Source organism: Bacillus sp. COPE52 (assembly GCF_003355115.1).
In the GTDB taxonomy this organism is placed as follows: Bacteria; Bacillota; Bacilli; order Bacillales; family Bacillaceae_G; genus Bacillus_A; species Bacillus_A toyonensis.
This window is the reverse complement of sequence record NZ_CP031292.1, coordinates 124233-164731: the sequence shown is the minus strand read 5'-3', so window position 1 is coordinate 164731 and position 40499 is coordinate 124233. Positions and strand designations below refer to the sequence as shown.

Annotated in this window: 40 protein-coding genes and 12 tRNA genes; 45 read left to right on the top strand and 7 right to left on the bottom strand. The window is 36.1% G+C overall.

The genetic code is table 11. From position 1 onward, the window contains the following. Positions 1-266 precede the first annotated feature (266 nt). From DPQ31_RS00995 to DPQ31_RS00975, 5 genes are all read left to right on the top strand, one after another. The gene (locus DPQ31_RS00995; RefSeq protein WP_001273894.1) at positions 267-1244 is read left to right on the top strand and encodes a LacI family DNA-binding transcriptional regulator; all 978 of its coding nucleotides are present in this window, start codon (positions 267-269) and stop codon (positions 1242-1244) included. A gap of 160 nt (positions 1245-1404) precedes the next feature. Further along, on the top strand, positions 1405-1734 hold the full coding sequence (locus DPQ31_RS00990; protein WP_098711803.1) for a PH domain-containing protein: 330 nt from the start codon (positions 1405-1407) through the stop codon (positions 1732-1734). A gap of 117 nt (positions 1735-1851) precedes the next feature. Further along, the gene (locus DPQ31_RS00985; RefSeq protein ID WP_199632025.1) at positions 1852-2688 is read left to right on the top strand and encodes a YitT family protein; all 837 of its coding nucleotides are present in this window, start codon (positions 1852-1854) and stop codon (positions 2686-2688) included. Positions 2689-2826: 138 nt separating this feature from the next. Further along, on the top strand, positions 2827-3183 hold the full coding sequence (locus DPQ31_RS00980) for a YxeA family protein (protein WP_000728436.1): 357 nt from the start codon (positions 2827-2829) through the stop codon (positions 3181-3183). 743 nt (positions 3184-3926) lie between these two features. Continuing rightward, positions 3927-4697: a TatD family hydrolase gene (locus DPQ31_RS00975; protein ID WP_098711802.1), complete on the top strand. Its 771-nt coding sequence runs from the start codon at positions 3927-3929 to the stop codon at positions 4695-4697. Positions 4698-4729: 32 nt separating this feature from the next. Here the strand turns inward: DPQ31_RS00975 and DPQ31_RS00970 are convergent, their stop codons facing one another. Further along, positions 4730-6379, bottom strand: coding sequence for a DUF2334 domain-containing protein (locus DPQ31_RS00970; protein ID WP_199632026.1), 1650 nt, complete (start codon positions 6377-6379; stop codon positions 4730-4732). Positions 6380-6627: 248 nt separating this feature from the next. Between DPQ31_RS00970 and DPQ31_RS00965 the strand changes: the two genes are divergently transcribed. Then, the gene (locus DPQ31_RS00965; RefSeq protein ID WP_000713241.1) at positions 6628-7161 is read left to right on the top strand and encodes a transglycosylase SLT domain-containing protein; all 534 of its coding nucleotides are present in this window, start codon (positions 6628-6630) and stop codon (positions 7159-7161) included. An 11-nt stretch (positions 7162-7172) separates the two neighbouring features. On the opposite strand, the gene DPQ31_RS00960 is transcribed toward DPQ31_RS00965, so the two are convergent. Further along, on the bottom strand, positions 7173-7967 hold the full coding sequence (locus tag DPQ31_RS00960; protein WP_199632027.1) for a DUF4931 domain-containing protein: 795 nt from the start codon (positions 7965-7967) through the stop codon (positions 7173-7175). Positions 7968-8100: 133 nt separating this feature from the next. After that, positions 8101-8229, bottom strand: coding sequence for a hypothetical protein (locus DPQ31_RS00955; protein ID WP_002037821.1), 129 nt, complete (start codon positions 8227-8229; stop codon positions 8101-8103). Between the two features lie 420 nt (positions 8230-8649). Between DPQ31_RS00955 and DPQ31_RS29160 the strand changes: the two genes are divergently transcribed. Then, positions 8650-8784, top strand: a complete 135-nt coding sequence (locus tag DPQ31_RS29160; protein WP_000830640.1) for an RAxF-45 family protein — start codon at positions 8650-8652, stop codon at positions 8782-8784. 125 nt (positions 8785-8909) lie between these two features. Beyond that, positions 8910-10790 (top strand): ribosomal protection-like ABC-F family protein, encoded by a 1881-nt coding sequence (gene abc-f, locus DPQ31_RS00950; RefSeq protein ID WP_199632028.1) that lies wholly within the window; start codon positions 8910-8912, stop codon positions 10788-10790. A gap of 298 nt (positions 10791-11088) precedes the next feature. On the opposite strand, the gene DPQ31_RS00945 is transcribed toward abc-f, so the two are convergent. Then, positions 11089-11286: a hypothetical protein gene (locus tag DPQ31_RS00945; RefSeq protein ID WP_141555943.1), complete on the bottom strand. Its 198-nt coding sequence runs from the start codon at positions 11284-11286 to the stop codon at positions 11089-11091. Between the two features lie 468 nt (positions 11287-11754). Between DPQ31_RS00945 and DPQ31_RS00940 the strand changes: the two genes are divergently transcribed. The 5 genes from DPQ31_RS00940 (at position 11755) to DPQ31_RS00920 (ending at position 17427) form a co-directional block, all read left to right on the top strand. Next, positions 11755-13482 (top strand): ABC transporter substrate-binding protein, encoded by a 1728-nt coding sequence (locus tag DPQ31_RS00940; RefSeq protein ID WP_000730698.1) that lies wholly within the window; start codon positions 11755-11757, stop codon positions 13480-13482. A gap of 103 nt (positions 13483-13585) precedes the next feature. Next, the gene (locus DPQ31_RS00935; protein ID WP_000860741.1) at positions 13586-14542 is read left to right on the top strand and encodes an ABC transporter permease; all 957 of its coding nucleotides are present in this window, start codon (positions 13586-13588) and stop codon (positions 14540-14542) included. Positions 14543-14553: 11 nt separating this feature from the next. Further along, a complete protein-coding gene (gene opp4C / locus DPQ31_RS00930; RefSeq protein ID WP_087971134.1) occupies positions 14554-15474 on the top strand; it encodes an oligopeptide ABC transporter permease in 921 nt (306 codons plus the stop codon). A 10-nt stretch (positions 15475-15484) separates the two neighbouring features. Beyond that, positions 15485-16465, top strand: coding sequence for an ABC transporter ATP-binding protein (locus DPQ31_RS00925; protein ID WP_000030774.1), 981 nt, complete (start codon positions 15485-15487; stop codon positions 16463-16465). Further along, on the top strand, positions 16462-17427 hold the full coding sequence (locus DPQ31_RS00920) for an ABC transporter ATP-binding protein (RefSeq protein ID WP_001294496.1): 966 nt from the start codon (positions 16462-16464) through the stop codon (positions 17425-17427). Before DPQ31_RS00925 ends, DPQ31_RS00920 begins: the two co-directional genes overlap by 4 nt. 39 nt (positions 17428-17466) lie before the next feature. Here the strand turns inward: DPQ31_RS00920 and DPQ31_RS00915 are convergent, their stop codons facing one another. After that, complete coding sequence (locus DPQ31_RS00915) at positions 17467-18339, bottom strand: Cof-type HAD-IIB family hydrolase (protein WP_000766432.1); 873 nt, start codon at positions 18337-18339, stop codon at positions 17467-17469. Positions 18340-18791: 452 nt separating this feature from the next. Between DPQ31_RS00915 and DPQ31_RS00910 the strand changes: the two genes are divergently transcribed. From DPQ31_RS00910 to uvsE, 13 genes are all read left to right on the top strand, one after another. After that, a complete protein-coding gene (locus DPQ31_RS00910; RefSeq protein WP_000664237.1) occupies positions 18792-18899 on the top strand; it encodes a DUF3948 family protein in 108 nt (35 codons plus the stop codon). 35 nt (positions 18900-18934) lie between these two features. Then, entirely contained in the window at positions 18935-19051 is a 117-nt protein-coding gene (locus DPQ31_RS00905) for a DUF3948 family protein (protein ID WP_000654250.1), read from the top strand. A gap of 35 nt (positions 19052-19086) precedes the next feature. Beyond that, a complete protein-coding gene (locus DPQ31_RS00900) occupies positions 19087-19203 on the top strand; it encodes a DUF3948 family protein (RefSeq protein ID WP_000654250.1) in 117 nt (38 codons plus the stop codon). 42 nt (positions 19204-19245) lie between these two features. Next, entirely contained in the window at positions 19246-19356 is a 111-nt protein-coding gene (locus DPQ31_RS00895; protein ID WP_001083697.1) for a DUF3948 family protein, read from the top strand. A gap of 310 nt (positions 19357-19666) precedes the next feature. Continuing rightward, positions 19667-20785: a 4-hydroxyphenylpyruvate dioxygenase gene (gene hppD, locus DPQ31_RS00890; protein ID WP_000810910.1), complete on the top strand. Its 1119-nt coding sequence runs from the start codon at positions 19667-19669 to the stop codon at positions 20783-20785. Positions 20786-20851: 66 nt separating this feature from the next. Beyond that, on the top strand, positions 20852-21808 hold the full coding sequence (locus DPQ31_RS00885) for a fumarylacetoacetate hydrolase family protein (RefSeq protein WP_097958312.1): 957 nt from the start codon (positions 20852-20854) through the stop codon (positions 21806-21808). Beyond that, positions 21774-22946, top strand: a complete 1173-nt coding sequence (locus DPQ31_RS00880; RefSeq protein WP_097958311.1) for a homogentisate 1,2-dioxygenase — start codon at positions 21774-21776, stop codon at positions 22944-22946. Before DPQ31_RS00885 ends, DPQ31_RS00880 begins: the two co-directional genes overlap by 35 nt. Positions 22947-23169: 223 nt before the next feature. Then, entirely contained in the window at positions 23170-24585 is a 1416-nt protein-coding gene (locus DPQ31_RS00875; RefSeq protein ID WP_000809353.1) for a branched-chain amino acid transporter BcaP, read from the top strand. 107 nt (positions 24586-24692) lie between these two features. Next, complete coding sequence (locus tag DPQ31_RS00870; protein WP_000799751.1) at positions 24693-25967, top strand: MDR family MFS transporter; 1275 nt, start codon at positions 24693-24695, stop codon at positions 25965-25967. Between the two features lie 238 nt (positions 25968-26205). Then, the gene (locus tag DPQ31_RS00865; protein ID WP_000161430.1) at positions 26206-27291 is read left to right on the top strand and encodes a D-alanine--D-alanine ligase; all 1086 of its coding nucleotides are present in this window, start codon (positions 26206-26208) and stop codon (positions 27289-27291) included. A gap of 60 nt (positions 27292-27351) precedes the next feature. Continuing rightward, positions 27352-28728, top strand: coding sequence for a UDP-N-acetylmuramoyl-tripeptide--D-alanyl-D-alanine ligase (gene murF / locus DPQ31_RS00860; protein WP_000610668.1), 1377 nt, complete (start codon positions 27352-27354; stop codon positions 28726-28728). A gap of 305 nt (positions 28729-29033) precedes the next feature. Continuing rightward, a complete protein-coding gene (locus DPQ31_RS00855) occupies positions 29034-30623 on the top strand; it encodes a degradosome RNA helicase CshA (protein WP_000206605.1) in 1590 nt (529 codons plus the stop codon). Between the two features lie 93 nt (positions 30624-30716). Then, complete coding sequence (uvsE, locus tag DPQ31_RS00850; protein ID WP_000961173.1) at positions 30717-31679, top strand: UV DNA damage repair endonuclease UvsE; 963 nt, start codon at positions 30717-30719, stop codon at positions 31677-31679. On the opposite strand, the gene DPQ31_RS00845 is transcribed toward uvsE, so the two are convergent. Further along, positions 31672-32244, bottom strand: coding sequence for a rhomboid family intramembrane serine protease (locus tag DPQ31_RS00845; protein WP_000908504.1), 573 nt, complete (start codon positions 32242-32244; stop codon positions 31672-31674). The two genes, uvsE and DPQ31_RS00845, sit on opposite strands and share 8 nt — an antisense overlap. Before the next feature lie 92 nt (positions 32245-32336). Here DPQ31_RS00845 and acpS point away from each other — a divergent pair, with 92 nt between their 5' ends. From acpS to DPQ31_RS00815, 6 genes are all read left to right on the top strand, one after another. Further along, positions 32337-32696 carry a holo-ACP synthase gene (gene acpS / locus DPQ31_RS00840; protein WP_000583421.1) on the top strand — a complete coding sequence of 120 codons (360 nt, stop codon included), beginning with the start codon at positions 32337-32339 and terminating at the stop codon, positions 32694-32696. 156 nt (positions 32697-32852) lie between these two features. Then, entirely contained in the window at positions 32853-33803 is a 951-nt protein-coding gene (locus DPQ31_RS00835) for a LolA family protein (protein WP_141555945.1), read from the top strand. Between the two features lie 117 nt (positions 33804-33920). Beyond that, entirely contained in the window at positions 33921-35090 is a 1170-nt protein-coding gene (gene alr / locus DPQ31_RS00830) for an alanine racemase (RefSeq protein WP_098227106.1), read from the top strand. A gap of 299 nt (positions 35091-35389) precedes the next feature. Beyond that, positions 35390-35677: an antitoxin EndoAI gene (locus DPQ31_RS00825; protein WP_000004570.1), complete on the top strand. Its 288-nt coding sequence runs from the start codon at positions 35390-35392 to the stop codon at positions 35675-35677. A gap of 4 nt (positions 35678-35681) precedes the next feature. Next, positions 35682-36032, top strand: a complete 351-nt coding sequence (gene ndoA, locus DPQ31_RS00820; protein ID WP_000635963.1) for a type II toxin-antitoxin system endoribonuclease NdoA — start codon at positions 35682-35684, stop codon at positions 36030-36032. Between the two features lie 68 nt (positions 36033-36100). Beyond that, positions 36101-38269, top strand: coding sequence for a Tex family protein (locus DPQ31_RS00815; protein WP_000426215.1), 2169 nt, complete (start codon positions 36101-36103; stop codon positions 38267-38269). Positions 38270-38327: 58 nt separating this feature from the next. On the opposite strand, the gene cmpA is transcribed toward DPQ31_RS00815, so the two are convergent. After that, positions 38328-38444: a cortex morphogenetic protein CmpA gene (cmpA, locus tag DPQ31_RS00810; RefSeq protein ID WP_001143642.1), complete on the bottom strand. Its 117-nt coding sequence runs from the start codon at positions 38442-38444 to the stop codon at positions 38328-38330. A gap of 207 nt (positions 38445-38651) precedes the next feature. Between cmpA and DPQ31_RS00805 the strand changes: the two genes are divergently transcribed. The 13 genes from DPQ31_RS00805 to DPQ31_RS00745 all read left to right on the top strand — a co-directional run bounded on the left by DPQ31_RS00805 (position 38652) and on the right by DPQ31_RS00745 (position 40403). Then, a complete protein-coding gene (locus tag DPQ31_RS00805) occupies positions 38652-39110 on the top strand; it encodes a SprT family protein (RefSeq protein ID WP_000343549.1) in 459 nt (152 codons plus the stop codon). Between the two features lie 114 nt (positions 39111-39224). Next, a tRNA-Asn gene (locus tag DPQ31_RS00800) sits at positions 39225-39299 on the top strand. Positions 39300-39302: 3 nt separating this feature from the next. Next, positions 39303-39393, top strand: a tRNA-Ser gene (locus DPQ31_RS00795). 8 nt (positions 39394-39401) lie between these two features. Then, positions 39402-39476: transfer RNA gene (locus DPQ31_RS00790), tRNA-Glu, on the top strand. A gap of 4 nt (positions 39477-39480) precedes the next feature. Then, positions 39481-39556, top strand: a tRNA-Val gene (locus DPQ31_RS00785). A 25-nt stretch (positions 39557-39581) separates the two neighbouring features. Further along, positions 39582-39658 (top strand) — tRNA-Met (locus tag DPQ31_RS00780). Positions 39659-39661: 3 nt separating this feature from the next. Further along, positions 39662-39737, top strand: a tRNA-Asp gene (locus DPQ31_RS00775). Positions 39738-39824: 87 nt separating this feature from the next. Next, positions 39825-39899 (top strand) — tRNA-Gln (locus DPQ31_RS00770). 5 nt (positions 39900-39904) lie between these two features. Continuing rightward, positions 39905-39977, top strand: a tRNA-Lys gene (locus DPQ31_RS00765). A 16-nt stretch (positions 39978-39993) separates the two neighbouring features. Beyond that, positions 39994-40076, top strand: a tRNA-Leu gene (locus tag DPQ31_RS00760). Positions 40077-40173: 97 nt separating this feature from the next. Further along, a tRNA-Arg gene (locus DPQ31_RS00755) sits at positions 40174-40250 on the top strand. Positions 40251-40254: 4 nt separating this feature from the next. Further along, a tRNA-Pro gene (locus DPQ31_RS00750) sits at positions 40255-40331 on the top strand. Between the two features lies 1 nt (position 40332). After that, positions 40333-40403, top strand: a tRNA-Gly gene (locus tag DPQ31_RS00745). The last annotated feature ends 96 nt before the right edge of the window (positions 40404-40499 follow it).

The following is a 40499-nucleotide window of genomic DNA, read 5'->3' as shown; positions in this document are numbered from 1 at the left end:
TTTTGCATCGATAAGAGCGGACAATACCATGCCCATTGTATTCGTAAATTTGTTGTTCTTCATTTTGTTCATCATATTGATCCGCTCCTTTTCGAATAGTTGTTGCCCTGTTTCTGACTTAATTGTATAAGATATTGGGAAGAGTCACTATCGAATTAGCTTACAGGAAAATTACACTTTTGTAAGAAAAACGAATGAAAGTGTAATGATGAGAAGATTTGACATATGTTCATGGAATTCATTAAGTTAAAAGGAGAGGTGAGTGTATGGCTAATATTAAAGATATCGCAAAGATGGCCGGAGTTTCAGTTACGACCGTTTCGAGGGTGCTAAATGATCACCCATATGTAAGTGAAGAAAAAAGGAAAGCGGTTATTGAGATAGTTGAGAAGTTGAATTACTCACAAAACGCAAACGCTGTTCATTTATCCAAAGGGAAGACGAATATTGTTGGTGTAATTTTACCTTACATTAATCATCCGTGTTTTGATGCGATGGTAGGTGGAATGATGGAGGTGGCGTTAGCTCATAATTACAGGGTGTTACTTTGCCAAACGAATTACAATAAAAAAGAAGAAATGAAAAGTTTACATATGCTAAAAACAAAACAATTGGACGGCCTTATTATTTGCTCGCGTGCGAATGATTGGGAAACGATAGAACCGTATGCTTCTTACGGCACAATAATTGCTTGTGAAGATAATGATATTTCAAATATCTCAAGTGTATATACAAATCATTCGGCAGCCTTTCAGTTAGGAATGAATTATCTTATTGAAAAAGGTTATAAAAAAATTGGTTATTGTACGGGAAGGAAGTTAGGGCCGAGTAGTCAAAAACGTTTTGATGTTTATAAACATCAATTACAATCCATAGATGAAGAAGTTAATGAAGAGTGGATTTTTACAGAATGTTTTACATTAGAAGATGGTGTGAGAGCGGCTCATAAGTTAAAGGAGATGCAGGTCCTCCCAGAAGCGTTAATAGTAGCAGGAGATGAAGTTGCGATTGGGATTATGACAGAAGTTGAAAAGTTAGGTATTCAAGTTCCTGAGGATTTGGCGATTATTGGTTTTGATAATCAACCTATTTCACAAGTGTTACAGTTGACAACGATTGATCAAAATTTAAAGGAGATAGGCAAAAACGCTTTTGAAATGTTTTATAGGCAAGTGAGCAACGAGAGTTATAAACAAGAAAAGGTGGAGATTCCGTATGAACTTGTGGAACGCTCTACAGTTTAGTCTTAATCCGTTATGTGTATAATCGCATAACGGATTATTTTTTGAAATGTCTTTGACAGGAAACGCGTTTCATACTTTATAAAAGAGTTAAACCGGTCTGTAATAATCCATGGATTCTTTTCAAGTGTTAAAACAATGAATAGAATTTGGAGGAATATGCATGAATGAACTTTTATCGAGTATGAAAAAATATGTAGAGGATGACGAAAAGATTTTAGCTGTTGTGGTAGGGATATTTGAGAAGGATGATTTTACCGTAGCTTACCGGCATGGGATTTTCGCTGCTACTACTAGACGTCTCCTTTTTTACGGGAAATTTTCGGGCTACCCTGCAATATTTGAAGAGTATCCGTATTTGCATATAGATGACATAGATCTCTGTCCATATTTTGAATTTACTTGTAATCATGAAAGGGTTAGAGCTAGGTATCTTCAGAAAGGGAATGTGGAGCGATTTGTTCGTGCAGTTAGAGAAAATATGAATAATTAATCAACCCTTTGTTTAAACATAATATCTCGATCTTTAAGAGGTAAAATGCGGAATAAAAACCACTTCTAAACCTCTAGGAGATAGTGATACAATGTCAAATGGGGGAGGGTATGAATTATGGTTAATCAACGTATAAAGGAAATAACACTAATTACAATTGGTTCATTATTATTCGCAATTGGTATTAATTACTTTGCAATTCCAAACCGTTTATCGGAAGGTGGAATTATTGGTTTAACGGTTGTTACGTACTACTTATTTGATTGGTCACCAGGGATTGTGAACTTTGCTATAAATGCAGTTTTACTAGCTGTTGGTTATAAGTTTTTTGATAAAAAAACGATGGTTTATACGATTTTAGGAATTGTAGAAACATCCTTGTTTTTATATGTTACAGAACATATTGAGTATCATGTAAATAGTGATACGCTATTAGCAGCTTTATTTGCTGGTTTGTTTGTAGGTATCGGATTAGGCTGTATGTTCAAAGCTGGAGGTACATCAGGAGGATCGGCAATTTTAGCACAGTTAGCAAATCAATATTTAGGGTGGAGCGTTGGTAAAGGCGTACTTATTATTGATATCGTTGTAATTGCTGGTTCTGTATTTATAATAGGACAAGAAAAAGCGATGTACACACTTGTTGCAGTATTCATCGGTGCGAAAGTGATTGATTTCATTGTAGAAGGAATGGATACAAAAACGGCTGTTACAATCATTTCAAATCAACCAGATTTAATACGTGAGGCTATTACGAAAAACATGACACGCGGTGTCACTGTATTAGAAGGACGCGGCGGATATACTGGAAAAAATAAAGAAGTTTTATATGTTGTTATTAATAAACAAGAGCTTGTTAAGTTAAAGCAAGTTATTAGCCGAGTAGATGAAGATGCTTTCGTTGTTATTCATGATGTGCGTGATGTGCTTGGTGGGGGCTTTAAAGCGAGCTAAAAGGTGAACGAGTAAAATCGTTCACCTTTTTTTATTCTTACAAAAATGTAAGTGTAATGTAATGAGATTCAATAGTAGATTTTATTGCTTCTTTTTAAAATGGATGTATATATATCCTGCAGAGGAGGAATGTTTATTGTGAAGAAAAAAATGATCACTACTATAATAGCGATGCTAGTGATAGTAGTAATGTTACTGCCTACGAAACTTGGACCAGTTATTGATAAATATAATCCGCTTTATAAGACGAAAGAATACTATACGGTTGTGAATACAATTGGTCAGCATGTTGGTGATGAGTGGTATGAATATGAATTTATTGCATTTGACGAACGTGGAAGAGAACAAAAAATAAAGAAGACTGTTAAGCATATGTTAAAGAGAGATGAAGCATTAAAAGTGTACGCAAAAGGACGATACGGCGAGTCAATTGAAGAAATTGAAGCTGTAAATATTCCTATTAATGCGAAGAGTAAACTTTTAGCGATGAGATAGCGGAATATACCCCTGCCTATTTTTTGTCGAAAATCAAAATACTAGGTAGGGGTATTTTTAGGTTCATAAAAAAGCCTTAGTCCATATGGGCTAAGGCTTTTTTTATTATATAAAGGGGAAGGGGGTACATTGTAGTAGTATGAGTGAAAGGTATAAGAAGAGTAGCTACTAGCAATGTAATTTGGTTATATGAGCGTTCTTCTTATTTGGCTTACTTTCTAACTGTATTGTACGAAATATAGATATGGAAAACTATCGAATTACATTACGCATAGCTTACAAACATGTAAGCCTTCTGTAATGTAATTCGATAGTTAAAAGATAGTAAATTTAATATAGTATAAGTAGAAAGTCTAATGTATTACTTTCTGTTTGTAATGTAAGGAAGAATGAAAAACCAACTACTTTTTAATAACCCTCATCTGTATGTAGATGGGGCTCTTTTTATAAACCTTACAACATTGTAAGGTTTACGTAAGTTAATTCGATAGTAAATTTGTCATATTTTTTGCATAATAGATACAAATAGATGAAAATAATTAGGGATTTAGTAAGAAGGGAGAAAAATGGGATGCGTAAAGAAGAAGTAGTGAGGTTTCCAATTAAAGATTTCTGTAGCTACTTTACTGTTGCCGTAGTATGTATTGGATTATTTGATATCATAACAAACTTAATTGTTAAATAATATAGATGATAAAACAAGAAGGGGGTTCCTTTCTTGTTTTTTTTATGGAGGAATAAAGATGAAGTGGATTGATAGCCATATACATGTTGATCAATATAAGGATGAAGAGAAAAGTAGATTACTTAAAGATTTGGAAAATAGTAAAGAGGTAAAGGGGCTTATTGCGGTATCTATGAATTATCAATCATGTAAGGAAACTTTATCTTTAGGAAAGAAATTCCCTTTCATACACCCAGCAATAGGATTTCATCCGGAGCAACCGATTCATAAAGAAGAATGTGAGCGCATATTCAAATTAATTGAAGCTCATGCTGAGGAAGTCATTGCGATTGGTGAAGTGGGCTTGCCGTATTATTTAACGAAAGAAGATGAAGGGGTTACTATAGATTCATACGTGGCGATATTGAGACGATTTATAGAACTAGCTAGTGAATATGATTTGCCCATTGTATTACACGCAGTTTATGAAGATGCTGATATTGTATGTGATTTACTTGAAGAATATAAAATTTCACGTGCACACTTCCATTGGTTTAAAGGAAATGAAGCGACAATGGGACGGATGGTGAGGAATGGTTATTATATTTCTATCACACCAGATGTTTTACATAAGGAGAAAATTAGAAAGATCGTTTCGTATTATCCACTGGAATATATGATGGTAGAAACGGATGGACCGTGGGAATTTCAAGAGAATACTATAACACACCCTTGTATGATTAAAGATGTATTAGAAGAAGTTAGTGTAATAAAAAAAATTCCAGTAGAGAAAGTTGCAGAACAAATATATAAGAATACAGTTCGCTTTTATCGATTGACTGAATCCTAAAAAACACCAAGCAGCTCGCTTAGTGTTTTTTATTAGGATTCTAATTTTTTCGCACGTCTTAATAATAATAGAAAGACAATGATAACGAACCCAAGTATAAGGAAGAATCCATATTGTTTTATATAATCAATTACGTCATTTGCACTAGTTGGTTTTTCAACGTGGATACCGTCTTTATTAGTAGTAATATGAATATCTTTCATTTTTACTTCATTCGTTTCTTTTTGTAAATCAATCCACTCTATGTTTGGAATACTCTCTAGATCTTTTAATACTTCTTTTAATGGTTTCACACCTAAGTAAGGATGATAGAATGCACCAATAACTCCATCGGATAATTTAGCAACAGATAAAGCACGCTCTTTCATTTGGGCAATAGCTCGTGGTTTATCTTCTTCAATAAATCCAACTGTTTCAGGCATTAATTTCATTCCATGTAGAAATGATGGTGTACTTCTATACGCTGGAGAGTGCATGGATTTCCAAGTTGTATCACTTAACTGCAGCTGACCTACATAAGTTGAAAAGTACTTTGATAAGATTTCATAACCTTTTTGAGACATTGTGTAATGAGGTGCTTCAAATGCGACAGGATATAGTTTAGCATCTACAAGTTCTTGGATACCTTTTTCAATATGATCTGTCGTATATTTTTCTTCAAATGCTTCACCTTTTTTTACATATTGGTTATATGCCTCTATATTTGGGAAATTATCTTTTGTTTTTGGCTTTTCATGCTTCGGTTGACGAATGGGTTGATCAGTTTTTACGTCCCAAAATTCAAACCCTTCACCAGTTTCACTGTCATAAAATTGGTGAGTATAACCATGCATAATAATTGCTGCGCCATCATCTTGCATAGAGCGTAAAAGATCGACTAGTTCGGGTTTATCTTTTAAATGTAGTGTTTTACCTGTATTTGGATCTGTATATACAGGAATAACAGTTATCATGTAAGGAATCTTTTTCTTCTTTAATAAGTCGGCAATATCCTGTAATTGATTTATATCTGCAGCTGGGTGAACATCCTCAAGGCGTAAATAGGCTAATTTTTTATTAGTTTCAGGTTTTTGTTGAAAATAAGAAAATAAGCTTTCGCCAATATAATAAGATATCCAATCAAAGAGGTTGGAAGTTGCAACGTAATACGAATTGTTTTGCTGTACAATTAATGGATAAGTATTATTGTCTCTTAAGGCATGGGCAAGAATTGTTCCATTTGTATCAAGTTGTTTAATTGATCTCTCTTCCTCTAATGTATTCTTTAGCTTACGTGTTGGATATTCAATTTTATCAGAGTTTATATCTTCGTTTTTAAGTGTGATGAACGAAAAACGATTAGATAACTGTTCTATGTTTTGACCTAAAATTAGTAGTGGTCCGGGGAAGCTTTCTAGAAATTCTTTTGCTTCAGTAGAAAGTTTTTCTTGTTTTTCACCCATGTAAATAACGTGTGTATACGAAGATTTATCAGTTACTTCAGATAACTGTTTTATATTTTTAATTGTTATATCATTAGTGAAATGTCCTACTTGTGTATTAAGTATTTGGATATCACTTGTAATTTGATCATCATTTGAACTGTATAAAATAAGGACTTTCGACTTTTCGGTTTTTTGTGCGGAAATAGGGACAGGAATTAATAGTAGTAAACTGAATAAGAGTAATAGCCATTTTTTCATATTATTATTCTCCTAGTTTATATTTAGAATTCAATTTACAATTATATACAAAAAATAAGTTATAGTCTATGAAAGTTACATTTTTGCACGTATTTACCAAATGTTTTTTCACAAAATAGGCCTAAAGCATGATGATAATATGTATAGTTATTTGCTATGATAAAAGAGTAAGAGAATGATAGAACATAGGTAATTGTAAAGGGAAGGCTGAAAGGGGACAAATTTCAGCGGAGAAAGAGGTAGAGGTAGTGAAGAAATTCTTTGTAGGATTTTTAGTCGTTCTTGGGGTGTATTTATATTTCCAAGGAAAGTCTGAAGGAATGGATAAGCTAGTGAAAGAGACAAGCTATGTTGATTCAGAAGAAGCAAAACAGATGAAACAAATTATTATAGAGGAAGCAAAGAAAGTAAATCTTCCAGAATGGATACCTCTTACAATTGCCGAACATGAAAGTCGATTGAATCCAAGAAGTATTGGAGACAACGGAACTTCATTCGGATTGTTTCAATTGCACCGTGGTGGTGGACTTGCGCCAGATCATTTAACTGATGAAGAGTTGAAAGACCCACGTACAAATGCACAAATTGCAATGCCGCATTTGGTGAAGGGATATAAGCGCGGGGTGCAAAGAGGTTTGACTGATTTTGCATTATTGAAATATGTAGCGAATACATCGGGATGGCCAGGGAATTTAGGACCAGAGTGGACGGATAATAATATGAAGTATAACGTTGGATTAGAGAACGTATACTATCGAAATAAAGGTGTACTAAAAGAGTAGGTTTTCGATACCTACTCTATTTTTTTATGGATATTTTTGTCTTCCTGCCTTGTGAAGTACTGCGCTAGTTGTATGTTCACTTCTTCTAGTTTTGTAGAAACTTGTGGTATTTTATATCCTACATACAACGGTGAAACGACAAACCTAGGAACAACTTTACAAATAATTTTTCCGTTTAAGTGATAGAAGAATAAGTTATAACTGCTACACCCTTTATGGAAATCTGTCAGTATGTAACGTACAGTTTGCTGAATGTAATTTGCCATTTCATCTATACATGCAATATCATCAATGATTATATTGAATTCAGTAAAACCGATAATAGGACGCTCTGAAATATTGAGTTCAATACATTCATTTTTTTGAACAATTATCCCTTGGAAATTTTCCTCTTCAATATTCTCGAGATAGTCTACATGTTTCATTCCGATAATTTGCATGTGTGCATGATGCAAACTTCCGCCTGAAAATGGACCATGATTTTTGTATAAAATTACAGATGAAAAGTCTTCGTTTTCCTGTAACTTTAACCAATGTTGAATAGAGAAATGAATTAGTTTTCGCATATGCTCTTCTGTATATGTTGCGATATGATCTTCACAATTATCCGTTTCGATTAACACGGTTTGAAATGTATCTTTTAATGTAGGGAATTTATTTTTCAACCAAATAATTGAGCCCTCAGTTTCTAAAATATCCGTTAAATTTTCTCTATCGCAAAATGGACATGCAGCGCTTCTGTTCCGAATGCTTTCTGGTTTTTGTTTACCGATATCGTTTAAAAAATATAGTTGTTGTGTATCCATTTGTATATACCCCTTTAAAATATGTGTGAAAATCCCGCTTAATACATTCGGGGAAAGGAGAAGGAAATCCTTTAAAGTGAATAGGGAAAAATAAAAGACAAGATATCCTCATTACGATAGGGTATCTTGTCTTTTATTTTTTCTTTAATAATGTGTATGGATAATATAGAGTATTTTCACTATGTTTCGTTTTTCTATTTTTTATTGTGTATAAGGCGATTGCTGTACTTGTGATTATAATAATGGCTTTCTTCATATTCATATACCCCTTTTTATTGTTGGTTTAATTCTTGGCTAACTGCCTTTGCATCGACTAAAGCGTGTAAGATCATTTTCACCATGTTCATCATATTTCTTCACTCCTTTTTATAGTTCATTTAGTTCTTTTACAACTGCTTGTCCGTTCACTAATACCTCAAAGATTGCTTTTACGATTTCTTTCATCATGATTGTTTCCTCCTTTTGTTTGTCTCTCTTGTTTACATCTTTATTGTATAGGGAGGCATCTTTTCGTACTATCGCTTTCCATTACGTGAACATAACAGTTTTGTAAGATTTGATGTCACTTATTGAAATGTTTAGTCTATCTTCATTATTTTCAGAAAAATGACTATTCAAACATAAAATAGGGAAGTATAATAAAGAAGTAAGTATTAAATTCCGTACGAAAGGGGTGAATGAGATGAAACGTTCTTTAGCTGCGCGTGCCAAATTTTTAGATTTTATCTATTTTTGTCGTGCGATTTTTCATGATGTAATTGTTAACGGGATACGTCTGCCCTTTTTTAACAATTGCATAGTAGCTATTGAACGATAGAAATCTCTTCACCCATTTTTAATAAACGTGTGAAAAGGGAGCTATTTGGCTTCCTTTTTCTATGTCGAAAATCATGGGGAATGTTTCTTTCCCATGATTTTTTTATATTGAAAGGAGTACGGAAAATGACAATTTGTAGTGTAAATAATGTAACGAAATCTTTTGGTGGAAACATCATATTTGAAAATATATCGCTTGAAATAAAGAATGGTGAACGTGTTGGTTTAGTTGGCCGTAACGGTAGTGGGAAGACAACAATCTTTGGTCTTCTAACAGGAATGGAGAATGTGGATGCAGGAGCCGTTCATATGAAGAAAGGTACACGTATTGGTCATGTCGCACAAATTCCAAAGTTTGATGAGGGCATGACTGTATACGATGTATTGGGTTCCGCCTTTAAAGTAGAAAAGGAATTAGAAAAAGAAATGCGTGTTTTAGAAAAAAATATGACGGAGGAACGGGAAGCGTCTGCTTTGCAAAAACTGATGGAGAGGTACGGTGTAATTCAAGAAAAATTTACGTTTCTTGGTGGTTATGAAATAGAGGCAAATATTATGAAGGTAGCAAATGGTCTACAAGTGACGGAACTATTCCTCCGATCATTTCTAGAATTAAGCGGAGGAGAACAGACGAAGGTAAGCCTTGCGTATATGCTATTGCAGAAACCAGATTTACTTCTATTAGATGAACCGACAAATCATTTGGATTTATTTGCAGTCGAATGGTTAGAGCAATTTTTAAAAGAATACACCGGAACAGTTATGGTTATTTCACATGATCGCTATTTCCTTGATGAAGTTGTAACGAAAGTTTTTGATTTAGAAGATGGAGAAATTCACGTGTATCATACGAATTATTCTCAGTTTGTTGAGGAGAAGGAAGAAAGGTTGCTTCATGAGTTTCAGGCTTATCAAGAACAGCAAAAGAAAATAAAGAAAATGAAAGAAGCAATTAAGCGTCTACGTGAATGGGCAAATCAAGCGAATCCGCCGAATGAAGGACTCCATAAGAGAGCGAGAAATATGGAACGTGCGTTAGAACGTATGGAGAAGTTAAAGAGACCGATTTTAGAACGAAAACAGATGGGACTTCAGTTTGAAGGGCAAGAGAGAAGCGGGAAAGATGTTGTTGTAATGAAAGAAGTGAGTAAAGTTTTTTCTGACAAACCTTTATTTGAACAAGCGAATTTACATGTTCGTTTTCAGGAGCGTGCGGCTATCGTTGGTCGTAATGGCACAGGGAAGACTACGCTACTAAAATTACTATTAGAAGAAATAGAGCCAGATGCTGGTGAAATTCGGATGGGTAGTAGTGTCAAAATTGGTTATTTATCGCAGCATGCGTACGGAAATATGAAGAGTAATGTATTGGAAGCTTTCAGAGAGTATGTAGCTGTAACAGAGGGAGAAGCAAGACATATATTAGCTAAGTTTTTATTTTATGGTCCAGCTGTGTTTAAGAATGTAACGCAACTGAGCGGTGGAGAAAAAATGAGGCTAAGACTGGCGCAACTTATGTATCAAGACATCAATTTTTTAATTTTAGATGAGCCGACAAACCATCTTGATATTGAATCAAGGGAAGTTTTAGAGGAAGCTCTTGAGCAATATAATGGAACGATTTTAGCTGTTTCACATGATCGTTATTTTTTAAATAAGTTATTTGAAAAGACGTATTGGATTGATGAACGCAAATTATTTGAGTTTGCAGGGAACTATGCATGGGCTCGTCAAAAGTGGGAGGAAAGGATTGAGAAGCAAGTAATAAAGCAGAAACCTCAAGGGAGAAAAAGTATTGAAACAGTCCCTGTAAAAAAGAAAGAAGCTAGGAATATTGAGGGGATTGAAACCGAGTTAATGCGTGTAGAAGAAGATATATATGCACTTGAATGTAAAATGGAACATGTAGCTGATGTTGAAATGCTTGAACAATTGTATGAAGAAAAAACGAAAAAAGAGTTGTTACGAGCGGAGTTATATAATGAGTTAGATAATATTGTGGGGTAAAAAAAAGAAAGCTAATTCCTTTCAGTTTTGCTGAAGGGATTAGCTTTCTTTTTTTTTATAACTATATTTTACTGTAAGAGATAAATGAAAAAGTGTGTTTCACGTGAAACAGTAACTTGGGTAAATCTTTGTTACGCATCTTGCATAGGTTGTGAAACATATGCAATGGTGAGGCAAAATATATATGTTATTAGTAGATTTTCGATAGGATTAATTACGAAAGTAAAGGCTAATTATTTCCCGAGACATAAGTATGTATGATGGAAATCTGAGATTGAAAATAAAAAAGAAAGCAGAGTCACAGCTTTACGCGCTGAACTCTGCTTTCTTTTTGTGTGGTATCTTCTTTTGTTGAAATGATAATAGCGGTCCCGAGCATAATAAAAAAAGCTAAAAAGAGGACGAATTTTGGGAAGAAAGGGAATAGTAATAGCGCCCCGACTATCATAATTGTTAATAATACGTAGTGCAGGACATATTGGAATAGGTTGTCCATGTTTTCGCCCCCTTTTTGGTAATTGATTATTAGTATTCTATGTTTCATGCTGAAGGAATAGAAGTAGTTTTATGTTTTTTAATATAAAATGTGGATGCATAAACTAAAAAACATTAGAAACGATACATATTGAAAACGAAAAGGGACTTATAAAAAAAGCTATAGTAGGGGTTGAGTGAAGATAACTACAACGATATGTAGTTTCCTAAATTAAATAAACAATATTTTTGAAAAAAACCATAAAAATATTTATTTAGAAAGAATTGACAAAATATATTGAAAGTTATAAGCTATTAACCATAAAGTCTACCGGAAAAGTCGGAATAAGATTGTTACCCCTCAAAAACATCTATTTTTTTACGATTAAAACCGACTTTTCCGATTGGCTATAAATGTTGCTGTGGGAGGCATACATAGGGCAAGCAGTTCATAAGGTGTAATTATTAAAAAAAAGTTAGGGTGGGGACAATGAAGAAAAAGACGAAAAAATGGGCTGGTGTATTTTCGGTATTAATGAGTAGTTCGCTTGTGCTATCTGCTTGTGGGGGACAGGAAGATACGGCTTCTACAGAACCGGTTAAACAACAAGATTTAAAAAATATAAAAATTGAAAAGATCGCTGCGACAGATAAAACGAAAGTACCAGATAAAGCGAAGAATAGAAAAGATACGCTAGTAGTTGGTATTAGTAAACCTGGCGGCGTATTTTTACCATATTTCCAACAAAATGGTTGGGATGGAAACGTGACTTCAGTGATTTTTGCATCTCTTGTATCAACGGATAAACAAGGGAAACCAATTCCGGAATTAGCGGAGAAGTGGGACGTTTCTTCTGATCAGTTAACATATACATTCCATTTACGTAAAGACTTAAAATTTAGCGATGGATCGCCATTAACAGCAGATGATGTAGCGTTCACATTGACGCTTTTACATGATAAGGCATATGAAGGTGAAATAGATATCTCTCAATATGCGGTTAAAGGTGGTAAAGAATATAAAGAAGGAAAGGCAACTTCTATTGAAGGTATTCAAGTTGTTGATCCACAAACAATTAAAATTACCACTGAAAAAGTTAATTCACAAGCTATATTTGTTTTAGGTGGTACAGTATTATCAAAAGCTTATTACGGAAAAGATTACAAACAAAATACAAGTTTAGATTACTTAAAAGAGTTATATGGAAAACCGATAGCTGCGGGTCCATATAAATTTGAAAAGTATATCCCGGGGCAAGAAGTTCGATTTGTAGCAAATGAAAATTATTATGCGGGCAAACCCAAAATTCCAAACTTCATTTATAAAATTACTTCTGGCGATACGAAGCTTCAATTATTCCAAACAGGTGAGGTTGACTACACTGGCCTAGGTACTGGTGATGAAATTCTTGAACAGGCTAAGGGTTTAGAATTTGCGAATATCCAAATCGAAACAGCAGCGTCATTTAGTTATATTTATATGAATAATAATAAGCCGTACTTAAAGGATAAAAAGGTTCGCCAAGCACTTATTTACGGATTAGATCGTAAAAAATATGTTGATACAGCATTGAAAGGATACGGTACGGTAGCTAATGTACCAATTCATCCAACTTCTTGGGCTTATACGGAAGAAGGAGTTAATAAATATGAATACGACAAAGAAAAAGCGAAAAAATTATTAGATGAAGCAGGATGGAAAGTTGGTTCGGATGGAGTTCGTGAAAAAGATGGTCAAAAATTAAAGCTTTCTTATTTCGGCCCAAGTTCGGCTAAAGATAGTGATTTATTAATTCCAATTGCGAAAGAGAATTATAAAGAAATAGGTGTAGAATTTAATCCAGAATTTATGGACTTTAATACTATGCTTTCGAAGGTAAATAAAGGTGACTATGATTTAGCTTCTGTTTCGACACCGATTACAAGTGATCCGAGTGAAACAGCTGGTGAATATTTGTCTGGTGTCAATGATAAGAGTCTTGGTTATAAAAATGCGAAAGTAGATGAGTTAATTAAAAAAGGTATTGAGACAGTTGATATTGAAAAACGTAAACCTATTTATAAAGAATTATATAAAGAGTTAAGTGATGACCCACCAGTAATTCTATTAAACTACCGTAGAACAATTACTGGTTATAACGGGAATATAAAAGGAATTGACTCTGAAAAATACAATAGTATTAGCGCAAACTTACCAGTTTTATCATTTGAAAAATAACGATAAGGATGTATAAATAGAAGACATTTTTTCATTCGGTCAGTAATGTACCGCTTTGAAAAAATGTTCTTCTATTTTAGGCATAAGATTGGAGAGAAAAAGGGTGAAAACATATATCGTTCGTAGGTTGTTACAAATGATTCCTACACTGTTCGGAACATCAATTATTATTTTCTTCCTGTTTGCGCTTCTTCCAGGAGACTATATTGATTCAAATCCAAAGATTACACCTGAAAGGGCAGCTGAACTTAGGGAATTATATGGATTAAATAAGCCAATTGTTGAGCGTTATTTTCATTGGTTAGGTAATGCATTGCAAGGGGATTTTGGTTTTTCGCTTCAATATCAGGAACCTGTAACGTCATTATTAAATAAATTTATTTGGAATTCTTTTAGTGTAGCTGTTATTGCATTGTTTTTTATTTGGCTAATTGCACTTATTATCGGCGTATTCTCAGCGACGAAGCAACATTCTTTATTCGATAAACTTGTAACAATTGGTGTCTTTGCAGCAATGTCATTTCCTTCATTCTTTATCGGTTTGTTTTTAATTAAGGTGTTCGCGGTGGACTTTAAGTTATTACCGATAGGCGGAATGATTGATGTCGGGAGTAATTCGACTGGATTAGCTTACGTAATAGAAGTTGCCAAGCATATGGTTTTACCAGTATTTATTTTGACTCTTCTTGGTGTGGGTTCATTAACTCGTTACTTTAGAACAAGCATGTTAGAGGTTGTAAGGCAAGATTACATACGAACAGCACGGGCGAAAGGTTTAAAGGAGAAGACTGTTATTTATAAGCATGCGTTAAAAAATGCAATATTACCGGCGATTACGTTATTAGCATTTGAATTACCAGGTTTATTTTCGGGAGCAATTATTATTGAACAAATTTTTAACTGGCCAGGGATTGGTAATATTCAATTAGAAGCACTAAATTTTCGTGATTATACAGTATTAATGGCATTTACGATGTTTCTTTCTTGTTTAACAATTGTTTCAAACTTTTTCGCTGATATCGTATATGCAGTTGTTGATCCACGTATTCGGTTGAAGTAAGGGGGGATTAGATGGAAACTGTTAAAGCAATTACAGAGAAAAAAGAAAAAAAGAGAAGAAATGAATCATCACCATGGCGACAGGCTCTTAAAAAAATAAAGAGAAATAAGATGGCACTCGTGGGGTTTTATGCACTAATGTTTATGTTTTTATTTTGTTTTGTCGGTCCGCTCTTTTCGCCATATGCATCAGGGAAAATACAAGTCGCTTTAATTAACAAACCACCTAGTTTTTCACATTGGCTCGGTACAGATCAATTGGGAAGAGATATTTTAACGAGACTTATGCAAGCAGGACGCATTTCATTAACAATTGGATTAGCTTCAATGGTCTTATCGGTTATACTTGGAGCTTTATTAGGAGCTATTGCAGGTTTTTATCGCGGGATTGTCGATAATATTATTATGCGTCTTGCAGATATTTTAATGTCGATGCCGGGATTGCCGTTGCTTATTATAATGGGAGCTATTTTATCAGAATGGAAAGTACCATCTGATTATCGTCTTTATGTCATTATGATTATTTTAAGTTTAGTAGGTTGGCCAGGACTTGCACGTCTTGTAAGAGGTCAAATTTTATCACTCAGGGAGCAAGCATTTATGCAAGCTGCTGATGTGTTAGGAATAAAAGATTACCGGAAAATTATATATCATTTAATCCCTAATGTTTTACCGATCTTAATTGTTGTATCCACATTAGGTGTTGCAGGCTCTATTTTAGGGGAATCCGCACTAAGCTACTTAGGTCTTGGAGTCGTCCCGCCTACACCATCATGGGGAAATATGATTAGTGCAGCTAACTCATTAATCGATTTCCAAAAGCGTCCGTGGTTATGGATTCCGCCCGGTTTTGCAATTTTTATAACAGTTGTATCAATTAATTTACTTGGTGATGCACTTCGTGATGCGTTAGATCCAAAGATGAGACGGTAGGTGAGGGAATATGAGTAAAGCGGTAGTAGAGCTGAAAGATTTGCAAACACATTTTCAGACAGAAGAAGGAACAGTAAAGGCTGTTAATCATGTTAGCTTTGCAGTTCGAGAAGGTGAAACAGTTTGTGTTGTAGGTGAATCGGGTTGCGGAAAGAGTGTAACGGCGCTATCGATTATGGGACTTATTGCTGAATCAGGAAGTGTAGTAGGTGGAGACATTTTATATGAAGGAAAAAGTCTTTTAGGTATGAAAGAGAAAGAGCTTCGTAGTTTACGAGGAAATGATATTGCGATGATATTCCAAGAGCCGATGACATCGCTGAATCCCGTCTTCACTGTAGGAGAACAAATTGTAGAAACGTTAAGAGAGCATGAATTACTTAGTAAAAATGAGGCGTATAAAAAGGCAATCGAATTAATTCGTAAAGTTGGTATAGCTCGTGCGGATGAAATTGTGCATTCGTATCCACATGAACTAAGTGGAGGCATGTTACAACGCATTATGATTGCTGTTGCGCTTAGTTGTAATCCTAAGTTATTAATTGCAGATGAACCGACAACTGCTCTTGATGTTACGATTCAAGCTCAAATATTAGACTTACTAAGACAGATAAAAGAGGAATTTAAAACATCGATTTTATTAATTACACATGATTTAGGCGTTGTAGCAGAAATGGCTGATTACGTTGTCGTTATGTATGGCGGAAAAGTTATTGAGGAAGCTCCAGTACTAGAGATATTCCAAAATCCGAAACATCCGTATACGAAAGGTTTGTTGAAATCAAAACCGGTAATGGGAAAACGAATAGATAAACTATATTCTATTCCAGGGCAAGTTCCGAATTTAGTTGGCTTAGGTGAATTTTGCTATTTTAGTGGTCGTTGTGAGCATTGTATGGAAATATGTAAAGAAGAGGCACCAAATTTGAATGTACACGATGAGAACCATAAAGTAGCTTGCTGGTTATATGAGGAGCGTGCGGAACAATGAGTGAACCATTATTAGAAGTGAAAAACTTAAAGACGTATTTTCCAATTAAGGGCGGCATATTTAGTAGAACGATTGGACATGTAAAGGCAGTTGATGGAGTAAGTTTTACTATTAATAAGGGTGAAGTGTTCGGTCTCGTTGGAGAATCAGGAAGTGGAAAAACAACGATAGGAAAAACAATTTTACGTCTCGTCCAAAAAACGGAGGGGGAAGTAAAGTTTAAAGGGCACGATGTTTATTCCTTATCCAAGGAGGAATTGAGAAAACATCGCCCTAATATGCAGCTTGTTTTTCAAGATCCATTTAGTTCATTAAACCCAAGAATGAGAATTGGAGAAGCACTTGGTGAGCCGATGTTGGCTCACGGACTAGCGACGAAAGAAAATGTTCGTGCAAAGGTGATAGAAGTATTGGAGTTATGTGGTTTAGCTCCGTATCATATTGACCGGTATCCTCATGAGTTTTCTGGTGGGCAACGTCAGCGTATCGTTATCGCAAGAGCTATGGTATTAAATCCAGAATTCATTGTAGCTGACGAACCTGTGGCAGCACTAGATGTATCTATTCAAGCACAAATCATTAATTTATTTAGTGAGTTACAGGAGAAAAAGGGATTATCTTATTTATTCATTTCACATGATTTAAGTGTTGTGGAACATTTATGTACAAAAATAGGAATTATGTATTTAGGAACGATTGTAGAAACGGCACCGCGTGATGAGTTATTTACGAATCCACTTCATCCGTATACAAAAGCATTGTTATCAGCTGTGCCAATACCAGATCCAACAGTGAAGCGGGAGCGAATTATACTAGAGGGGGATATTCCCAGTCCAGCAAATCCACCTTCAGGTTGTCGTTTTCATACACGCTGCCCGTTTGCGACAGATGTTTGTACACAAACGGTACCAGAGTTTCGTAATGTTGGTGAAGATCATTTTGTTGCTTGTCATCATGTATAAAAGAGAAGGACCCTTTCAGAAGTTGAAAGGGTCTTTTTTTTATTTACTAGATAAAGTTTGTTTTAAAACAAATTGCTCGATTGCATGGGCAACACCATGTTCATTGTTTGTTAATGTTACAACGTCACATAATTTTTTTACATCTTCTTCAGCATTTCCCATTGCAACAGATAAACCAGCAACTTCTAACATTGGTACATCATTAAAATTATCACCAATAGCAATTGTATCTTCAATTGGTATATTAAAATGAGCTGCCATCTGCTGTAGCCCATTTCCTTTATGGCCATTCTTATCCATAATTTCTAAATTAGTAGGAGCAGATGCTGTAACCATAATAGCAGTGTCTTCTTGTAACATACTTAATAACTGGGCGCGATGACCTGCATTGAACGTTAAAATGAAGAATTTAGATATTTCGAGTTCTTGATTGTTTACAACATCTTCGATTTTTTGGAAATCAGTAATTAGGTTTGATTTCTTTTGTTTTTCTGTAATTCTTTCGAGTTCTTCTAATGTAACATCTAGCGCATGCTTGTTTTCTTCGAATGCCTGCATCACTTGATCTTGCCATGTAGAAGGAGAGTAAACCCCTTTATTTGTATATAGCTTATATGGAAAACCTTCAGCTTCTAGTAATTTTGCAAGTTTGTATACTTTATCGTTTTGTAAACAACGCGAGTTAATTACTTTTCCATCCACGTAAACAATTGCCCCATTGCTTGCTCCAACTGGAAGAGATAATTGGTATTCTTCCAATAGTTTTAAAGCATCCTCTTTTGCGCGGCCAGAACAAATCATTACAATATGTCCAGCTTCTTGTGCAGTTTGGATTGCTTGTAAGTTCTCTTTGGAGATTTCAAGATTAGATGATAGTAGTGTACCATCCATATCTAATGCGATTAATTTCAAAATGACCACCTCTTTGTTTTTATTATACATAGTTATATAGAGGAAACATATAAACTTATCTTGGAAAGATAGTATTTTGTCCTATAGTGTACCATCCAGTGAAAACCTAGTAGATTCAACCTTACTTATTAAAGATTCACCTTGATTTGTAACAAAAGTAGAGAGGAATATAGTTATATTTAGGTTTATGACTGTAATGTTACACGAATGTTACAAACGTGAATGTAGTGGAAAATGCATTGGAATAGGGTTTTTAAGGGTGTTTATAAAAAAACGTAAAAAAAATGTAATAAAATTTACGTAATCATATTGCAACGTAATAATAGTTATGTTACATTAATGTTACAAACGTTACGTTATCAAATTCAATGTAACGGTAACATAAAAACTATGAAAAAAACATTTCTTAGAAATTACATATAGAAAACTTATTCAAAGGGAGGATAAATGATATGAAAGAGCAAGTATTACAAGTAACAAAAGGTGACTTCGTAGGATCAGCAAGTGGAGCGGTAGTATTAACAGCATTAATCGTATTTCTATCAAGTGTATTAGTATAATAGAAGTTCTGTAACAAAAGATAAATGAAGGGAGAATGAAAGATATGAAAGAGCAAGTATTACAAGTAACAAAAGGTGACTTCGTAGGATCAGCAAGTGGAGCAGTAGTATTAACAGCATTAATCGTATTTCTATCAAGCGTATTAGTATAATAGAAGTTTTGTAACAAAAGATAAATGAAGGGAGAATGAAAGATATGAAAGAGCAAGTATTACAAGTAACAAAAGGTGACTTCGTAGGATCAGCAAGTGGAGCAGTAGTATTAACAGCATTAATCGTATTTCTATCAAGCGTATTAGTATAATAAAAGTTTTAAATTGTACAAAATGAAAGGAGAATGAGGAATATGAACAGTGAACAAGTGTTACAAGTAACAAAAACAGATTTATTAGGATCATTAGGCGGAGCAGTAATATTAACATCGTTTATTCTATTCCTTGCAAATATATTAGTATGAGAAATATAAATACAATCATTCAAAAAAAATAAAGACTCTAACGTATTAGTAAGTAGTTAATATGTTGGAGTCTTTTTTGTTTTCCCCTCATATATACTTTCAAGTATGAATATTTTCCCCTTACTTTAAAGAGAAAAAAGTCGAATTTTATATGTAAGAAAAAAAGAGGAATTTGACAGAAAAGATAGAAAATTTTAAAGGTCAGAAATTGTTAGCCTGCTAACTAATTTCTATAAATTGATATTGGAAGCGTTTTCGGTTGGTTTTAAGTATGGACCATTTAATCTATTTACAGGGGGATGAAGATATTATGAAACAAAAATCTATGGATACGCTAGCTGCACAAATGGAGGACTTTTTTCCGGTACGTGATGTAGATCATTTGGAGTTTTACGTAGGGAATGCAAAACAATCGAGTTATTACCTTGCGAGAGCGTTCGGATTCAAAATTGTGGCTTACTCTGGATTAGAAACAGGAAACCGTGAAAAGGTATCTTATGTTCTTGTGCAAAAAAATATGCGTTTTGTTGTGTCCGGGGCCCTAGGTAGCGATAATCGTATCGCAGAGTTTGTAAAAACTCATGGTGATGGTGTAAAAGACGTTGCATTACTTGTCGATGACGTTGATAAGGCTTACTCGGAAGCGGTGAAACGTGGTGCCGTCGCAATTGCTCCACCTGAGGAGTTAACAGATGAGGATGGTACATTGAAAAAAGCAGTTATTGGTACGTATGGTGATACAATTCACACGCTTGTAGAGCGTAAAAATTATAAAGGAACATTTATGCCAGGATTCCAAAAGGTTGAGTTTAATATTCCATTTGAAGAATCAGGTTTAATTGCTGTAGATCATGTAGTTGGTAACGTTGAGAAAATGGAAGAGTGGGTTAGTTATTACGAGAATGTTATGGGCTTTAAACAAATGATCCATTTCGACGATGATGATATTAGTACAGAGTATTCGGCATTAATGTCAAAAGTTATGACGAATGGAAGTCGTATTAAGTTCCCTATTAACGAACCAGCAGATGGAAAGAGAAAATCGCAAATTCAAGAATATCTTGAATTCTATAATGGAGCAGGTGTACAACATCTTGCCTTATTAACGAGTGATATTGTTAAAACAGTTGAAGCGCTTCGTGCAAATGGTGTGGAGTTTTTAGATACACCAGATACGTATTACGATGAGTTAACTGCGCGAGTTGGAAAAATCGATGAGGAAATTGATAAGTTAAAAGAATTAAAGATTTTAGTAGACCGTGATGATGAGGGCTATTTACTGCAAATCTTTACGAAACCAATTGTAGACCGTCCAACTTTATTTATTGAAATCATTCAACGTAAAGGTTCTCGTGGATTTGGTGAAGGGAACTTTAAAGCATTATTCGAATCAATTGAAAGAGAACAAGAGCGTCGCGGAAATTTATAAGATTTGTATCCACCAGTAAGAATTCTTTTGCTGGTGGAAATTTCATTTTCATAGGGAGGAATTATGATGAAATTTGTTACATTTCGTCTCCCTTCGAAAGAAATGCGAGCTGGGTGGCTTGAAGGTGACAAAGTAATCGATATGAATCTTGCTAGTGACGGAAAAGTCCCTTCCTCTATGCTCGCCTTTTTAGAGAAAGCGGATGAGTATGTAGAGTTGCTGCGTAATAGTAAGAATCCAAACAAGGGTATATATTCCTTAGAAGAAGTACAATTGACAGCTGTTATTCCTAATCCGGGTAGCATTCGAGATTTTTATGCATTTGAACAGCATGTAAAAACAGCTCGCGGACGAAGAGGACTAGATGTTGTACCTGAATGGTATGATGTCCCGGTTTTTTATTTTACTAACCATCGTGCTGTTATTGGTCCAGATGATTTTGTAATTGGTCCGAAGAAGTCTAAAAAGCTTGATTATGAATTAGAGATTGCTTGTGTAATCGGAAAAGAAGGAAGGAATATTTCTCGTGAGCGAGCAGAGGAATATATTTTTGGTTATTGTATTATGAACGACTGGAGTGCAAGGGACTTACAAGCAACAGAAATGAAGGTAGGGCTTGGACCAGCAAAAGGAAAAGACTTTGCAACTTCATTAGGAGCGTATCTCGTTACGAAAGAGGAATTAGACATTTATCGTAATGGTAATCGATATGATTTAGAGATGACTGCTCACGTGAATGGGAAACTATTATCAAAGGGAAATTTCCAAGATATTTACTATACGTTTGCTGAAATGATTGAACGTGCTTCACAAGACGTGACCTTATATCCGGGAGATGTGATCGGTTCTGGAACAGTAGGAACAGGATGTATTTTAGAACTTGGTACAGAAGAGTGGCTACAAGATGGAGATGTTGTAGAGCTGTCGATTACTGGTTTAGGTACGTTACGTAATACGGTCAAAAAAGACATGAAAGCAGGTGATGGGCATGTTTTATCGTCACATGGGGGAGCTACCTCATAAACGACATGTACAATTTCGTAAAAAAGATGGAGCGCTTTATCGTGAACAGGTAATGGGAACGAAAGGTTTTTCTGGTACGCAGTCTATTTTGTACCATCATTATATGCCAACGGAAGTAGGTCATGCGGCAGTATCTCATTCTTGTCAGTTGCAGTATGAAGAAGATGTAGCTCTTGCACATCGTCATTTTCGCACGAAAGAAAATAAAAAAACGGGCGATGCAGTAAGCGGAAGAAATTTTATGCTTGGGAATGAGGATTTATTAATTGGAGTAGTGACTCCGACAGAAAAAATGGACTATTTCTATCGTAATGGCGATGGCGATGAAATGTTATTTGTTCATTATGGAACAGGAAAAATCGAAACAATGTTCGGAACGATTCACTATAGAAAAGGTGATTATGTAACGATCCCAATTGGAACGATTTATCGTGTTATTCCAGATGAAGGAGAGACTAAGTTTCTTGTTGTAGAGGCGAATAGCCAAATTACAACACCACGTCGCTATCGCAATGAATATGGGCAATTGTTAGAACATAGCCCGTTTTGTGAGAGAGATATTCGTGGCCCGGAAAAATTAGAGACATATGATGAGAAAGGTGAGTTTGTCGTAATGACAAAGTCGAGAGGATATATGCATAAGTATATTTTAGGGCATCATCCGCTAGATGTTGTTGGGTGGGATGGTTATTTATATCCGTGGGTCTTTAATGTGGAGGATTTTGAACCAATTACAGGCCGTATTCATCAGCCACCACCAGTACATCAAACATTCGAAGGGCATAATTTCGTCATTTGCTCTTTCGTACCGCGTTTATACGATTATCATCCAGAATCTATCCCGGCACCGTATTATCATAGTAACGTGAATAGTGATGAAGTACTGTACTATGTAGAAGGAAACTTTATGAGCCGAAAAGGTGTGGAAGAAGGGTCTATTACACTTCATCCGAGCGGAATTCCTCATGGGCCGCATCCTGGGAAAACAGAGGCAAGTATCGGAAAGAAAGAGACGCTTGAATTAGCCGTTATGATAGATACATTCCGTCCGCTTCGTATTGTAAAACAAGCACATGAAACGGAAGATGAAAAGTATATGTATAGCTGGATTGAAGATGGTTCATATACTGTGAAATAAGCAAAAAGAGGCGTGCTCAATAAAGGAGCACGCCTCTTTAATATGTATAATGACACCAAAATAAGGTGATAGAAAGATTCTCAGAAAGAATAATAAGGATATTGTATATTCCGAAAGATTTCTACTTATTTCGACAAAAGTATTGACGAGAAAAAGTGTTATGAGTAAAATGAAAAAGCGAATTAAAAATTTTCAGAAAATTTAAAACTTGGAGGAGTGGACGATGAAGCAAATTTTTCAAAAGAAGCCTATTGCAAAGTTAATGCAAGAAAGTAAGCAAAAAACGTTAGCGAGAACATTGGGCGCACTGGATTTAACTATGCTTGGAATCGGAGCGATTGTTGGAACTGGTATTTTCGTTCTTACAGGCGTAGTGGCAGCAAAACATTCTGGACCAGCTATTATATTATCATTCGCGATAGCCGCATTAGCCTGTGCCTTTGCTGCATTTTGTTATGCTGAATTTGCTTCTTCAGTTCCTGTCTCGGGTAGCGTATATACATATACGTACGCGACGATGGGAGAAGTATTCGCGTTTTTAATTGGTTGGGATTTAATGCTTGAATATTTACTTGCTACATCTGCTGTAGCAAATGGATGGTCCGCTTATTTTCAGTCTTTACTAAAGGGATTTGGGATTCATATTCCGACCATTCTTTCTTCGGCCCCAGGCACAGGAAAAGGTGGAATAATTGATTTGCCTGCAGTCTTAATTATTTTAGTGATGACAGCTCTTTTATCTAGGGGTGTTCGAGAGAGTGCACGTGTAAATAATATTATGGTATTTATTAAAATAGCAGTTGTTCTTATTTTTATCTTTGCTGGTTTTAATTATGTGAAGCCTGAAAACTGGACGCCTTTTATGCCATTTGGTTTAGATGGTGTAATGGCTGGGGCTGCTACAGTATTCTTTGCATTTATAGGATTCGATGCAGTTTCAACAGCTGCGGAAGAAGTGAAACGTCCACAACGTGATTTACCAATCGGCATTATTGCATCGTTATTAATATGTACAGTTCTTTATATCGTTGTTTCACTTATTCTGACAGGAATTGTTCCATACGGACAGCTGAATATATCAGATCCAGTTGCTTTTGCACTTCAATTTATTGGACAAGATGGTTTAGCGGGGGTAATTTCAGTAGGGGCAATCACAGGGATTACAACTGTAATGCTAGTGATGATGTATGGGCAAGTTCGTGTTTCATATGCGATGAGCCGTGATGGGTTATTGCCGAAGCGTCTGGCTAAGGTTCACCCGAAATTTAAAACACCGTTTTTAAATACATGGACAACGGGTATTATTGCAGCATTGATTTCAGGATTAATAGATTTAAATGTATTGGCACACCTTGTAAACATGGGGACATTGTCAGCCTTTGCACTCGTAGCTGTTGCGGTTATTGTGATGAGAAAGACTCATCCGGATTTACCAAGAGCATTTAAGGCGCCACTCGTACCATTTTTACCGGCGTTAACAGTAATTTTCTGTTTATACTTAATGCTTCAATTATCAGGGACAGCGTGGATTAGTTTTGGAGTATGGATGGTTATCGGTATAGCGGTTTACTTCTTATATAGTCGAAAACATAGTGTTTTAAATAATAGTAAAAAAGAAGATGATGTAGCGAATTTATAAGTGGAAAAATCCATTCTAATTCTGTTAGAATGGATTTTTTGTTTGAAAATTTACATTTTTCTGAATCTATTATAAGATAATTGTTGGTCAACTAAAGGGGTGAAAATATGAAAAATACATGGCGTGAGCTAAGGGAAATGGATCGTAACGTATGGATTCGATTTATCGGTGAGACATTGAATGGAATTGCGATGATGATGTTAATGCCTTTTTTCGCATTATATTTAAAAGATAAGGTAGATTCTTTATTACAGGTTGGAGTTATTATGGCGCTTTCTCCAATTGCTGCAAGCTTTGGATCGCTTATAGGTGGAAGAATTGCTGATATATATGGAAGAAAGCCGATTATGATATTTTCAATGGCAAGTAATGCATTATTAATGCTCGGTTTTTTATTTATAGAAGGGTTTATTTCATATGCAATTTTATCTGTTTTTTTAGGATTAAGTAATTCTTTATTTCATCCAGCTGCATCAGCGATGGTTGCAGATGTGACCGCGCCAGAAAAAAGAACCGAAGCATATGGTTTATTGCGAATGGGACACAATATAGGTGCTGCAATCGGTCCAATAATGGGTGCATCAGTAGTGGTGTTGTCAAAGAATCTTGTGTTTATTATTGCTTCTTCTACGATGCTATTTTATGCATTACTTGTACTAATTCTTATCCAGGAGACAATGCCAAAAGCAGCAGATAAAAAAGAAGAGAATGCAGAGAAGGAATCAGGTGCAGTTTGGAAAGTTTTAATGAGAGATAAGGCGTTAATGATTTATTTGTTAGCAGGTATCATTATTTCTATGGGATTTTCCCAAACAGAAGGCATGTTACCACTTCACTTTGATAATGAAATGAAGGATATTTTTGGAGTTAACAATCCATACCCGTATTTAATGGCGCTAAATGGACTATTAGTTGTGTTGTTCCAGTTTCAAATTTCAAAATGGGCGACAGATAAACCTGTCGGAAAGACGATGTTATACGGGGCGTGTTTGTTTGGAATTGGTTTGTTTTTTATAGGGTGGTTACCGAAGTGGTTTGGAGAATTTAATACAAATGCTACAATTATTTTAGTGACGTTAATGTTCGTGTATGCCATATATACGTTAGGCGAGATGATTATGTCGCCTGTACAGATGACGTTTGTAGCGAATTTGGCCCCTGAGCATTTGAGAGGAACTTATATGGGAGCAGCGAGTTTGCAGTGGATTACGGGAAGTGCATTTGGTCCACTTCTTGGAGGTTTTTTATTAGATAGATTACTCGGACATTTCTTATTTACAATTTTAGGTGTAGGATGTTTAGTTGCAGGTATTGTATACGTTTCTTTAGATCGCCTCGTGGAACAAAGGCAAAAGGACACACTAACCAAACAATCTTCTTAATAAAATAGGTGACATACACAAAAAGGGGATTTCTACATATTTTAGGTACATAACTAGATTAGGTTGCCATTTCATTTTGTGTAGTTGTGAAGAAAATGAAATAGAAAAGTGTAGAAATCCAATAAGTGGTGTCATTTAATTATTTGTGGAAGTTACATTTTATTTCAAATAGGAACTACCTATTTTTATAAAAAGTGCTAAAATAGAAAAATGAAAACAATTGGTTAGGGTGATTTAATTGACGAAAATTAAATTAGGTTTATTATATGGTGGAAAATCAGCTGAGCATCAAGTTTCGTTACAGACGGCTCTTGCTGCTATTAAAGCGTTAAATCAAGATAAATTCGAGATTCATCCGATTTATATTACAGAGCAAGGTCAATGGGTACGCGGTGAGCGTATTGAAGGTGAAGTAACGGATGTTGAAGCTTTAAAAATGAGCGGTGCAGAAAATTCGATTTCTCCGTTATCATTAAGCACGGAAATTATTCCATCTGCAACTTCTGAGGAAGATGCTATCGACGTTATTTTTCCATTACTACATGGACCAAATGGTGAAGATGGAACGGTTCAAGGGTTATTAGAATTAATGAACATTCCTTATGTAGGAAATGGTGTTCTAGCATCATCTGCCGGTATGGATAAAGTTGTTATGAAAAATATCTTTGCAGAAGCTGGTTTGAAACAAGCGAAATATGCATCTTTCATTCGTAGTGCATGGGAAAAAAATCGCGAAGAAGCTTATGACAAAGTAGAAGAGAAGTTAGGGTATCCTTGCTTCGTAAAACCAGCAAACCTTGGTTCAAGTGTTGGTATTAATAAATGTAAAAATCGTGAAGAACTTGAGAGTGCATTTGAAGAGGCATTCCAATTCGACCGCAAAATTATTGTAGAAGAAAATATCGTAGGTCGTGAAGTAGAAGTTGGTGTACTAGGTAACGACGAACCGAAATGTTCAGTTGTAGGTGAAATCGTACCGAAAAAGGACTTTTATGATTATAAGTCGAAGTACATCGATGGTGATACAGCGTTAATTATTCCAGCTGAAATGACAGAAGAAGAGTCTAATGTAATTAAGCGAGATGCAATTGTTGCATTCCAATCTTTAGATGGTGCAGGCTTAACACGAGCTGATTTCTTCTTAACGAAAGACGGAGAAGTATATATTAACGAAGTAAACACAATGCCAGGATTTACGCCGTTTAGTATGTTCCCTCTATTATGGCAACATACTGGATTACCATATCCAGAATTAATCGAAGAGCTAATTCGTTTAGCGATTGAACGTCACGAAGAAAAACAAAAAATTAAATATACAATATAACAAAAAAGGAGGAGGCACTATTCGAAGGAATAGTGCTTCCTCTATGTAAGGAGTGTTTTCATGATTAATCGAACGTTAAAACAAGTAGAACAGATGATAAATGGTACGGGATTAGCAGAGCAGTATGAGGGAATTACTATACAGGGAGTGTCTATTGATACGAGAAAAATCGAAAAAGGAAATTTATATGTTCCGATTCAAGGTGAACGTTTCGATGGACATGCTTTTGTAGATAAAGCTGTTGAAAATGGAGCTGTTGCTACATTATGGATGAAAGATGTAGCAAATCCGCCTGAGAATCTTCCAGTTATTTTTGTAGAAGACACACTATTGGCATTACAAATGTTAGCGAAAAACTATCGCGATCAATTGGATGTTAAAGTTATTGGTGTGACAGGTAGTAACGGTAAAACATCTACGAAAGATATTGTAACAAGCCTTCTTGCGACTAAATTCAAAGTTCAAAAAACAGAAGGTAATTTCAATAACCATATCGGTTTACCTCTTACTATTTTAAACCTAGAAGAAAATACGGAAGTTGCTGTATTAGAAATGGGTATGTCAAGCCGAGGAGAAATTGAATTCTTATCTAAGTTAGCTCGTCCTAATGCAGCTATCATTACGAACATTGGTGAGGCGCATTTAATGGATTTAGGCTCTCGTGAGGCAATTGCAGAAGCGAAATTAGAAATTGTGGCAGGATTACAAGAAGGCGGAGTGTTCGTATATAACGGAGATGAGCCATTATTAACAAATCGTGTTCCTGAAATGAATTTAGCGACGGAAACAGTAACATTTGGTGATGCGAGAGCAAACGATTACTATCCAACGACTGTAACATTACAGGCAACTGGCACACATTTTAAAATGAATAGAGAAGAAAACATTTCATTCTATATACCAGTGTTAGGGAAACATAATGTGTATAATACACTTGCTTCCATGGCGATTGCGAAACATTTTGGTGTGACATGGGAAGAAATGAAACAAGGTTTAGTAACACTTCAAATGACAGGTATGCGCATGGAAATTGTAAAAAAGGATAGTGGGTTAACAATTATCAATGATGCTTACAATGCAAGTCCGACAGCTATGGAAGCAGCATTCCATTTAATGAATGGTTTAGATGGTTTTTCTCAAAAAATCGTCGTGCTTGGTGATATGTTAGAGCTTGGAGACCAAGAGGTTCAATTTCATTATGAAGTAGGTAAATTAATTGACCCAGCAAAAATCTCATATGTATTCACATATGGTAGATTAGGGGCTCAAATTGCTGAGGGAGCGGAAATTAATTTCCCTGGTGAACGTGTAAAGGCCTATCATAATAAAGAAGAGCTTGTAAAAGATTTACAGGCGGTAGTTGGTAATAACGATGTTGTATTAGTTAAAGCATCTCGTGGCATGAAATTAGAAGAAGTTATTACGATGTTGAAATAATTGGTGAATATAAATAGGGATGATAGTCACGAAAATAGAAGAAACTTATAATAAGCGCTTACAGAGGATGTTAAAAAATAAAAGTGAAGAAAAAAAGTCCTGAATATGAAAATAAGGTAACAGTTGGGTTTGCTTTTTGCACATACAAAACTTATAATTGATAAAGTGTAATAACGTTTAAAAGTATTTTCGTGTAGAAATACGCCCGTTTATATACGTGAGCATTCAGGAAAAGGGCTTTTCCGCCAATTCGGAAAATGCCTTTTTTTAAATGATAAGTATAGGATAGAAAAGGAGAAGTAACATTGACAACATTTCGAGAATTAGGATTAAGTGAATCTTTATTGCAATCTGTTGAAAGTATGGGCTTTGAAGAGGCTACGCCGATTCAAGCTGAAACAATCCCACATGCATTGCAAGGTAAAGATATTATTGGGCAAGCGCAGACAGGTACAGGGAAAACAGCAGCATTTGGATTACCGCTATTAGATAAAGTAGATACTCGTAAAGAAGCAGTTCAAGGTATTGTTATCGCGCCAACGCGTGAATTAGCAATTCAAGTTGGAGAAGAGCTATACAAAATTGGTAAACATAAACGCGTTCGTATTTTACCAATTTATGGTGGTCAAGATATTAACCGCCAAATTCGTGCTCTAAAAAAACACCCACACATTATTGTTGGTACGCCGGGTCGTATTTTAGATCATATTAACCGTAAAACACTTCGCCTACAAAACGTTGAGACTGTTGTTCTTGATGAAGCGGATGAAATGTTAAACATGGGCTTCATTGAAGATATTGAAGCAATTTTAACAGATGTGCCAGAAACACATCAAACATTATTATTCTCAGCGACAATGCCAGATCCAATCCGTCGTATTGCTGAGCGTTTCATGACTGAGCCTCAACACATTAAAGTAAAAGCAAAAGAAGTAACAATGCCAAACATTCAGCAGTTCTATTTAGAAGTGCAAGAAAAGAAAAAGTTTGACGTATTAACGCGCTTACTAGATATTCAATCTCCAGAGCTTGCGATCGTATTCGGTCGTACAAAGCGTCGTGTTGATGAATTATCAGAAGCATTAAACTTACGTGGTTATGCAGCAGAAGGTATTCATGGTGACTTAACACAAGCGAAACGTATGTCTGTATTACGTAAATTTAAAGAAGGTGCTATTGAAGTTCTTGTTGCAACAGATGTTGCTGCGCGTGGTCTTGATATTTCAGGCGTAACACACGTATACAACTTCGATATCCCACAAGATCCAGAATCATACGTTCACCGTATCGGTCGTACTGGCCGTGCAGGTAAAAAAGGTATTGCAATGTTATTTGTAACACCACGTGAATCAGGACAATTAAAAAATATCGAGCGTACAACAAAACGTAAGGTTGACCGTATGGAAGCACCGACACTTGACGAGGCACTAGAAGGTCAACAACGTTTAATCGCTGAAAAACTTCAAAGCACAATTGAAAATGATAACTTATCATACTACAAGCGTATTGCAGAAGAAATGTTAGAAGAGAACGACTCTGTAACAGTAGTAGCTGCTGCTTTAAAAATGATGACAAAAGAGCCAGATACAACACCAATCGCTTTAACATCAGAACCACCAGTTGTTTCAAGAGGTGGCGGTTCTAAAAAACGCGGTGGTAACGGAGGCGGATACCGTGATGGTAACCGTAATCGTAGTCGTGATGGACGCAGTGGCGATGGTCGTAACCGTGACCGTAACCGTGATGGACGCAGTGGCGATGGTCGTAACCGTGATCGCAATCGTGATGGTGGCCGTGATGGTAACCGTGGTCGTAGAGGTGAAGGTCAAGGTCGCCCTGGATCTTCTTCAAATGGACGCGGCGAAAGAAAACATCATAGCCGTCCACAAGCTTAATAAAAAAAGAGAATGCCCTTTGTTGGCATTCTCTTTTTTTATTTCTAAAATTGTACATACTACATAATAACTCATGTAGAAAAGAGGTGCGATATGCTTGTAAGGCTTGGGTATGTTGCGATGAGTGTGCATTTGAAGAACGCATCTCCATCTCAAACGATGACATATGCACAGTTTCAACGGATTGATGATCGAGAGGCTGCGATTCGTAAACTTGAAAGAATCGCTAATTCGAATTTGGAAAATTGCTTGCGGTTATTAAAGCATAATAAGGGGCATGATATATCTTTCTTTCGACTTAGTTCTAAGCTTATTCCTTTAGCGAATCATGAGGAGTTGTTAGAGTGGAACTATATTCGTCCATTAAAAGAAAGTTTAAAAGTGCTAGGTGAATACGCAATTCGTATGAATATGCGTATTGATTTCCATCCGGATCACTTTGTTGTACTAAATTCACCGGAGGAAAGTATTTTTAAACAGTCAGTAAAAACTTTGCAGATGCACAAAAAAATATTAAAAGGTATGGGGATTGAACATAAGCAACGATGTGTATTACATGTTGGAGGAGGTTATAAAGATAAAGAGCTCGCATTAGAACGCTTTATAGAAAATTGGTCTAACGTTCCAAGGGGTATTCAAGAAATGATCATGTTAGAAAATGATGATACAACCTTCACGCTAGCGGAAACATTGTATTTAGGAGAAAAATTAGACATTCCGGTCGTGTTTGATTTGCATCATCATACGATGAACAATGAACGAGAAGATTGGCATGAAGATTGGGCGCGTGTTGTTCATACGTGGGAAACATCTTTGTTACCAGTTAAAATGCATATCTCCAGTCCTAGAGATGAGAAAGACCCGAGGGCACACGCTGATTTTATTGATGTTGATGCATTCTTATCTTTTTTAAGAAGGATTAAGGGAAGTGTTGGGCAAATTGATTGTATGATTGAGGCGAAGAAGAAGGATGAGTCTTTATTTCAACTCATGAGAGACTTAAGTAAACAAATAGATGTGGAAATTATCGATGGTGCGAGCTTTTACATTAAATAAGCTCAGCACCATCGAATTTTTTTGTTAAAAAAGGAGTTAAAATACCACCGGTTATTAATCCTGCTAAATGGCTTATAGGATTGGCGAAAGGATTAAAGAAAGTAAATAATAGTAATATAAGTATCATGATTGAGAAAATAGCAATTTCTTTTGAGTGTGAAGGGCGGTATCGATTGTACAATAAAAATAGTTGGGCGCCTAGTAACCCGAAAATACCACCAGATGCTCCTGCATGAATGTATTCAGGAGGCATAATGATATAAGAAGCGATATTTCCGGAAATACCGGGAAGGAAAAATAGAATGATAAAAGAAATGTGTCCGAGTTGTTTTTCGATAGAAGAGCCAAGAATAAATAAGCAAATACTATTAGAAAGAAAATGTTGTAAGTCCACGTGTACGAGCAGAGAAGTTATGACACGCCACCATTCTCCTTTAGTGATATATTCATTGTTAGCTGCCATTGGAAAGAGAAAGAAGTCGTCTAACATCATCATGACTAGTTGAATAAGAAGTAAAGAGAGGATGATTGGATTTAAGGAAATGCGAGTGGGTCGTATTAGCATGTTGGTAGTATCACTCCTTTTGCATCAGAATGATTCTCTGTTATTCTTACAATATGAAAGAAGAAAGTTAAATAGAAGAAGGGGATTTCGAAATGATTATAGGGATTGGAATAGATATTATTGAATTAAATCGAATTGAAAAAATGCTAGATGGAAAGCTTAAATTTATGGAACGTATTTTAACTGAAAGTGAACGTAATGTTGCTATGGAACTGAAAGGGAGTCGCCTTATAGAGTTTGTAGCGGGAAGATTTGCAGCGAAAGAGGCGTATTCAAAAGCGGTAGGCACTGGTATCGGGAAAGAAGTGAGTTTTTTAGATATTGAAGTGAAAAATGATGATAGAGGTAAGCCGCTTCTTATTGCAAATACAGAGCATATTGTTCATTTATCAATTAGTCATAGTAAGGAATTTGCTGTTGCACAAGTTGTTTTAGAAAGCTCGTCACGCTAGTCTGCATATTTCATATCCTTGTCTCATATATTTGAGGTAGCGATAAGGAAGGTACACCTTCCATTCATTTATAGGGGCAAAGGGGCTGAAGTGATGAAAAGGCGTCTGTTTTTAGTTCTTGTCGGTTTATTGACCGTTTTTGTGTTGGCGGGCTGTATGGAAAAGAAACAAGATGATGTCGTGAGAGATTTAGAAGCGAAAGTGAAAGGGATGAAAAGTTATCAAGCTGAAGCGAAATTAACTATTAAAACAGGGAATGAGCCTCAGGAGTATAACGTGGAAATTTGGCATAAAGAACCTTCTTTTTATCGTGTGAATTTACAGAATGCAAAAAAAGATCAGAGCCAAATTATTTTAAGAAATGAAGAAGGGGTATTTGTATTAACGCCAGCGCTTAATAAGAGTTTCCGTTTTCAAAGTGATTGGCCGCAAAATAGTAGCCAGGCCTATTTATATGAATCACTTGTAAGAGATATTTTGCAGGATAAGAAAAACCTTACTTTCGAGAAAACAGATAAATATTATATTTTCAAAACAAAAACAAACTATCAACATCAAAATATGTTACCGAAACAAGAGATTGCATTGAAGAAAAGCGATTTAACACCAGTTTCGGTGAAATTAATGGATAATGATCAAAATGTTCTTGTGAAAGTAGATTTCTCTAAAGTGAAATTCGATGCGAAATTTGATAAAGGTGCATTTGATACGAAACAAAATATGTCTAGAGCGCAAGTAGATGTTCAAACAACAGCGAAAGAAGACAAACCATTTGCTATTTTGTATCCGCGTGATACGCCGCAAGGCATGACTCTGAAAGACGAAAAAGAGTTGAAGACAGACGGTGGCAAGCGTGCGATACTCACATACACTGGAAATAAGAAATCCTTTACCTTAATACAAGAAAAGGCAAAAGTTGCAGAGGCTTCGTCAGCGGTAAGTGTAAGTGGAGAGCCGGTTGATCTTGGGTTTACGATTGGTGCATTGACGAAAGAATCTGTAACGTGGTCACATAACGGAGTAGAATATATGCTCGTGTCTAAAGGTTTAGAGCCGAATGAGTTGTTAATGGTAGCTCGTTCAGTTACAGCGAAGCAGGTGAAGTAAACTTCTTAGACGTGGTGATATATGTGCACCACGTCTTTTCTTAGTTTGAAGGTGGATTTCATAAAAGAAGCATATAAAAGAATAAGCTTCGCATATCGTGTATAAGGAAGTGTATTTATGGAAGAAGCGTCATTTTACCGTGATACTTGGGTGGAAGTGGATTTAGATGCGATTTATAACAATATTACGCATATTAAAGAGTTCATTCCGATTAATGTTGAGATTTTTGCTGTAGTTAAAGCGAATGCATATGGGCACGATTATGTACCGGTGGCTAAAACGGCATTAGAAGCAGGTGCAACAAGATTAGCAGTTGCTTTTTTAGATGAAGCCTTAGTTCTTAGAAGGGCTGGTATTACCGTACCAATTTTAGTGCTAGGTCCTTCCCCGCCTCGAGATATAAATGTAGCTGCTGAAAATGATGTAGCATTAACTGTTTTTCAAAAAGAATGGGTGGAAGAAGCCATCAAACTATGGGATGGTTCATCTATAATGAAATTCCATATTAATTTTGATAGTGGTATGGGGAGAATTGGAATACGCGAACGCAAAGAATTAAAAGAATTCTTAAAGAGTTTAGAAGGTGCACCATTTTTAGAGTTAGAAGGGGTATATACGCATTTTGCAACAGCAGATGAGGTTGAGACTTCGTATTTTGATAAGCAATATAACACGTTCTTGCAGCAGTTAAGTTGGTTGAAGGAATTCGGAGTGGATCCTAAATTTGTCCATACAGCTAATAGTGCTGCAACTTTACGTTTTCAAGGAATTACATTTAATGCAGTACGAATTGGTATTGCGATGTATGGATTATCCCCATCTGTAGAAATACGTCCTTTTTTACCATTTAAATTAGAACCGGCGTTATCGTTGCATACGAAAGTTGCTCATATTAAACAGGTGATTAAAGGGGATGGAATTAGTTATAACGTCACTTACCGAACAAAAACTGAAGAATGGATTGCAACTGTTGCGATTGGATATGCAGATGGCTGGCTTAGAAGATTACAAGGATTTGAAGTGCTTGTGGATGGTAAAAGAGTACCGATTGTAGGGAGAGTAACAATGGATCAATTCATGATTCATCTTCCTTGTGAAGTCCCGCTTGGTACGAAAGTTACACTCATTGGACGACAAGGTGATGAATATATTAGCGCTACAGAGGTTGCTGAATATTCCGGGACTATTAATTATGAAATTATTGCAACGATTAGTTTCCGTGTGCCGAGAATATTTATACGACATGGTAAAGTTGTAGAAATCATCAATTATTTGAATAATATATAGAAGATCATCTAATTTGCTTCTTGTCATTTAAGTGAGCTTTTTATTGATGGAGAATATGCTCTTTTTTGATGAGAAGCTTTTACTTATAATCACTTTTAATATAAGTTTTGCAGAGGAATTCTTTTGTTCCTTGTTTAAAATAAGATGAAAAATAATAGAAGATGAATGTTTTTCCTGTGAATTGGAAAACATAAGCAAGGAATAAGGAAGTCTTTGCAACAGGCTCCATACAATGGTATTATTACAATAGGTGTCATATATATATTTGGGTGTGTAGTTGACGGTGGAGGTGTATTTTTGTGTCCGAATCAAGTGTAACTACTGAAATCGTGGTTCGGTTGCCAAAGCAAATGGTAACGGAATTGGACGGAATTGGAAAACAAGAGAATAAGAATCGCCATGAACTAATTTGCCAGGCAACACAACTGTTATTGCGTCAACATAAGACGAAGAAACGCTACCAACATGAATCAATGCGACGTGGGTACATTGAAATGGGAAAAATTAATCTTGGTATTGCATCTGAAGCTTTCTTAGCAGAGTATGAAGCAGCTCATACGGTAGAACGCTTAGTTAGCGGGGGGTAATATTTTGATTGTAAAACGCGGCGACGTGTATTTTGCAGACCTTTCCCCAGTTGTTGGTTCTGAGCAAGGAGGCGTTCGTCCGGTTCTTGTCATTCAAAATGACATCGGAAATCGTTTTAGTCCAACGGTGATTGTAGCGGCTATTACTGCACAGATTCAAAAAGCGAAATTACCCACTCATGTGGAAATTGATGCGAAAAAGTATGGATTTGAGAGAGATTCTGTTATTTTACTTGAGCAGATTCGAACAATCGATAAGCAACGCTTAACGGACAAAATCACTCATTTGGATGAAGTGATGATGATTCGTGTAGATGAAGCGTTACAAATTAGTTTAGGACTAATAGATTTTTAAATCGGCAGTTTAAGTTGCTCTCTTTGAAGGGCAACTTTTTTTTATTATAGAGGAGGTTACGGTTGTATATGGAAATGGTAGATAATCGACAAGCGTTAATGAAAATGTTAGTGAAAGAATTAGGCTTTACCGAAAAGCAAGTTCGTCATGTTATTCAATTAACAGAAGAAGGTAACACAGTTCCATTTATTGCTCGTTACCGAAAAGAATGGACAGGCTCTTTAGATGAGGTGCAAATTCGTGCAATCTTAGAGAGATGGCAATATATGATGCAGCTTGAAGATCGGAAAGAAGAGGTTCTTCGTCTTATTGGTGAAAAGGGTAAGCTAACCGAAGAGTTGCGCCGTCATATTGTTGCCGCAACGAAACTACAGGAAGTAGAAGATTTATATCGTCCTTATAAAGAGAAAAGAAGAACGAAAGCGACGATTGCAAAAGAAAAAGGATTAGAACCGCTAGCTGAATGGTTATTGTTATATAAAAAAGAAGATCCGGCTAAAAAGGCTATGGAATTTGTTAATGCAGAAAAAGAAGTGGAATCTGCAGAAGAGGCGTTGCAAGGTGCGCAAGACATTATTGCAGAAATCGTTTCAGATGAAGCTGCGTATCGTAGTTGGATTCGGAATGTTACTTTTAGAAAAGGTGTTATGTCTTCGGTTGTAAAAGACGAAGAAAAAGATGAAAAGAATATATATGAAATGTATTACAGTTATGAAGAACCGTTGCAGAAAGTAGTACCGCATCGTGTATTAGCGATGAATCGCGGTGAGAAAGAAGATATATTGAGAGTTTCTGTTGTTCCGCCAGTAGATGAGATAATAACTTTCTTATATAAGAAAGTAATCCGTGATAACGATTCAAAAAGTGCGCATTATGTACAATTAGCGATTGAGGATGGTTATAAACGATTAATTCAATCTTCGATTGAAAGAGAAATTCGAAAAGAATTAACAGAAACAGCTGAAGAACAAGCGATACATATTTTCTCTGAGAACTTACGTAATTTATTATTACAACCTCCAATGAAAGGGAAGGTTGTGCTAGCCGTAGACCCTGCATATAGAACTGGTTGTAAATTAGCTGTAGTAGATGATACGGGGAAAGTTCTATATATCGATGTTATTTATCCGCATCCACCTGTTCGTAAATATGATGATGCAAAAAAGAAAGTTCTTTCTATTATAGATAAATATCAAGTTGAAATGATTGCAATTGGGAACGGCACAGCTTCTAGAGAAACGGAAGAGTTTATAGTAGATGTATTACAAAGTGTGAAACAGGATGTTTTTTATATTATTGTAAATGAAGCAGGGGCAAGTGTGTATTCGGCTTCCGATTTAGCTCGTGAGGAATTCCCTGATTTCCAAGTTGAAGAAAGAAGCGCGGTTTCAATTGGAAGACGCCTGCAAGATCCACTTGCTGAGCTCGTGAAAATTGACCCTAAATCGGTAGGGGTGGGGCAATATCAACATGATGTAACTCAAAAGAGATTAAATGAATCGTTAACATTTGTGGTAGAGACAGCGGTTAACCAAGTTGGTGTGAATGTAAATACAGCTTCAGTTGCATTGTTACAATATGTTTCGGGGTTATCAAAAACAGTTGCGAAAAATATTGTAGCTAAGCGTGAGGAAGATGGGAAATTTACGAAGCGTACTGAATTAAAGAAAATCCCTCGTTTAGGTGCGAAAACATATGAACAGTGTATTGGGTTTTTACGTATATTAGAAGGCGCGAATCCGTTAGATCGTACAGGGATCCATCCAGAACAATATAAAAATGTCGAATTGCTACTAAAGAGTCTAGGGTTATCGAAGAATGATGTAGGGAAACCGAACTTGCAGGAGAGTTTAGAGGGAGTGGATGTTTCTAAATTATCTCAAGAGACGGAGATCGGTGAGCCGACATTGGTTGATATTATTGATGCCTTAATTAGTCCAGAGCGAGACATGAGGGATGAATTGCCAAAACCACTTCTGAAAAAAGGGATTTTGAAATTAGAAGATTTACAGCGTGGTATGGAACTGGAAGGGACAGTTCGTAACGTTGTTGATTTTGGTGCTTTTGTTGACATTGGTGTAAAACAAGATGGTTTAGTGCATATTTCTAAATTAAGCAAACAGTTTGTAAAGCATCCATTAGATGTTGTATCTGTAGGGCAAATCGTAAAAGTATGGGTAGATGATATTGATACAAAAAAAGGTCGTGTTGCATTATCTATGTTACCGATTGAATAGTAAGAAAAGAGAGCAGATAAAACTGCTCTTTTTTTTATGGAGTAGAAAGTGTAATGGATTATGAGCTTTGATGTATTTTGCTATAATAAAACCAGCATTCATTTAGCAATTTAATTTGATACCGGTTTTTTTCAAAATATGCACGTTGCATTTGTTTTTTTAGCCATGTAGGCATAGGAATCCCTCCTTGTATAATCCTACTCTCAAAAATTTACCTTTGTAGTTAAGGTACTATTGACGAGAGGTTGGTGAGTGGATTTCTATTAATGTCGTATTTTTAGAAACCACGCTTCTTGAATGAGGATGGGTATATGTACTATTTAATATATGTATAGGAAGGGAGAAAAGTGTAAAAATATTTTTTTGTTTAGGGGGAATGAGAATGGATGAGAAAGAAATTCAGCAGCTAGTGGAAGAAGTATCCCTACGATACTTCGGGATGCCATTCTTACATAAAGCGATGTTTAATAATAGATTACGTACAACTGGTGGACGTTATCTATTGAAGAGTCACAATATCGAACTGAATTATCGATATTATGAAATGTATGGTAAAGAAGAATTAGTCGGGATTATTAAACATGAACTTTGTCATTATCACTTGCATATTACAGGGAGAGGATATAAGCATCGGGATAGGGATTTTCGTGAACTATTAAAAAAGGTAGGTGCACCACGTTTTTGTAAGCGAATAATTAATGAAGAGAAGGAAAAGAAGGTTTATATGTATGAATGTATGGAGTGTTCGCTTCAATATGTAAGAAGACGTCAAATAAATACAAAAAGATATGTCTGTGGAAATTGTAAGGGAAAACTAAAACCAGTAGCGAAAACATCTTGACAGTGAAAACGCAATCCAGTATATTATAAACATGTCACGTTTGTGCAAGATATTGTTAAAAAACATCTTGACTTACGATGAGAAGTTTTATAAGATACAAATTGTCTTCATTATTCCGCAGTAGCTCAGTGGTAGAGCTATCGGCTGTTAACCGATCGGTCGTAGGTTCGAGTCCTACCTGCGGAGCCATACAGAGAAGTACCCAAGTGGCTCAAGGGGCTCCCCTGCTAAGGGAGTAGATCGCTAACGCGGTGCGAGGGTTCGAATCCCTTCTTCTCTGCCATACATATTGGCCCGTTGGTCAAGTGGTTAAGACACCGCCCTTTCACGGCGGTAACACGGGTTCGAATCCCGTACGGGTCACCACTTTGGAGGATTAGCTCAGCTGGGAGAGCACCTGCCTTACAAGCAGGGGGTCGGCGGTTCGATCCCGTCATCCTCCACCATATAAATTTATATGAATAGTATTATCGCGGGGTGGAGCAGCACGGTAGCTCGTCGGGCTCATAACCCGAAGGTCGCAGGTTCAAATCCTGTCCCCGCAACCAAATGGTCCCGTGGTGTAGTGGTTAACATGCCTGCCTGTCACGCAGGAGATCGCCGGTTCGACCCCGGTCGGGACCGCCATTTTAACTTCTGCTACATAGTAGTTGTTTTTTATTGGACATTATGGTAAAATAACATTTGTCTTTAAAAAGAAGATAACTATTTCATTGGGCTATAGCCAAGCGGTAAGGCAACGGACTTTGACTCCGTCATGCGCTGGTTCGAATCCAGCTAGCCCAGCCATTTACGAGCCATTAGCTCAGTTGGTAGAGCATCTGACTTTTAATCAGAGGGTCGAAGGTTCGAATCCTTCATGGCTCACTTTTGTTTTTTCCGCGCGGTCGTGGCGGAACGGCAGACGCGCTAGGTTGAGGGCCTAGTGGGGGAAACCCCGTGGAGGTTCAAGTCCTCTCGGCCGCATCGAAAAAAATCTTAAAAAAGTACTTGCGTTTGAAAATGTAGTATGATAAGATAATTGAGTCGCCAAAAGACAACGACGAAAAAACATCATGAATAAGCGCCCGTAGCTCAATTGGATAGAGCGTTTGACTACGGATCAAGAGGTTAGGGGTTCGACTCCTCTCGGGCGCGCCAATTACGGGAAGTGGCTCAGCTTGGTAGAGCACCTGGTTTGGGACCAGGGGGTCGCAGGTTCAAATCCTGTCTTCCCGACCACGCGGGTGTAGTTTAGTGGTAAAACAAGAGCCTTCCAAGCTCTGGTCGAGAGTTCGATTCTCTTCACCCGCTTTTAGTTCTTTGAAAACTGAACGAAACAAACAACGTGAAACGTCAATTTTTATTTTTAGATGCTAGACAAACTAACTTTATTGGAGAGTTTGATCC

What these genes read in the sequence shown, in the direction of transcription:
- DPQ31_RS00955 (WP_002037821.1), bottom strand. Translation starts at nt 8,229, where the DNA reads ATGAATATGAAGAAAGCCATTATTATAATCACAAGTACAGCAATCGCC.
- opp4C (WP_087971134.1), top strand. Translation starts at nt 14,554, where the DNA reads ATGGAAACTGTTAAAGCAATTACAGAGAAAAAAGAAAAAAAGAGAAGA.
- DPQ31_RS00905 (WP_000654250.1), top strand. Translation starts at nt 18,935, where the DNA reads ATGAAAGATATGAAAGAGCAAGTATTACAAGTAACAAAAGGTGACTTC.
- DPQ31_RS00880 (WP_097958311.1), top strand. Translation starts at nt 21,774, where the DNA reads ATGTTTTATCGTCACATGGGGGAGCTACCTCATAAACGACATGTACAA.
- DPQ31_RS00945 (WP_141555943.1), bottom strand. Translation starts at nt 11,286, where the DNA reads ATGGACAACCTATTCCAATATGTCCTGCACTACGTATTATTAACAATT.
- DPQ31_RS00970 (WP_199632026.1), bottom strand. Translation starts at nt 6,379, where the DNA reads ATGAAAAAATGGCTATTACTCTTATTCAGTTTACTACTATTAATTCCT.
- DPQ31_RS00985 (WP_199632025.1), top strand. Translation starts at nt 1,852, where the DNA reads ATGGTTAATCAACGTATAAAGGAAATAACACTAATTACAATTGGTTCA.
- cmpA (WP_001143642.1), bottom strand. Translation starts at nt 38,444, where the DNA reads ATGCCTACATGGCTAAAAAAACAAATGCAACGTGCATATTTTGAAAAA.
- DPQ31_RS00960 (WP_199632027.1), bottom strand. Translation starts at nt 7,967, where the DNA reads ATGGATACACAACAACTATATTTTTTAAACGATATCGGTAAACAAAAA.
- DPQ31_RS00995 (WP_001273894.1), top strand. Translation starts at nt 267, where the DNA reads ATGGCTAATATTAAAGATATCGCAAAGATGGCCGGAGTTTCAGTTACG.
- abc-f (WP_199632028.1), top strand. Translation starts at nt 8,910, where the DNA reads ATGACAATTTGTAGTGTAAATAATGTAACGAAATCTTTTGGTGGAAAC.
- DPQ31_RS00815 (WP_000426215.1), top strand. Translation starts at nt 36,101, where the DNA reads ATGGAAATGGTAGATAATCGACAAGCGTTAATGAAAATGTTAGTGAAA.
- alr (WP_098227106.1), top strand. Translation starts at nt 33,921, where the DNA reads ATGGAAGAAGCGTCATTTTACCGTGATACTTGGGTGGAAGTGGATTTA.
- DPQ31_RS00920 (WP_001294496.1), top strand. Translation starts at nt 16,462, where the DNA reads ATGAGTGAACCATTATTAGAAGTGAAAAACTTAAAGACGTATTTTCCA.
- DPQ31_RS00910 (WP_000664237.1), top strand. Translation starts at nt 18,792, where the DNA reads ATGAAAGAGCAAGTATTACAAGTAACAAAAGGTGACTTCGTAGGATCA.
- acpS (WP_000583421.1), top strand. Translation starts at nt 32,337, where the DNA reads ATGATTATAGGGATTGGAATAGATATTATTGAATTAAATCGAATTGAA.
- DPQ31_RS00940 (WP_000730698.1), top strand. Translation starts at nt 11,755, where the DNA reads ATGAAGAAAAAGACGAAAAAATGGGCTGGTGTATTTTCGGTATTAATG.
- hppD (WP_000810910.1), top strand. Translation starts at nt 19,667, where the DNA reads ATGAAACAAAAATCTATGGATACGCTAGCTGCACAAATGGAGGACTTT.
- DPQ31_RS00870 (WP_000799751.1), top strand. Translation starts at nt 24,693, where the DNA reads ATGAAAAATACATGGCGTGAGCTAAGGGAAATGGATCGTAACGTATGG.
- DPQ31_RS29160 (WP_000830640.1), top strand. Translation starts at nt 8,650, where the DNA reads ATGAAACGTTCTTTAGCTGCGCGTGCCAAATTTTTAGATTTTATCTAT.
- uvsE (WP_000961173.1), top strand. Translation starts at nt 30,717, where the DNA reads ATGCTTGTAAGGCTTGGGTATGTTGCGATGAGTGTGCATTTGAAGAAC.
- DPQ31_RS00925 (WP_000030774.1), top strand. Translation starts at nt 15,485, where the DNA reads ATGAGTAAAGCGGTAGTAGAGCTGAAAGATTTGCAAACACATTTTCAG.
- DPQ31_RS00895 (WP_001083697.1), top strand. Translation starts at nt 19,246, where the DNA reads ATGAACAGTGAACAAGTGTTACAAGTAACAAAAACAGATTTATTAGGA.
- DPQ31_RS00975 (WP_098711802.1), top strand. Translation starts at nt 3,927, where the DNA reads ATGAAGTGGATTGATAGCCATATACATGTTGATCAATATAAGGATGAA.
- DPQ31_RS00875 (WP_000809353.1), top strand. Translation starts at nt 23,170, where the DNA reads ATGAAGCAAATTTTTCAAAAGAAGCCTATTGCAAAGTTAATGCAAGAA.
- DPQ31_RS00990 (WP_098711803.1), top strand. Translation starts at nt 1,405, where the DNA reads ATGAATGAACTTTTATCGAGTATGAAAAAATATGTAGAGGATGACGAA.
- DPQ31_RS00900 (WP_000654250.1), top strand. Translation starts at nt 19,087, where the DNA reads ATGAAAGATATGAAAGAGCAAGTATTACAAGTAACAAAAGGTGACTTC.
- DPQ31_RS00835 (WP_141555945.1), top strand. Translation starts at nt 32,853, where the DNA reads ATGGAAAAGAAACAAGATGATGTCGTGAGAGATTTAGAAGCGAAAGTG.
- murF (WP_000610668.1), top strand. Translation starts at nt 27,352, where the DNA reads ATGATTAATCGAACGTTAAAACAAGTAGAACAGATGATAAATGGTACG.
- DPQ31_RS00885 (WP_097958312.1), top strand. Translation starts at nt 20,852, where the DNA reads ATGAAATTTGTTACATTTCGTCTCCCTTCGAAAGAAATGCGAGCTGGG.
- DPQ31_RS00845 (WP_000908504.1), bottom strand. Translation starts at nt 32,244, where the DNA reads ATGCTAATACGACCCACTCGCATTTCCTTAAATCCAATCATCCTCTCT.
- DPQ31_RS00805 (WP_000343549.1), top strand. Translation starts at nt 38,652, where the DNA reads ATGGATGAGAAAGAAATTCAGCAGCTAGTGGAAGAAGTATCCCTACGA.